Raw genomic sequence first — 56,615 nt, forward strand, 5'->3', positions numbered from 1 at the left:
AGTCGAAGACACCCTGCACGCCTGGACGTGCGGGGCGTCTTCGAACGCGCGAAGGGGGGGGCGAAGGGGGTCAGCGGGGGAAGGCCGAGGCGCGCCAGCCGCCGGGGCCGGCGTGGACGTCGCGGCGCACGAGGCGCTCGCGGCTCGCCCAGCGCGAGGTGCTCGCCGGGGCGGGCTCCTCCTCGCCGCCACCGAGGCCCGAGAGGACGGCGACGAGCGCGGCGACCTGCTCGGGCGTCGCGTCGCCGACGATCTCGACGGCCTGCGCAGACGTCTCCTGCGCAGAGGTGTCGTCGGCCGTCACAGCGGGATGTTCCCGTGCTTCTTCGCCGGCAGGGTCTCGCGCTTGGTGCGCAGGGCCCGCAGCGCGCGGCTGACGTTCAGCCGGGTGTTGCTCGGGGTGATGACGGTGTCGACGTACCCGCGCTCGGCCGCGACGTAGGGGTTGGCCAGCGCGTCCTCGTACTCGGTGATGAAGGCCTGGCGGGCCGCGTCGACGTCCTCGCCCGCGGCCTGCGCGGCGGCGAGCTGCTTGCGGTAGAGGATGTTGACGGCGCCCTGCGCCCCCATGACCGCGATCTGGGCGGTCGGCCACGCGAGGTTGATGTCGGCCCCGAGGTGCTTGGAGCCCATGACGTCGTACGCGCCGCCGTACGCCTTGCGCGTGATGACGGTGACGAGCGGCACGGTGGCCTCGGCGTACGCGTAGATGAGCTTCGCTCCGCGGCGGATGATGCCGTCCCACTCCTGGTCGGTGCCGGGCAGGAAGCCGGGCACGTCGACGAAGGTCAGCACCGGCACGTTGAAGGCGTCGCACGTGCGCACGAAGCGCGCGGCCTTCTCGGACGCGTCGATGTCGAGGGTCCCGGCGAACTGCATCGGGTTGTTCGCGACGACGCCGACCGATCGCCCCTCGACCCGGCCGAAGCCGCAGATGATGTTCGGCGCGAAGAGCGGCTGGGTCTCGAGGAACTCGCCGTCGTCGAGGACGACCTCGATGACCTTGTGCATGTCGTAGGGCATGTTCGCCGAGTCCGGCACGATCGTGTCGAGCTCGCGGTCGAGGTCGGTGACCTCGAGGTCGAGCTCGTCCCCGAGCACGGGCGGGTCCTCGAGGTTGTTGCTCGGCAGGTAGGACAGGAGCGCCTTGACGTACTCGATGGCGTCTTCCTCGTCGCTGCCCATGTAGTGCGCGACGCCGGACTTCGTGTTGTGCGTGCGGGCACCGCCGAGGTCCTCGAACTCCACGTCCTCGCCGGTGACCGTCTTGATGACGTCGGGGCCGGTGATGAACATGTGCGAGGTCTGGTCGACCATGACGGTGAAGTCGGTGACGGCCGGCGAGTACACGGCGCCGCCGGCGCACGGGCCCATGACGAGCGAGATCTGCGGCACGACGCCGGAGGCGTGGACGTTGCGGCGGAAGATCTCGCCGTAGAGGCCGAGCGAGACGACGCCCTCCTGGATGCGCGCGCCGCCGGAGTCGTTGAGCCCGACGACGGGGCAGCCGACCTTCATCGCGAAGTCCATGACCTTGGTGATCTTCTCGCCGAAGACCTCGCCGAGGGACCCGCCGAAGACGGTGAAGTCCTGCGCGAAGACCGCGATCGTGCGCCCGTCGACCGTGCCGTAGCCCGTGACGACGCCGTCGCCGTAGGGCCGGTTGGCCTCCTGCCCGAAGGCGACGCTGCGGTGCCGCGCGTACTTGTCCATCTCGACGAAGGTGCCCTCGTCGAGGAGCATCGCGATCCGCTCGCGTGCCGTCTTCTTGCCCTTCGCGTGCTGCTTCTCGACCGCGCGCTCGGACCCGGCGTGGGCCACCTCGGCCACACGACGCTTGAGGTCGGCGAGCTTGCCGGCCGTGGTGTGCACGTCGATGTCGGCGGGGACGTCGGTGCCGCCGAGGGACGCTGCGGTGTCGGTGCTCTGGGACATGGGCCGGAGCCTAGCCTTGTCGTGTGGAGCCCACACCTGTCGTCCGTGAGACCCTCGCCGCACTGCGCCCGGGGCGCGCCTGGGGCGAGGTCCGCCTCGTCGACGAGGTGGGCTCGACCAACCTCGAGGTCCGCGACCTGCCGGTCTGGTCGGCGGTCGTCGCCCGCCGCCAGAGCGCCGGGCGCGGTCGCCGCGGCCGTGCGTGGTCCGACACCGAGGGCCACGGCATCGCCTGCTCCCTCCTCGCCGAGGTCGACGTCGACGGCCAGGGTGACGGCGCGCTCGGCTGGGTCCCCCTGGCCACCGGGCTGGCCGTGCGCGACTGCCTCGTCTCGCTCGGTCTCGACGCAGCCCTCAAGTGGCCCAACGACGTCCTCGCCGGCCCGTCCGAGCAGAAGGTCTGCGGGATCCTCTGCGAGGCCCTCCCTCCCAGTGCGAAGGGGGAGCGACCTCGCGTCGTCGTCGGCGTCGGCGTCAACCTCGACCACGAGGCCGCCGACCTGCCGGTGCCGACCGCGACCTCCCTTCGCCTCCTCGCGCGGGCGGCCGGCCGGCCCGCCCCCACCCGCGACGAGGTCGTCCCCGCCCTCCTCGACGCGCTGCGCGACCGCCTCGACCCGCTGGACCTCACCTCCCTTCGCCGCGACTACCGCGAGGCCTCCGCGACCCTGGGGCGCGAGGTCGACGTCCACCTGCCCGACGGGAGCGTGCTGCGGGCCCGCGCCGAGGGGGTCGACGACGACGGTCGGCTCCGTGTCGCCGGCCCGCAGGGCTCGGCTACGGTGAGCGCGGGTGACGTGCACCACCTGCGTCACCAACCACCGTCGTAGGCCCGAAGGGAGCGCCATGCCTCAGGCCCGGCCCCCGGCACCCGGCGCGGACCCGCACCCCGAGCCCGACCCCGGTCTCGACCCGCCCGCGGTCCTCGACCCCAACCCCGACGCCCTCGAGCGCGCCCTCCTCGGACGCCCCGCGTCGATGGGACGCCGCGAGGTCTCCCGCGGCGCCGGCGTCTCGATCCGCTCCGCCCGCAAGTTCTGGCACGCGCTCGGCTTCCCCCTCGTGGGGGAGGAGGACGCGATGTTCACCGAGGCCGACCTCGAGGCGCTGCGCCAGGTCGCCGAGCTCGTGCGCAGCGGGGTCCCCGAGGAGTTCGCCCTGTCGATGGCCAGGGCGCTCGCCCGCACCCTCGACCGGCTCGCCATCTGGCAGACCCAGCTCGTCGCCGAGGCGATCGCCGAGGAGGTCGCCGAGCTCGGCGGCGACGACCGGCCCGCCTACGACCTCGCGTCCTCGCAGCCGGTGCTCGAGGAGACCGCGGTGCGGATGGCCGAGCTCGCCGACGAGCTCGAGCCGCTCCTCGTCTACGTGTGGCGCCGCCAGCTCACCGCGGCGATCAACCGCAGCCTCGCCGACGCCCCCGAGGCGGACGGCACCGGCGTCCCGCGGGTCGTCGGCTTCGCCGACCTCGTGAACTTCACCGCCGTCGTGCGGCGGCTGTCCGAGCGCGAGCTCGCCGACATGGTCCAGCGCTTCGAGATCCTCGCCAGCGACGTCGTCACCGCCCACGGCGGGCGGGTCGTCAAGACCGTCGGCGACGAGGTCATGTACCTCACCGGTGACGCCGCGCCCGCCGCCGCCATCGCCCTCGACCTCGTCGAGGCGATGACCGAGGAGCCGCTCCTGCCCGAGGTGCGCATCGGCATGGCGCACGGCCCGGTCGTCAGCCGGCTCGGCGACGTCTTCGGCACGACCGTCAACCGCGCGAGCCGGCTGACCGCCGTCGCGCCCTCGAACGGCGTCTTCGTCGACGACTCCCTCGCCCGCCAGCTCGCCCCCCTCAGCGGCTTCACGACGATCCGCACCCGGCAGCGCTCGCTGCGCGGGATCGGCACCGTGACCCCCTCCCGGCTCGTGCGCGTCACCGGTGTCCGGGACCGCATCGACGTCACCGCGCACCCCTGAGAGCTCCGGTCGGCGGATCGCAGATCCCGCCCCTACACTCAGGCCCCATGACGCGAGTGCTGCTGGCCGAGGACGACACAGCCATCGCCGACCCGTTGACCCGTGCTCTGCGTCGTGAGGGCTACGACGTCGACGCGTTCGTCGACGGGCGCGAGGCGCTGGACGCCGTCGTCGCCTCGGGACCCGACCTGCTCATCCTCGACCTCGGGCTGCCGACGCTCGACGGGCTCGAGGTGTGCCGCCGCGTGCGGGCGAGCGGATCGGCGGTCCCCGTCCTCATCCTCACCGCCCGGGCCGACGAGGTCGACACGGTCGTGGGGCTCGACGCCGGCGCCGACGACTACGTCACCAAGCCCTTCCGGCTCGCCGAGCTCATGGCGCGCGTGCGCGCCCTGCTGCGCCGCACCTCCGCCGAGGAGGCCTCCGCCGAGAGCGTGCTGCGCATCGACGCCGAGGCCCGCCGCGCGTGGTTCCACGGCGAGGAGCTCGCCCTCACGGTCAAGGAGTTCGAGGTCCTCTCGGTCCTCGTGCGCGAGTCCGGCCGCGTCGTGCCCCGCGACCGCCTCATGGCGGAGGTGTGGGAGACCGAGTGGTTCGGCTCGACGAAGACCCTCGACATGCACATCTCCGTGCTGCGCCGGAAGCTGGGTGACGACGCCTCCAACCCCCGGTACATCACGACCGTGCGGGGGGTCGGCTTCCGCTTCGACGCCGGCTGATGAGGCGCCGCGCCCTCTCCGCGACGACGCTGCCCCTCGTCGTCCTCGCCGTCGGGCTGGGTCTGCCGCTCGTCGCCGCGCTCTTCGTCGCCGCGAGCGACCCCGAGCGGGCCCTGCAGGTCGAGCCCGGTCACCTCGCCGGGTGGGCCGCCGTCGGCCTGGCCTGGGTCGCCCTCGTCGTCGCCGGCAGCGCGATGCTCGCCCGTCGGGCGAGCGAGCGCCTCGCCGAGGAGCTCGCCGGGACACTCGGCGAGCTCACGCAGCGTGTGCGGACCCTGGGCGAAGGGGGAGCGCCCGCCCCCCGCTCGGACGTCGCGGAGATCGACCGGCTGGCGCAGGTCATCACCGCGCGCGACGTCGAGCTGAGCCGGCGCACCGCGACCGACCGCGACTTCACCGCCGACGCCGCGCACCAGCTGCGCACCCCGCTCACCGCGCTGCTCATGCGGCTCGAGGAGCTGGCGATCATGGACGACGTCGACGAGGTGCACGAGGAGGCTCAGGTCGCCATCGCCCAGGTGGTGCGCCTCGGCGGGGTCGTCGAGGACCTGCGGGCCCGCACACGCACCGACGAGGTCGAGCTGCCGGTCATCTCGCTGGACTCGGTGCTCGCCTCGATCCAGCGCGAGTACCTGCCCGCCTTCGCCGCGGAGCAGCGCAGCATCCGGGTCGCCGGCCAGCGCGGGCTCATGGTCCGCGTGCGTCCCTCCGACCTCAGCCAGATCATCGGCGCGCTCGTCGAGAACGGCCTCAAGCACGGTGCGGGCACCGTCTCGGTCGTGCCGCGGCGCAGCGGTCCGAGCATCGTCGTCGAGGCGCGCGACGAGGGCCGGGGGATCCCGATGGCGATCGCGCCGCACATCTTCGAGCGCTCGGTGACCTCGCAGGGCACGGGCCTGGGGCTGGCGCTCGCGCGCGATCTCGCCGAGCGCAACGGGGGTCGCCTCCAGCTCGTGCAGACCCAGCCGGCGGTCTTCGAGGTCTACCTCTCAGACGGGCACGTCACCCGCTGACGGGCTCGTCCTCCGCCAGGGGAGAGGTGTCGACGTCGAGCGGCTCGTTGGCGAAGACGAAGCGCCGGTAGGCCCAGAAGCGGAAGAGCGTGCCGAGGCCGATGCCGAAGATCGTCGAGATGTTGTCGGCGAGGCGCGACTCGAGGCCCATGACGTAGTGCGAGATGACGAGCGTGAGCGTCGAGATGACGAGCGCGATGCCGTTGACGACGAAGAAGAGGGTGACCTCGTGGGCGACCGGGCGGCTGCGCCGGTGGGCGAAGGTCCAGCTGCGGTTGCCGAACCACGCGAACATCGTCGCCGCGACACCGCTGAGGATGCGGGCCGTCGTCGGCTTCTCCTCGAGCACGGTGTGCGTGAGCAGGTTCATCCCGCCGAGGTCGATGACGAAGGAGATGAGGCCGATGACCCCGAACTTCGCGACCTCGTGCCAGATCGTGTCGACGAAGCCACGCAGACCCGTGCGGGCAGGGCCCGGCGCCGGTGCGTCCCCTGTCGGGGTGTCTGGCGTGGTGGGCACCGGGGGAGCCTAGTGCGTGACCTCGTTATTCTGCGATTCGTGACATCACCGCGCCGTGCTCCTGGAGGCTTCCCCGTCGTCGGCATCATCGGTGGTGGTCAGCTCGCCCGGATGTGCGCGGGCCCGGCCGTCGAGCTGGGCGTGACGCTGTCCGTCCTGGCCGCCGACGCCCACGACAGCGCCGCCCTCGTCGTCCCCAGCGCGCCCGTCGGCGAGCACACCGACCTCGAGGCCGTCCGGGCCTTCGCCCGGTCCTGCGACGTCGTGACCTTCGACCACGAGCAGGTCCCTGCCGAGGTGCTCGCGGCCCTCGAGGCGGACGGCGCGACCCTCCACCCGCGCCCCTCCGCGCTGCGCTACGCGCAGGACAAGCTCGCGATGCGCGAGCGCCTCTCTCGGGCCGGCATCCCGTGCCCGGCGTGGGCGGAGGTGCGTGACGAAGGGGGGCTGCTCGCCTTCGCAGACCAGCACGGCTGGCCGGTCGTGCTCAAGACCCCGCGCGGCGGCTACGACGGCCGCGGCGTGCTCGTCGCGACCCAGCCCGAGGACGCCACGGAGTGGCTCGCCCGGGCGGCCGCCGCCGGCGAGCCGCTGCTCGTCGAGGAGCGGGTCCCCTTCGTGCGCGAGCTCGCCGTCCTCGTCGCCCGCGCGCCCTCCGGCCAGGCCAGCGTGTGGCCGGTCGTCGAGACCGTGCAGTCCGGGGGCATCTGCACCGAGGTGCTCGCCCCGGCACCGGGGCTCACGCCCGAGCTCGCCGAGCGGGCGAGCGACGTCGCGCTCGGCATCGCCGCCGAGCTCGACGTCACCGGGGTCTTCGCCGTCGAGCTCTTCGAGCTCGCGGAGGGCCACGTCGTCGTCAACGAGCTCGCGATGCGCCCCCACAACTCGGGCCACTGGAGCATGGACGGCGCGACGACGGGGCAGTTCGAGCAGCACCTGCGGGCCGTCCTCGACCTGCCGCTCGGCTCGCCGCGCGCCCGCGCCAGGTGGACGGTCATGGCCAACGTGCTCGGGGGCGTCGACGCCGACCTCTACCCGACCTACCGCCACGTCATGGCCCGCGACCCCGAGCTCAAGGTCCACCTCTACGGCAAGGCGGTCCGCCCGGGCCGCAAGATCGGGCACGTCAACCTCAGCGGCGAGGACCTCGCCGACCTGCGCGAGCGGGCCCGGCATGCCGCCGACTACATCGAAGGAGCCATCCGTGAGTGAGCAGCAGCCGGTCGTCGGGGTCGTCATGGGCAGCGACAGCGACTGGCCCGTCATGCGGGCCGCCTCCGAGGTGCTCGACGAGCTCGGCGTCGCCCATGAGGCCGACGTCGTCTCGGCGCACCGCATGCCGACTGCGATGATCGAGTACGGGCAGCAGGCCGCCGAGCGCGGGCTGCGCGTCATCATCGCCGGCGCCGGGGGAGCGGCTCATCTGCCGGGCATGCTCGCGTCGGTGACGCCGCTGCCGGTCATCGGCGTGCCGGTCCCGCTGAAGTACCTCGACGGCATGGACAGCCTGCTCTCCATCGTCCAGATGCCCGCGGGCATCCCCGTCGCGACCGTCGCCGTCGGCGGCGCCCGCAACGCGGGCCTGCTCGCCGCGCGGATCCTCGGGGCGGGCGAGGGCGAGGAGGCGGCGCGGCTGCGCTCGGCGCTCGTCGACTTCGCCGCCGACCTCGAGGCGTCCGCCCGGGCGAAGGGGGAGGCGCTGCGCGCGCAGCGCTGACCCCCCTTCGCCGCCGGTGTCCTAGCGGTGGGAGCCCATGGTGCGCAGCCGACGGGCCTGGATCTTCGGGCATGTGTCCATGACGACGTCGAGACCGGCGGCGCGGGCGCGGTCGGCCGCGGCGGCGTCGACGACGCCGAGCTGCATCCAGATCGCGTCGATCTGCAGCCGGTCCTTGTGCGTGATCGCCTGGTCGACGACCGACCCGACCTCGGTGCTGTTGACGAAGCAGTCGACGACCTTGACGTCGGTGCCGTCCGGGATGTCGGCGAGCGAGGCGTAGCCCGTGTCGCCGTCGACGTCCTCGGCGTCGGGGTGCACCGGGATGATGCCCTTGCCGAGCTCGTACTTCAGCCAGCGGGCGACGCGGTAGGCGTCACGCTCGGTGTTGTTGGACAGCCCCACGACCACCCAGATGCCCGGGTCGGCCATGAGCTCTCGCATGAGGTCGTCGTCGTTCTGATGGGTCAGGCTCATCGGGTCAGTCTCTGCCTTCCGACCCGGTCGTGGGGAGGGGCGCGCCGGGCCATTTCGGAGCGGGTCGGGGGGCGGGTGATAATGCCGTGTCCGCACCCCCAGGTAGACAGGGACCCCGTGAGCACTCGCATCGCCGTCGTCGGCACCGGTTACGTCGGCCTGTCCATGGCCGTCCTCCTCGCGCAGCACAACGAGGTGGTCGGCTTCGACATCGCGCCCGACCGGGTCGAGGCCCTCAACGACCGGCGCAGCCCGATCGCGGACCCCGAGATCGTCGACTTCCTCGCCCACCGCGAGCTCGACCTGCGCTTCACGCTCGACAAGGCCGAGGCCTACGCCGGCGCCGAGTACGTCGTCATCGCCACGCCCACGGACTACGACCCGCAGACCAACTACTTCAACACCTCCACCGTCGAGGGCGTCATCGCCGACGTCATGGAGCACGCCCCGGGCGCGACGATGGTCATCAAGTCCACGATCCCCGTCGGCTTCACCGCCGGCGTGCGCGAGCGCCTGGGCACCCCCGACGTCATCTTCTCGCCGGAGTTCCTGCGCGAGGGCCGGGCCCTGTACGACAACCTCCACCCGTCGCGCATCGTCGTCGGCGAGATCAGCGACCGTGCGCGCCGCTTCGCCGACCTGCTCGTCGAGGCCGCCGAGGACAGCGACATCCCGGTGCTGCTCACCGACTCCACCGAGGCCGAGGCGATCAAGCTCTTCGCCAACACCTACCTCGCGATGCGCGTCGCGTACTTCAACGAGCTCGACACCTTCGCCGCGACCCACGGGCTCAACACCCGCCAGATCATCGAGGGCGTCGGCCACGACCCGCGCATCGGCACGCACTACAACAACCCGAGCTTCGGCTACGGCGGCTACTGCCTGCCCAAGGACACCAAGCAGATGCTCGCGAACTACCAGGACGTCCCGCAGAACCTCATGCAGGCGATCGTCGACTCCAACCGCACCCGCAAGGACTTCGTCGCCGAGGACGTCCTGGCCCGCAGCCCCCGCGTCGTGGGCATCCACCGCCTCATCATGAAGGCCGGCTCGGACAACTTCCGCGCCTCCTCGATCCAGGGGATCATGAAGCGGATCAAGGCCAAGGGCGTCGACGTCGTCGTCTTCGAGCCCGAGCTCACCGACGACTCCTTCTACGGCTCGCGCGTCATCCGCGACCTCGACGAGTTCAAGGCCATGTCCGACGTCATCGTCGCCAACCGCCGCACCGACGACCTCGCCGACGTCGACGACAAGATCTACACCCGCGACCTCTTCGGCTCCGACTCCTGAGCCGACCCGCCCTCGTTCGAAGAAGGAGCGTCACCTCGAGGTGACGCTCCTTCTTCGACCCGGTGAGTGAGCGATTGCTCACCTCCGGGCGGGGGGCGTGCCGGTCTCGCGCCGGCCGGACGTAGCATCGGGCTCGTGAGCGCTGACGCCGACTTCGACCTCTTCCGCACGAGCGAGGACCACGAGGCCCTCCGCGAGGCGGTGCGTGCCGTCTCCGAGGCGAAGATCGCCCCCTTCGCCGCTGCCGTCGACGAGGAGAGCCGCTACCCGCAGGAGGCGCACGACGCCCTCGTCGCGGCCGACTTCCACGCGGCGCACGTCGCCGAGGAGCACGACGGCGTCGGCGCCGACGCGCTCGCGGTCTGCATCATCATCGAGGAGGTCGCCCGGGTCTGCGCGAGCTCCTCGCTCATCCCCGCCGTCAACAAGCTCGGGTCGCTGCCGGTGATCCTCGGCGGCTCGCCGGAGATCAACGCGCGGTACATGCCCAAGCTGGCCTCCGGTGAGGGCTTCTTCTCCTACGGGCTCTCCGAGCGCGAGGCCGGCTCGGACACCGCCGGGATGCGCTGCCGGGCCACGAAGGACGGCGAGGACTGGGTGCTGCGGGGCAGCAAGGCGTGGATCACCAACGCCGGCGTCTCGGAGTACTACACGGTGCTCGCGGTCACCGACCCCGACGGCGAGCGCGGGCGCAACATCAGCGCCTTCGTCGTGGAGAAGTCCGACGAGGGCTTCACCTTCGGCGAGAAGGAGCGCAAGCTCGGCATCAAGGGCAGCCCGACCCGTGAGCTGCACTTCGACGACGTGCGCCTGCCCGGCGACCGCATCGTCGGCGCCGAGGGCGAGGGGCTGAAGATCGCCCTGCGCACCCTGGACCACACCCGCATCACCATCGGCGCGCAGGCCGTGGGCATCGCCCAGGGCGCGCTCGACCACGCGCTGGCCTACGTCAAGGAGCGCTCGCAGTTCGGCAAGGCCGTCGCCGACTTCCAGGGCATCCAGTTCATGCTCGCCGACATGGCGATGGAGCTCGAGGCCGCTCGGCAGATGGTCTACGTCGCGGCCGCGAAGTCCGAGCGCGGCGACGCCGACCTCACCTTCTTCGGCGCGGCCGCGAAGGCCTACGCCTCGGACATGGCGATGCGCGTCACGACCGACGCGGTCCAGCTCCTCGGCGGGGCGGGCTACACCCGTGACTTCCCGCTGGAGCGGATGATGCGCGACGCGAAGATCACCCAGATCTACGAGGGCACCAATCAGATCCAGCGGGTCGTCATGGCCCGTCAGCTGCTGCAGGGCCTGCCGAAGGCCTGAGCCCCTAGCCCCGCAGCTGCGCGAGGACGTCCTCGAGCTCGGGGGAGTGCCGCCGGTTGTGCGGCAGCCGCGAGAGCATCATGCCCATCGCGCACGTGTCGGTGAGGGCTGCTCCGGTCAGGCCCGCGCCGATCCCGGCGGAGACCCACTTCGCGGCGGGGAGCACGGTGCTGGCGAGCACGCCGGTGAGGACGATGCCGCCGGCGACGAGGCGGACCTGACGCTCGAGGTCCCACGTGCCGTCGCCGCGCACGAGGTCGCCGCCCGCTGCCTCCCAGGCCTGGACCCCTCCGTCGAGGACGTGCAGGTGGGGCAGGCCGGTCGAGGAGAGGGCCTCACCGGCCCGGGTGGCGCGTGCGCCGGAGCGGCACACCAGCACGACGTCCTCGTCGATCTGCTCGGCGAGCTTGCGGCGGTGCTCGGTGACGAGGTCGAGCGGGACGTTGTACGAGCCGGGGATGTGCGCTGCGGCGAACTCGCCGGGCGTGCGCACGTCGAGCACGCGCGGTCCGTCGGGCTGCTCGAGCCAGGTGCGGACCTGGGCGGCGTCGAGCGTGGTGGGACGGGTGTCGGTGGAGGTCATGGGTGTCCTTCCCGAGGAGGGGTCGAAGGGGGAGCGGGTCAGGCGATGAGGTCGGGCACGTGCTGCACCGCGGTGATCGCCGCGACGACCAGGACGAGCACGGCGAAGGCCTGCGAGAGGCGGCCGGCGGGGACGCGGTCGCCGACCCGGCTGCCGAGGACGCTGCCGACTACCGCGACGGCCGAGAAGCCGAGGACGACGCCCCACGGCAGGTCGCCGGCGCCCTGGTGCAGGCGGGCGGCGAGCGCGGTCGCGCTGTTGACGGCGACGACGAGCAGCGAGGTGCCGACGGCCACGGGCATGGTGAAGCCGAGGACGAGCACGAGCACCGGCACGAGGACGAAGCCCCCGCCCACGCCGAGGAAGCCCGTGAGCAGGCCGACGAGCGTGGCCGCCGCGAGCAGCTGCAGGACCCGGGGGCAGGCGCAGGTGAGCGGGCGCAGGGTGATCATCGGCTCGAAGGGGGAGGCGTCGGCCTGCCCGGCCGGTCGTCCGCTGCGGCGCAGCATGAGGGTGGCGACGAGCACCATGAGCGCCGCGAAGGCGGTCATGAGCACCGCCGGGGGCACCGACCGGGCGGCGGTCGACCCGGCGAGCGAGCCGGCGGTGCCGAGCAGCCCGAAGGTCAGACCCTGCCCGACCCGGACGCGGCCGGCGCGGTGGTGCGAGGGCAGCGAGAGCAGCGCGGTGATGCCGACGATGACGAGCGAGCTCGTCGTCGCGACGGCCGGCTCGACGCCGAGCACCTGGACCAGCGCGGGCACGGTGAGCACCGACCCGCCCCCGCCGAGCGCGCCGAGGGCGAGCCCGACGAGCAGCCCGAGCGGGATGACGACGAGGGGCATGGGGTGGCTCCTTGGGGGAGAGGCCGCCGGAGGCGCGACAGGGGGACACGCCCCCGGCGGGGTCGAGGGGGGGGGCGTCGGAGGCGCGACAGGGGGGACACGCCCCCGACGGGGTCTCGGGTGGGCTCAGCCGCGGCCGAGCAGGCGGGAGAGGACTCCGGCGCCGGGGGTGGTGGTCTTGGCCTCGGCGGCGTGGCCGGGGCAGCGGTCGGCGCGGGGGACGCCGGCCATGACCTGGTCGACGTGCTGGCCGCAACCGGCCCAGGTGGTCTTGCTGCACACACGGCAGGTGGCCTGTCGGCACATGGTGGATCTCCTTCTTCGATGGGATGAGGGGTGGTGCTGGGTCAGCTGGTGACGACAGGCAGCCCGGCGGGCCCGGCCTCGTCGAAGCTGTCGTCGACCGCGACGACGGTGCTGCCGTGCGCGGCGAGCACCGAGGCTGCGACCGACGCGCGGTAGCCGCCCGCGCAGTGGACCCAGAGCTCGCCGGCCGGGACCTCGTCGAGGCGGTCGAGGAGCTCGTGCAGGGGGATGTTCAGCGCACCGTCGACGTGCCCGCCCGCGTGCTCGCTCGCGCGGCGCACGTCGAGGACCTGGACCGGGCGGTGGTGGCGCACCTGGGCGAGGTCGGCGAAGACCGCGCGCTCGAAGCTGCCGAGCGGCTCGTCGGTCCAGTCCGAGGGGGTGCCGGTGGCCGCGCCCTCGAGCTGGTCGATGCCGATCCGGACGAGCTCTCGCTGCGCCTGCTCGACCTGCTCCGGGCTCTCGCCGAGCAGGGTGAGCGGGGTCCCCCAGGGGATGAGCCAGCCGAGGTAGGTGGCGAGCTGGCCGTCGAGGCCGAAGTTCAGGGTCCCGCCGACGTGACCGGCGGCGAAGGCGGTGCGGGTGCGCAGGTCGACGACCCACTCGCCCGCCGCGATCCGCGACGCGAGCGTCTCCTTGTCGGCCGTCTCCGGCGCAGAGAGGTCGGGGGCGTCCGGACCGGCGCTGTTCGACGGCGCCATGTGGGCGTAGTACGTCGGGTAGGCGTCGAGACCGGCGAGAGTGCTCGCCACCCAGGCCTCCTCGTCCTGGGTGAGCGCGGGGTTCTGCCGCTTCTCCACCCCGATCGTGGACTCGGTGGATCCCCCGGTCGAGCCGGCCGAGCAGAAGGACCCGAAGCCGTGGGTGGGCAGGACCTCGGTCTGGTCGGGCAGCTCCTGCGCGAGGCGCTGCGCGGACGCGTACTGGTGGTGCACCAGGTCGTGGGTGTGGTCGGCGCCGAGCAGGTCGGGCCGGCCGGTGGCCCCGAAGAGCAGCGACCCGCCGGTGAAGACCGCGGTGGCGACCTCACCGGTCTCGTCGACGGACTCCAGCGCGTAGGAGAGGTGCGTGTAGGTGTGACCCGGTGTGGAGATCGCGCGCACCCGCATCGACGGCGAGACCTCGACGACGTCGCCGTCGCCGATCGGCTCGCGCTCGAAGGCGACCTCGTCCTCGGCGTTGACGTGGTAGCGCGCGCCGACCTGCTCGGCCAGCGCGAGACCGCCGGTGACGTAGTCGTTGTGGATGTGCGTCTCGAAGACGTCGGTGATGCGCACACCCGCCTCCTTGGCGGCGGCGAGCACGCGGTCGATGTCGCGCTGCGGGTCGACGACGACCGCGACCTGCCCGTCGTGGGCGAGGTAGGAGCGGTCGCCGAGGCTCGGGGTCTCGATGGTGACGATCTGCGGTGTCATGCCGACGAGTAGATACCCCAGGGGGTATAGTTGTCAAAACGCAGATCGATCCGCCGGTCCCCGGCGGGTACGGTCCGGACCAGGCCTGGCGACAGGCGAGGCGGACGAGAGAAGAGGGCTGACATGGTCGTGCTGGACATCGAGGAGATGGGTCCGGTCATCAACCGGCTCCGGCGAGCGCAGGGGCAGATCGGCGGGGTCATCCGCCTCATCGAGGAGGGGCGCGACTGCAAGGACGTCGTCACCCAGCTCGCCGCGGCGAGCCGCGCGCTGGACCGCGCCGGCTTCGCGATCGTCGCCACCGGTCTCGAGCAGTGCCTCACGGCGCCCGAGGGCGTGGACCCTGCCGACCGCGAGGCCATGGAGAAGCTCTTCCTCACCCTCGCCTGAGGCGAGGGGGCACCCCTTCGCCGTCCTGACGGGGGAGACCGTCCTGCGTGGGCCGCGTCAGCCGCGGGGCCAGGGGCGCCCGTGGAGGCGCTCGATGTCGCCGTTGAAGCGGCGCAGCAACCGGACGAGGTCGTCGAGGTCCTCCTCGGGCCAGTCGCCGACGACCCGGCGCAGGCCGTCGACGTTCGCGCCGAGGTCGTGCCGCAGGTGCTCCTCGCCGGCCGGCGTGGGGCGGAACTTGCGCGCGACCCCGCCGTCGGGGTCGGGCACGCGCTCGAGGTCGCCGCAGCGCAGCATCGCGGCGGTCTGCCGGTTGAGGGTGGAGACGTCGAGGTCGAGGGCCTCGCTCAGCTCGGCGATCGTCATCGGGCCCTGCGACTGGAGGCGTCGCAGCAGCGTGTAGGCGCTGCGCTCGAGGTGGCGCACCCGCTTCGGCGGGCGCCGTCCGGGCAGGAGGTAGCGGCTGAGGAGCATCGTCTCGAGCTCCAGCGCCTCGTGGCGCCCGTCGTGCGTCATGGCCTCGTCCCTCGTCGTCGGAGCGGGTGCGGGTGCGGGTGCACCCGCCGGCTTTGTGCATCGTGCACATCATATGTACGGTACACATCCGTGTCACAGACCCTCCCCGCACCCGCGGCGTCGCCGCGCGCGATCGTCCCCGTCCTCGCCTTCGCCGGCATCGTCGCCGCCCTCATGCAGACCCTCGTCGTGCCGCTCATCGGTGACCTCCCGCAGCTGCTCGGCACGACGGCCACCGACGCGACGTGGGTCATCACCGCGACGCTGCTCGCCGCCGCGGTCGTCACGCCGGTGAGCGGACGCCTCGGCGACCTCTACGGCAAGCGACCGGTGATGCTCGGGTGCACCGCGCTGCTCGTCGTCGGGTCCCTCGTGTGCGCCACCGCCTCGAGCGTCGTGCCGATGATCGTCGGGCGTGCCTTCCAGGGGGCCGCGATGGGTCTCATCCCGCTCGGCATCAGCGTCATGCGCGACCTGCTGCCGCCGGAGCGGCTGGGCAGCTCGATCGCCCTCATGAGCGCCTCGCTCGGCATCGGCGGAGCGCTCGGCCTGCCGGCAGCCGCGGCCGTCGCCGAGTACGGCAGCTGGCGCGGTCTCTTCTGGGGCGCGGCGGTGCTCGCGCTCGTCGTGGCCTTCCTCGTCCACCGCTTCCTGCCCGCGTCCGGGGTGACCGCGGGCGGTCGCTTCGACGTCGTCGGCGCGCTGGGCCTGGGCGTCGGCCTCATCTGCGTGCTGCTGCCGATCACGAAGGGGGCGGACTGGGGCTGGGCGAGCGGCCGGACCCTCGTCCCGCTCGTGGTCGGCATCGTCGTCCTGCTCGTCTGGGGCGCCTACGAGCTGCGCACGCCCGAGCCGCTCGTCGACCTGCGGGTCACCGCCCGGCCGGTCGTGCTGCTCACCAACCTCGCCTCGGTCGTCGTCGGCTTCGCGATGTACGCCCAGGGCCTCGTCGTCCCGCAGCTGCTCCAGCTGCCCACCCAGACCGGGTACGGGCTCGGCCAGGACATGCTCCAGATGGGGCTGTGGATGGCCCCGGGCGGCATCGTCATGATGCTCGTCTCGCCGGTCGGCGCCCGGCTCTCGCACGCCCGTGGCCCGCGCACGACCCTTGCCCTCGGTGCGCTGATCGTCTCGCTCGGGTACCTCAGCGCGATCGCGCTCATGGGCTCGACGTGGGGGCTGCTCGTCGCCGTGTGCCTCATGAGCTCCGGTGTCGGCTTCGCATACGGCGCCATGCCCGCGCTCATCATGGGCTCGGTCCCGATCTCCGAGACCGCGTCGGCGAACAGCGTCAACACGCTCATGCGCTCCATCGGCACCACCGTGTCGTCCGCGGTCATCGGCGTCGTCCTGTCGCACATGACGACCGACCTCGGGGGTGTGCCGCTGCCCAGCGAGTCCGGTTTCCGCGTCGGGCTGCTGCTCGGCGCCGCGGCGGCCGCGCTCGCTGCGGGGGTCGCCCTGCTCATCCCGCAGCGCGCCGCACGCGCAGCGGAGGAGAGCATCGAGAGCCCGGTGGAGCCGGCTCGCGCGTGACCGGCGTCCTCCCCGCCCAGCCGAGACCCCGGTGTGCCCGACACCCCTTCGTCGGACATCGCAGAAGCCCCCGCCGAGACCGGCGGGGGCTCCTGCGCGACCTGGGGGCGTCCTCTTCGGTCTACTGCTCGTAGGTGTAGAAGCCGCGGCCGGTCTTGCGACCGAGGAGGCCGGCGTCGACCATGCGCGCGAGCAGCGGCGGGGGAGCGTAGAGCGGCTCCTTGAACTCCTCGTAGAGCGACTGGGCGACGGCCATCGTCGTGTCGAGACCGATGAGGTCGGCCAGGGCGAGGGGGCCCTGCGGGTGGGCGGCGCCGAGGACGAGGCCGGAGTCGATGTCCTCGGCGGTCGCGAAGCCGGACTCGTACATCCGGATCGCGCTGAGGATGAAGGGGATGAGCAGGCTGTTGACGACGAAGCCGGCGCGGTCCTGGCAGGTGATGGCCTGCTTGCCCAGGGTGTTGTCGACGTAGTCGCGGGCGCGCTCGGTCGTCTGCGCGTCGGTCATGAGGGAGGGGACGAGCTCGACGAGCTTGAGCACCGGGACCGGGTTGAAGAAGTGGACGCCGAGGACGTGGCTGGGGCGCTTCGTGACCGTCGCGAGCTTCATGATCGGGATCGAGCTCGTGTTCGAGGCGAGGATCGCGTCCGGGCTGGTGACGATCTCGTCGAGCTGCTTGAAGAGGGCGACCTTCGCCGACTCCTCCTCGAGGATCGCCTCGACGACCATGTCGCGGTCGGCGAGCTCGGTGAGATCGGTGACGACCCGGATCCGCTCGAGCACGGCGCCGGCGTCGTCGAGCTTGCCGCGCTCCTGGGCCCGGCGCAGGGACTTCTCGAGGCGGGCGCGGCCCGACTCGGCGCGCGCGTCGTCGGACTCGACGACGACGACCTCGCTGCCTGCTCGCGCGCACACCTCCGCGATGCCCGCACCCATGAGTCCGCACCCGACGACACCGATCTTCTGCATGGGCGCGACGCTACCGGGCAGTCGTGGCGCGGAGCGCATCGGGTGGAGACCGAAGGGGGCCGTGGTGGTCGAGGTGCGACGGCCCGCCGGGGTCTGACGGCTCAGCCCTTCGAGGGGTCGATGCTCAGGGGGCGGTTGTGGTTGAGGTCGTCGAAGAGCTGGGGGGCCTTCTCGGTGTCCCACTGCACGGCGGAGCCGACGGGGGTGGGCAGGTTGCTGTTCGAGATCGGGACGACGATCGAGTCGCCCTCCCCCTTCGACACCGAGCGGATCGCCCAGAAGGCGCGACCGGTCTCGATCATCGAGTCGTCCTCGCCGACGGTGAGGGCGCCGCCCGACTGCTGGCCCAGGGAGCGCAGCTTCCACGGCTGGACCAGGGTGCCCGGCGTCGCGATCTCGCCCATGAGCGAGCCGAGGAACTGGCGCTGACGCTTCGCGCGGCCGATGTCGCCCTCGGGGTCGGAGTAGCGCGCCCGGACATAGCCGAGGGCCGTCTTGCCGTCGAGGGTCTGGCAGCCCTTCTTGAGGTCGATGTGCGCCTTGGGGTCGTCCATGTCGCGCTGGACGCAGATCCACACCCCGTCGACGGCGTCAACCACCTGCGCGAAGCCGCCGAAGCCGATCTCCATGTACCCGTCCATGTGCAGACCGGTGTTGGCCTCGATCGTCTCGCCGAGCAGCTTGGCCCCGCCGATCGAGTAGGCGGCGTTGATCTTGTTCATCCCGTGGCCGGGGATCTCGACGTAGGAGTCACGGGGGATCGACAGCAGGACCGGCCGGTCGCCGCCGGTGTGCAGCACGATGATCGAGTCGGTGCGCTTGCCCTCGGCCTGGCCGGTGCCCAGCCGGTTGCGCTCCTCGCGGGTCATGCCCTCGCGGGAGTCGCTGCCGACGAGCAGGACGTTACGCCCGTCGCCCTCGGCCACGCGCTCGCCGCTCGGGGTCGCGTCGACCTTGTTGACCTCGCCCCACGCCGAGCTCACGGCCCAGTACGTCGCCCCGCCCCAGACGAGGGCGAGGCAGAGCAGCACGATCCCGGCGGTGCGAAGGGGGCGGCGGCGCCGGCCCCCACCGGTGCGCGTCGGGCCGGTCGGGCCCCCGGGACGACCCCGGTCGTCGGTCGCGGGCCGCTCCGGACGGCGGGGCCGCTCCGGGCGCGGCGACTGGCCCTGGCCGGCCACCGGCATGACCCGGGTGCGCGGCTCGGCCCGCTCGTCGGGCCGGGCCTGCTGGCGGGGACGGGACTGCCCCTGGGGGCGTGACCCTGCCGGACGGGCGGCGCGGCTGCCGGTCGGGATGGCGCGGGCGGTGTCGTCGGCGCGTGCTGAGCCCGGCTCAGGACGGCGGCGCGGGCGGTCGGCGGGCTGCTTCGGCGCAGGCTTGGGGGCGGGCTTGGCCGCGCCCTGGGCGGGGCGCTGAGGCCGCTGCGGCCGCTCGCGCGGGGTCGGCGAACCCCCGGTGGAGCGGGAGCGGCCGCGCCGCACGTCGAAGGTCATCGCGTCGTCGTCGCGACGTCCGTCCTCGGGGCGGCGGGGCCGGCGGGGGTGCTCAGGCATGCCGGACAGGGTACGAGGCGCAGCCGTGTGCTCGCTCGCAGCAACACCGTGGACGGCCATACTGGGCCCGTGCCGCACCCCCTCCCCGCCGTCAGCGTCGTCATGCCCGTCCTCGACGAGGAGCGTCACCTCGAGGCCTCCGTGCGCCAGGTCCTCGAGCAGGACTACGAGGGACGGGTCGAGGTCGTCCTCGCCGTCGGGCCCTCCTCGGACCGGACCGAGGAGCTCGCCGCGCGTCTGGCCGCCGCCGACCCGCGGGTGCTCTCCGTGCCCAACCCCAGCGGACGCACCCCCGACGGCCTCAACGCCGCCATCGCCGCGTCCTCCGGCGACGTCGTCGCCCGCGTCGACGCCCACGCCGAGATCCCCCCGTCGTACATCTCCACGGCGGTGCGCGTCCTGGACGAGACGGGCGCAGACAACGTCGGCGGGATCATGGACGCCCGGGGGACGACCCCCTTCGAGCGGGCGGTCGCGACGGCGATGCGCAGCCCGCTCGGCGTCGGCGGCAGCCGCTTCCACGTCGGCGGGGGCGCGGGCGAGGCCGACACGGTCTACCTCGGGGTCTTCCGGCGAGAGGCCCTGGAGTCCGTCGGCGGCTACGACCCGCACTTCTCGCGGGCCCAGGACTGGGAGATGAACCACCGCCTGCGCCAGCAGGGCCGCCGCGTGTGGTTCACCCCCGACCTCGTCGTCACCTACCGCCCGCGCAGCACCGTGCGCCGGCTCGCCGCGCAGTACCGCGGGTACGGCCGGTGGCGCCGGGTCGTCGCCCGTCGCCACCCGGGCACGGCCAATGCCCGCTACCTCGCCCCGCCGGTCATGGTCGCCGGCACCCTCGCCGCGACCGTCGTCGGGCTGCGCTGGAGGCCCGCCCTCGTCGTACCGCTCGGCTACGCCGCGGCCGTCACCGTGGGCGGCTGGGTGGTGGCGAAGGGGGAGACCCCCGCCGTGCGGGCCCGGGTGCCCCTGGCGATCGCGACGATGCACTGGGCGTGGGGGATCGGCTTCCTCACCAGCCCCGCCTCGCTCGCCGCCGACGGGGACGACCAGACCCGCTGAGGCCCTGTCGCGGGGCGGCCCGCGGGACTACGATCGATGCCCCGCAGATCCCTTCGAGCAGCCGGTCCCGCCATGATCTCGCCTCGCACACTGCCCGCCCTGCTCCTCGCCGCCGTGCTCCTCGTGCCGATGGCGGCGCCGACCTCTGCCGCGCCACCGGGCCGTGCGCCGGCAACGGAAGCGGCGGTCGTCGTGCCCACGCAGTGGCAGATCAGCGGGTCCGGCTTCGGTCACGGCGTGGGCATGAGCCAGTACGGGGCGAAGCACCTCGCCGACGAGGGCTGGAGCGCGCGCCAGATCCTCGCGCACTACTACGCCGGCACGACCTACGACGCCGTCCCGGACACCCAGCAGGTCGCGGTCTCGCTCGAGCAGTCGGTGGCGCAGTCGCGGCTCGTCGGGCGCGCGACGGCGAGCGGAGGGGGCACCCTCACCCTCACCGCCGGCTCGCGCACCGTGAGCGCCCCGGGCGGGGCGACGGTCGTCGTCACCCGCAGCGGCTCGTCGGTCGTCGCGAGCTGCTCGTCCTGCTCCTGGGCGCCGCTCACCGGGTCGAGGATCACCGTGACGACCTGGGCGGCCCGGACCGATCTCGAGGTCTCGGGGTCGCTCTACCGCTACGGCCGCCTCGTCCTCACCCCCTCGGCCGGCTCTGGGGTGCACGCCGTCCTCTGGGTCCGGCTGCACGACGAGTACCTCGACCAGATCCGCGAGGTGCCGTGGAGCTGGCCCTCGTCGGCCCTCCAGGCGCAGGCCGCCGCCGCCCGGGCCTACGCGATGCGCAAGATCTCCGGCGGGCTGCGCCCGGAGTGCGCGTGCCACGTCACCGACACCGTCGCCGACCAGGTCTTCCACCCCGTGCCCACGGGCGGCGAGCTCGCCGCCTGGCCGCGCTGGCAGGCGGCCGTGCGGGCGACCGGCTCGTCCTCGACGGGGTACGTCCCGCGCTACGGCGGCCAGGTGGTCGAGGCGCTGTACTCGTCGAGCAACGGCGGGTGGTCGCTCGACGGGGGAGAGGTCTTCGGGGCGGCCCGGCCCTACCTGCGCAGCCGCTACGACCCCGCGAGCCTCGGCGCGGAGAACCCCTACCGCTCGTGGACCCGGACGATCTCGCAGTCGAGCCTCGCGGCGGCCTTTGGCCTGCCCGACGTCGTGCGCCTCGACCTCTCCGACCGGGCGACCGGCCATGCCGTGGCCACCGCGAGGGCGACCTCCTCGGGCGGCACGACGGCGACGCTGACCGGGGTCGCGCTGCGACAGGCCCTCGGCCTCCCGTCGACGGCGCTGCGCCGCGCCGACGCGCGGACGTCGGGCGCGGGCGCCCCCGGGCTGGCCGTCGCGATCGCGCGGTCGGTCCCCACGAGCGCGACGAGCGTGGTCCTCGCCAGCCAGTACGAGCAGGACGCGCTGCACGCCCTCGTCGCCCAGCCGCTCGCCGGCACCCTCGACGCCCCGCTGCTCCTCACCGGTCGCCGCGGCCTGGGGTCTGCGACGACGGCGGAGCTGGACCGGCGGGGGAGCCGCGTACGCACCGCCTACGTCGTCGGCGGGCCCACGACGGTCGAGGACGGGGTGCTGCGCGCGCTGCGCTCGCGGGGCCTCGTCGTCGTGCGCCTCGGCGGCTCGGACGTCGACTCGGTGGCCGCCGCGGTCCTGCAGCAGATCTCCGCGCGGCGCACCGTGCGGGCCGTCGCGGTGACGACGACGACGGGACGCTCCGCCGGTGCGGCCTTCTCCGGGACGGCGCGCCGTCTGCGCGAGCCGGTCGTCGTCGCGGGCAGCACGCAGCTGCCGTGGCGCACGCGGGCGGCCGTGGGCCGTGCGGGGGTGACGTCGGCGCACCTGCTCGGCGGCATCGCGCACGTCTCGGAGGCCGTCGAGGACTCGCTCACCGGGGCGGGTCTGAGCACGGTCCGTCTGCCGGGTGACGACGACGCCGAGGTCGCCGGGCGGGTCGGTGAGCACTTCGTGCGCTCCGTCGGCGGCACCGAGGTCGTCCTCGCCCCGGCGGGTTCGGCTCGGGTCCTCCACCGGGCGGTGGCCGGGGGGCTGGGCGAGGTCGTGCTCGTCGGGGCCGCTCCGCTGCCGGGTGCCACGGCGGCGGCCCTGCAGCGCGCCCCGTCGTGGACCCGCGTGCGGGCCGTCGGCACGACGCAGGAGGTGCCGACGGCCTGGCTGTGGGCCGCGCGGGAGTCGTGAGCCGCCGGGTGGTCTCGAGGCTCGGGCGCTGAGCGCCCTCGCACCTCGACCAGCGAGGAGGACTGGGTGGTCTCGCACCTCGACCAGCGAAGGTGGCTGGGTGTCTCGAGGCTCCTTCGTCGCACCTCGACCGGCGAGGGGGGTCAGCCCTCGAGGTCGAAGGTCAGCGCCACGCCCGTCTTGTCCTGGAGGTCCTCGGGGGAGATGTCGAAGAGCTCGCGCACGACGACGCCGTCCTCGGTGAGGTCCATGACGGCGAGGTCGGTGATGACCCGCTGCACGACGCCCTTGCCGGTGAGCGGCAGGTCGCACTCGGCGACGATCTTGTGCGAGCCGTCCTTGGCGACGTGCTCCATGAGGACGATGACCTTGCGGGCCCCGTGGACGAGGTCCATCGCGCCGCCCATGCCCTTGACCATCTTGCCGGGGATCATCCAGTTGGCGATGTCGCCGTTGGCGGCGACCTGCATGGCACCGAGGATCGCCGCGTCGACCTTGCCGCCGCGGATCATCCCGAAGGACGTCGCGGAGTCGAAGATGCTCGCCCCCTTGCGCAGGGTGACCGTCTCCTTGCCCGCGTTGATGAGATCGGGGTCGACGGCGTCCTCGGCGGGGTAGGCCCCGACGCCGAGGATGCCGTTCTCGGACTGCAGGACGATCTCGACGTCGTCGGGCACGTAGTTCGGCACGAGCGTGGGCAGCCCGATGCCGAGGTTGACGTAGTCGCCGTCGGCGAGCTCCTGGGCGGCACGTGCGGCCATCTGCACACGGGTCAGCGGCATCTCAGGCCTCCTGCGTCGTGGGGGTGGGGGTGACCGTGCGCTTCTCGATCCGCTTGTCGGCGGCCTGCTCGGCCGTCAGCGGCAGCACCCGCTGGACGTAGATGCCCGGCAGGTGCACCTCGTCGGGGTCGAGGTCGCCGGGCTCGACGAGCTCCTCGACCTCGGCGATCGTCAGCCGGCCGGCCATGGCGCACAGCGGGTTGAAGTTGCGCGAGCTCGTGCGGAAGACGAGGTTGCCGTGGCGGTCGCCCTTCCAGGCGCGCACGAGGGCGAAGTCGGTCGAGATCGCCTCCTCGAGGACGAACTCGTGCTCCTCGACCCGGCGGCCGTCCTCGGCCTCGGCGTCGCGGCTCGTCACGGCGAAGGGGCGCACCTCCTTCGGCGGCGAGGCGAGGGCGATGCCGCCCTCGGCGTCGTAGCGCCACGGCAGACCGCCGTCGGCGATCTGCGTGCCGACCCCGGTGCGGGTGTAGAAGGCGGCGATCCCGGCGCCACCGGCCCGCAGCTTCTCCGCGAGCGTGCCCTGAGGGGTGAGCTCGACCTCGAGCTCGCCGGAGAGGTACTGGCGGGCGAACTCCTTGTTCTCCCCGACGTAGGAGGAGGTCATGCGGTCGATCTGACCACCGGCGAGGAGCAGGCCCAGCCCCCAGTCGTCGACGCCGCAGTTGTTGCTCACGCAGCGCAGGTGCTTCACCCCCGTCCGTCGCAGCTCGGCGATGAGCACGCTCGGGATGCCGCACAACCCGAACCCGCCCACGGCCAGGGAGGCGCCGTCACGGATCCCGTCGACGGCCTCGGCAGCAGTGGAGACGACCTTGTCCATGGCGCCAGGCTAGTGGCCGTCGACGGACGGTCCCGGGCGGGGTGCGCGGGCCCGACGGGCCGGTCAGCAGTGTCCTCCCGCGGCAGCGCACGGTGTGCTCGTCCACGGAACGACAGGGACGTAATTCACCTCCGGGGTCTGGCGCGTCGGGAGAGCCCCGTGAGATATCTGTGCACGTTGTGGCGCCAGGGACCTCTGTGACACCTGATGCCAGACGCCGTTGGGCTCCCCCTGGCCCAGCGGATCTGCCTGCTGAAACGGAGGATCCGGCGTGTCCCTCAGCGCCCGCGTTCTTGGTGCCCTCGTCGTCCCCGCCGTGACCATCCCCGTCATGGCCCCGCTCGCCGCGGCGGACGCCCCGAGGCCGCCCGTCAACAACAACCTGCCCGGTGACCTCGACGTCGCCTCGCCGTACCTGCCGCAGACGGTCTGCGACCCCGTGGCCAAGCCGGGCGTCACCGCCTTCGCCCGTCTCATGTCCCAGCACTACAGCCAGCTCAACTACGGCATCAGCCGCAACTGCAACGCCGGTCTGACGGAGCACTCCGAGGGGCGCGCGCTGGACTGGATGCTCAACAAGAACGACCCCCGTCAGCAGGAGATCGCCGACTCGGTCGTCGCCTGGCTCGTCGCCCCCGACGCGCAGGGCCGCCCGGGCGCGATGGCCCGCCGCTTCGGCGTCATGTACATCATCTGGGACCGCAAGATCTGGGGCACGTACAACATGGGCGTCGGCTGGCGCCCGTACTACGGGTCGAGCCCGCACACCGACCACATTCACTTCTCCTTCAGCTGGGACGGCGCGATGCAGCGCACGTCGTGGTGGACGGGCAAGGCGTGGACGAGCGTCACGAGCACCCCCGGCGGGTCGAGCGGGACCCCCGTCACGCCCCCGGTCGCCACCCCGGACAGCTACCCGACCCTCAAGGTCGGCGCGAAGGGGGACGACGTCAAGCTCGCGCAGAAGGTCATCGGCGTCACCGCCGACGGCGCCTTCGGCCCCGCGACGGAGACCGCGCTGCGCCGTTGGCAGTCGGCGCAGTCCATCCCGGTCACCGGTGTCCTCGACACCCGCACGTGGGAGCGGATGGTGGCGCTGGGCGAGATCCCCGCTCGCGGGGGCATGGAGAGCCTGGCGAAGTACTTCAAGACCACCCTGCGCCTCGGCTCGACCGGTGAGGCGGTCAAGGCCGCGCAGAAGAAGCTCGGGATCGCCGCCGACGGCAGCTACGGCGAGAAGACCGCGACCGCCGTGCGCTCCTTCCAGCGCAAGATGACCCTCAAGGTCGACGGCGTCGTCGGCGAGAACGCCTGGCGCGCGCTCGCCGGGCTGCCGTACAAGAAGAACGGCTCGGTCCAGACGCCGAAGCCGACCCCGGTCACCCCGACCGTGCGCTCGACGACGGAGTACTCCGGCCTGAAGTCGACGGTCCTGGCCCCCGGCGCTCGCGGTGCCGCGGTGAAGACCCTCCAGCGCGCTCTCGCCATCGGCGTCGACGGTGCCTACGGCAAGGCCACGGAGAAGGCCGTCCGCTCCTTCCAGTGGGCGAGCAAGCTCAAGGTCACCGGCGTCGTCGACGCCAAGACGTGGGACGCGCTCGAGGCCCGCGACTACCCCTTCCTCAAGTACCGCACCACGGTCATCAAGCCCGGCTCGAAGGGGTATGCCGTCACCACCCTGCAGCGCTACCTCGGCGTCCGGGCGGACGGCTCCTACGGGCCGAAGACCGTCGAGGCGGTCAAGGCGCTCCAGGGCCGACGGGGCATGGCCCGCACCGGTGTCGTCGGCGGCATGACGTGGCAGGCCCTCGAGCACGAGCTGCGCGCCCGCCGCGCGGGCTGACGCACCCCCGTACCCACGACGAGGTCGACCCGGCTCAGGCCGGGTCGACCTCGATCTGGTGGTCCACCCCTTCGTCCTGGGCCCGCCGCGCCCGCACGGCGGGGTCGGTGCCGCCGACGTGGACGACGAGAGAGCCTCGGGCGGACCACGCGGCGACGAGCGCGAGCAGCAGGTCCTGCGTGCTCGCGGGCGCGACGTCGACCCGGCCGCCACGGGGCAGGTCGGGCCAGCGCCGCGCTGCCGCGTCGACGAGCTCGCCGTAGGTGATCTCGCCGGAGCCGGTGACGAGCGCGGTGCCGTCGGGCTCGGGCGTCGCCCAGGGGGCGAAGAAGTCGCCGTAGCCCGACACGTCGGCCGCCTCGTCGACGACGCCCGGGGGCAGCGCGACGTCGCTCGAGCGGGCGAGCGAGGCGCGGGTGAGGTAGACGCTCGTCGTCGCGTCCGGGCCGGGCAGGGTGTCGCTCACGGCCACCTCGGCGTCGTCGACCTCGACGAGCGAGAGCGTCGCGCCGACGGCCCATGTCGCGAGCGCCCAGTACGTGGCGCGCCAGTGCGGCCGGGCGGCGAGCACGACGACCGAGCCGGGGGCGACGTCCCACTCCTCTTGGAGCGCGTTCGCCGCCTTCGAGACCCACTTGTCGAGGACGCGGGCGGACAGCTCGACCCGCTCGCCGGCCGTCGCGCCGGGCAGGTCGTCGTAGCAGGTGATCCGCGGGCGGGCCGGGTCGTCGGCCAGGAGGGCGGGCAGGAGGTCGGCGGGGGAGGGGGCTGGCATGGCACCACCGTGCCACGTCGCGTCGAGGTGGTCGGGATACCGTGGCGCGCGTGACTGCCGCCGCGACCGCTCCTGACGACCGCGAGCGGACCGCCTCCCGCAGCACGGCCGACGCCGGTGGCGTGCTCACCCGCGTCGTGCTCGCCACGGCCCTGTGGCTCGTGCTGCTCGGCTTCGTCGGAGCGGTCTTCGCCTGGGTCGGGGCCTGGACCCCGCTCGTCGGCGTCGTCACCGCCGTCGTCGCCGCGGCCGCGGCGGTGCGGGGGACCCGTGACCTGCCCGCCGTCGCGATGCCGGCGGCCCCCGCGGCGCTCCTCGTCCTCGCCGTCCTCGCCATCACGGTGTGGACCGGTACGACACGCAGCGAGCAGGTGCTGCCCCGCCGCGACTCCGCGAGCTACTACCAGGCGACCGAGCAGCTGGCCCGTGAGTCGCGCCGGCCCGTGCCCGTCGACCCGGCCGACATCGGCGGCCCGGAGACCCTCGCGGTGCCGGGGCTGACGCTGGAGTCCCCGGCCTTCTACGAGATCGGCTCGCCGGACGACCCCTCGGTCCAGCCGCAGTTCATGCCCGGCCCCGCCCTGACGTACTCGATTCCCCTTCGTCTCGGCGGGCCGGACCTCGCGATGTGGGCGCCGGCCGTGCTCGCCGGTCCCGCGCTGCTCGGGCTCGGGCTGCTCCTGGCCCTCGGCATCCGGGGCCGGGCCGGCGCCTGGCTCGCCACGCCGGGGGTGCTGCTCGTCGGGGCGTGCTTCCCGTGGCTGCACACCTCGCGCAGCACGTACTCCGAGCCGCTCGCCGCGCTCACCCTCGCCGGCGGCTTCCTCGCCCTGGCTCTCGCGACGCGAGACGACGGCCGCGGGGCCTCCGGCCCGGTGGCGGTGCGCGTCGCGCGCACCGCGCTGCTCGCCGGGGTGCTCGTCGGCGGCACGAGCATCGTGCGCATCGACGCCCTGCGCGAGACGATGCTGCTCGTCCCCGTCGCCGCACTGCTCCTCGCGCGCGGGCGCTCGTGGGGGCGGCCGCTGCTCGTCGGCTCCGTCGGGGCGACGCTCGCGGGCTTCGCCGTCGCGGGCGTCATGAGCTGGCGCTACCTCGGCGAGATCGGCGCCTCCCTGCTGCCCCTCGTCGGGCTCGTCGTCCTCATGGGCCTGCTGTGCTGGTACCTGCTGCGCCGCTCGGCGCGCGGCTGGTCGCTGCCGGCGCGCCTCACGACGACCCTGCCGCGCGTGCTCGCGCCGCTCGTCGTCCTCGTCGGCGTCGGTCTCGCGCTGCGCCCGCTCGTCATGACGGTGCGCCAGGACCCGAGCGACCCCGGCGCGATGTACGTCGCGCGGATGCAGGCCGCGCAGGGCCTGCCGGTCGACGGCGGACGCACCTACGCCGAGCACTCCGTCGAGTGGCTGTCGTGGTGGGTGGGCCCGGTGGCCCTCGTCGTCGCCCTCCTCGCGCTCGCCGCCCTGTGGGGGCGGCTGGGCTCGACGTGGGCGAAGGGGGACCCCTACCCGTCGTGGGCCGGCCCGCTCTTCGTCGCGACCGGGTCGAGCCTGCTCACCCTGTGGCGACCCGGCATCACCCCCGACCACCCGTGGGCCGACCGCAGGCTCCTCGTCGTCCTGCCCCTCGTGCTCCTCCTCGTCGTCGTGGCGGCCGCCTGGCTCGGCCGCCGGCTGCTCGCGACTGCCCCGGGGGCCGGGGGTCGGCGGCTGGCCGCAGCGGCCGTCGCGGTCGTCCTCCTCGCCGCCGCCGTCCCCACCGCCGCGGCGACCTGGCCGCACCGCTCCGAGCGCATCGAGCAGGGCGAGCTGGCCGCGGTCGACACCTACTGCCGTGCCGTGCACGACAGCGGGGCCACGCTCGTGCTCGCGGCGGACGACTGGGCGGTCAACCAGTGGGCCCAGGTGACGCGGGGCATGTGCGACGTGCCGGCCGTCGCCACCCAGGGCCTGCTGCGCGACGACCCGCAGGAGCTGCGGGCCGCCGTCGACGACCTCGCCGAGCGGGTCGAGGCCTCCGGCGGGCGACTCGTCCTCGTCGCCTCGCGCGGTCCGCAGTCGCTGCCTGAGCTCGGTCTGCCCGCGGGCGAGCTCGTCCTCGACGTCACCGTGCAGGAGGACATGCGCATCCTCGAGGACCGCCCCGACGGGACGACCCCGCTGCCCCTCCAGGTCTGGCTCGCCCCGGCCGGCTGAGCACGGCGGGCCGACCACCCCTTCGGGCACGATGCGGCCCGCCGACCCGGCGGGCGATACCCTCGCTCACGAGATGAGCGAGCACATGCAGGGCCCCGGGCCCACCCCCGTCCCGTCGTCCGACCCGACCGTCCCGGTCCCGCAGCCGGGGCGCAGCGGTGCCGTGCGCGACGACGGGGACCACGTCGTCACGCCGGCCGTCGCCGGTCACCCCGGTCGGCGCAACCCCGTCGTCGAGCACGTCGGGGCCGGCGAGCCGGTCGAGCGCGAGCCGGGCGACCCGCTCGTCACCGTCGTCCTGCCCTGCTACAACGAGGCCGAGCACGTCATGCTCGAGATCGAGCGGATCAGCCGCGTCCTCGACGAGAGCGGGCTGAGCTACGAGCTGCTGTGCATCGACGACGCGTCGACGGACGACACCCTCGAGGTGCTCACCGCCGCGGCCGTGGACTACCCGGCCATCCGCATCCTCGCCTTCCGCCGCAACGGCGGCTCGGGCACCGCGCGTCGCATCGGCACCCAGCAGGCCCGCGGCGAGATCGTCGTGTGGACCGACGCCGACATGACCTACGAGAACGAGCGCATCCCCGAGCTCGTCCAGGTGCTCCTCGACGACCCGTCCTACGACCAGGTCGTCGGCGCGCGCACCACCGAGGAGGGCACCCACAAGTGGGCGCGCGTCCCGGCGAAGTTCGTCATCCGCAAGATCGCCGAGTGGCTCTCGCGCCAGCGGATCCCGGACCTCAACTCCGGTCTGCGGGCGATCCGCCGCTCCGTCGCGCTGCCCTACCTGCGCCTGCTGCCCCCCGGCTTCTCGTGCGTCACGACGATCACGCTGGCCTTCCTCATGAACCAGCACGACATCAAGTACGTCTACACGTCGTACGCGAAGCGGGCCGGCACCTCGAAGTTCAAGTTCTTCAAGGACGCCTACCGCTACATCCTCCAGGTGCTGCGCATGGTCATGTACTTCGACCCGCTGCGGGTGCTCATGCCGCCCGCGCTGTGGCTCGTGCTCATCGGCGGGCTCAAGCTCGTCGTCGACATGGTGCGCCACCCCTTCTACGTCCCGGCGAGCACGATCCTGCTCGTCGTGAGCGGCATCCTCATCGGGTCCCTCGCGCTCATGGCCGACCTGCTCGTCCGCTCGCGCGACGCGGTCTAGCCCGTGAGCGACCAGGCGCGCCTGCGGGTCGCCGTCGTCGGGCCGACCCACCCGTACAAGGGCGGGGTCGCCAGCCACACGACGACGCTCGCCCACGAGCTGAGCGACGCCGGGCACGACGTCCGGCTCGTCTCGTGGCGGCACCTGTACCCGAGCTTCCTCTACCCGGGGGAGCAGTCGGTCCCCGCGGGCGGGGCGCCCGACGTCGAGCCCTTCCCGGGCACCGAGCACTCGCTGTCGTGGGCGCGCCCGGACACGCTCGTGCGGGCCGGTCGAGCGCTGCGCGACGTCGACGTCGTCGTCGTCGTCCACGTCATCCCGCCGGTCGTGCCGCTCCACCTGCTGCTCCTGCGGGCGGCGGGCGCCGGGCGCACGTCGAGCACGGGTCGCGGCCCGCGCAGCGTCGTCATCTGCCACAACGTGCTGCCGCACGAGCCGCACCCCGGCGACGCCGCGATCATGCGCGGGCTCTTCGCCCGGGTCGACGCGGTCGTCGTGCACTCCGGCGAGCAGGCGCGGCTCGCGCGCGAGCTCGGCGCCTCGCACGTCGTCGTCTCCGAGCTGCCCCCGCACCTGCCCGGGGGAGCGCCCGTCGAGCGGCCCGCCCACCGGGGCCCGGCCCGCATCCTCGCCCTGGGGCTGGTGCGCGGCTACAAGGGCATCGACGTCCTCATGCGCGCGATGACCCGGGTGCCGGGCGTGAGCCTCACCGTCGCCGGGGAGATGTGGGGCGACGCGGGCGCACAGATCCGTGAGCTCGCGCAGGACCCCCGGCTCGCCGGGCGGGTCGAGATCCACGGCGGGTACGTGCCCGCCGAGCGGATCGCGCCCCTGCTCGCCGACCACGACGTCCTCGCCCTGACCTACCGCAGCGCGACCGCCTCGCAGAACGTCCTGCTTGCTCACCAGCACGGGCTGCCTGCGCTCGCCTCGCGGGTGGGGACCTTCGCCGAGCAGGTCCGCGACGACGTCGACGGGCTGCTCGTCGCGCCCGACGACGAGGACGCGCTCGTCACCGCTCTCGAGCGCCTCGCCGACCCCGACGAGGTCGAGCGGCTGCGTGCAGGGGTCCGCCCGCCGGACCTCTCCGGCCCGTGGGCCCGCTACGTCGGCACCCTCGAGGCGGTCGCCGCCGACGGCGCCGTCGCGATCCCCGACGCCTCCGACGGGCCGGACGAGGCACCCTCGGCCGCCCCCTTCGCCCGTCGCCTCGGCGCGGTGCGCGACCTCGCCCGGGCGGCCCGGCGCCGGCGGGAGCCGCGCCTGGACCTGCGCGACCGCGACCTGCCCGACTGGGTGCGCCCCACCGACGTGCTCGGCGTCGACGACGAGGCCGAGGCGGCCCACGAGCTCGCGGGCTCGCTCGGCCTGCCCGGCCGCGGCGACCGGATCGCCGGCTGGGCCGCGCTCGGCGCGGTGTCGGCGCTGCTGTCCGTCGGCGGCGACACCGCCCGCTCCGCGACGGTCCTCGACTTCTCCGGGCCCAGGTCCCCCTTCGCCCGGTGGGCCCGATCGCTCGGCTACGCACCGGTCGAGGTCGAGCTGTCCGGCGGGCGCTCGCCCTTCGACCTGCTCGACCTCGACACGGCCAGCCTCGACGTCATCACCGCCCTGCACCCCGGTGGGGCCGCGGCCGGTGACGTCGACGAGCTCGTCACCGTCGCGTCGTGGGCGCTGCGCGCCCGAGGGATCCTCGTGCTCACCCTCGCGGTCGGCGGCTCCGACGACGACGCGGTCGGGCCCGCCGACCTGCGCGGCGTCATCGCCCGGGCCGACGACGCCGGTCTCGCGCTCGTCGGCGACCTCGACGGCGATCTCACCGCGCGGCTGCGCCGGGCCGCCGACGTCGCCGCGGGCACCTCGGGCCGCGACGCCGAGGACGCCTACGCCGTCGTCCGGCTGACCCTGCGCCGCCGATGAGCGAGCCCGTCGCGCCCGAGCCGGGTGCTCCCGAAGCGGCCGCGCCCGTCACCGAGCCGCCCCCGCCCACCACCCGGTCGACCCGCAAGCGCGTCGTCGACGCCGTGCGCGTCGCCTTCCTCGCCCTCGTCCTCCTCGCGGTCGGGTACGCCCTGACCCGGGGTTGGGACGACGTCTCCGCGTCCTTCCGACGGATCGGCGCCGGGTCGCTCGCGCTCGGGCTCGTCCTCGCCCTCGTGTCGCCCGCCCTCACCGTGCTCGGCTGGCGGGTGCTCCTCGCCGACCTCGGCTCCCGGCTGCACCTCGCCCCGGCGAGCGGCGTCTTCTTCGTCGGCCAGCTCGGCAAGTACCTGCCCGGCTCGGTGTGGTCGGTCGTCGCCCAGGCCGACATGGCCCGGCGGCTCGGGGTCCCGCGCCGTCGCACCGCGGTCGTCGGGCTCATCACCATCGCGCTGTCGGCGCTGTGCGGCATCGTCGTCGGTCTGCCCGCGCTGCCGGCGCTGCTGACCCGTGGCCAGGCCAACCTGCCGACGTGGTTCCTCGTCCTCGTCGTCGGCGGGCTGCTCGTCGCGCTGTGGCCCCCGGTGCTCAACCGGGCGATCGCCCTGCTCTTCCGCCTCCTGCGCCGCGAGCCGCTCGAGCACGACCTCTCGCTCGCCGCGGTCGCGCTGTCGACGATGTGGTTCACGCTGTCGTGGCTCGCCGGTGGCGCGTCGATCTGGGTCATGGCGACCTCGCTCGCCGACGCCGGCGCCGACCCCGGTCACCTCGCGCTCGTGAGCATCTGCGGCTACCTCCTCGCCGCGGGCATCGGCATGTTCTCCTTCGTCGTGCCCGCCGGTGTCGGCGTGCGCGACGGGGTCCTCGTCGTCCTCCTCGCGACGTCGATGCCGGTCGCCGCGGCGACCGCCGTCGTCGTCGTGGCACGCTTCTACAGCGTCGTCGCCGACGTCGCCTGGGCCGGCATCGGCTGGCTCTGGGCACGTGCGCACCACCTCCTGCCCGACTCGAAGGTTGATACCCATGTCTGACGTCCACCCCGACCGACCCACCGGCACCCCTGCCGCGGAGCCGACCGGCCAGGTGGCCGCACCTCCCGGAGGTCGTCTGCTCGCCGTCGCCAAGCGCGGTGCCGAGCTCGCGCTGTGGGGCCGCGTCGCGGGGCAGCGCCGGCTCGAGGGCCGGCGCGGGGTCGGCGGCGGACGCCCGGCGCCGACCTCGGTGGCGCCGACGGCGGTGCTCGGCGACAAGGCGACGTGGGAGCGCGCGACGGCCGAGGCCCGCTCGCTGCGCCTGCCGCTGCACCGCGACCTGCCGAAGAACTGGGACGCCCTTGGCGCCGTCGGCGCGATCCTCTCGCTCGTCGACGACGGCTCGCGCCGGGCGCGCATCATGGACGCGGGCAGCGCCCGGTACTCGCCGGTCCTGCCCTGGCTGCGCCTCTACGGCTTCGGCGAGCAGCCGGAGTCCCTCCTCGGCATCAACCTCGAGTTCGGCGACGTCGTCACCCGCGACGGCGTGGTCTTCCGCTACGGCGACGTCACGGCGACGGGGCTCGCGGACGGGGCGCTCGACGCGATCACGTGCATGTCGGTCATCGAGCACGGGGTCCCCGTCGAGGGCTTCCTCGCCGAGTCCGCCCGGGTGCTGCGCCCCGGCGGCGTCCTCGTCCTGTCCACCGACTACGACCAGAGCCCGCCGGACACGACCGGCAAGCACATCTACGGCTCGCAGGTGCACATCTTCTCGCCGGAGGAGATCCGCGAGCTCGTCGCGACCGCCCGCCGTCACGGCCTCGAGCTCGTCGGCGAGCTGAGCGACGAGCTCCTCGCGCACGACGAGCGGCCCGTGCACTGGACCCGGGTCGACCTCGACTACACCTTCGTCCTCCTGACCTTCCGCAAGATCTGAGCATGACCGCGACCCGGCGCCACCAGCCGCCGGGGCTGGACGCCCCGGTGTCGCTGGACCGCGTGCTCGGGCCCTTCCGCCGGGGCGCCGGCGACCCGACCTCGCGCCGGGTCGGGCGCGACTGGTGGCTCGCCTGGACGACTCCCGACGGCCCCGTCGGGGCTCACCTCGTGCCCGGTGACGAGGTCACCGCTCACGCGTGGGGCGCCGGTGCGCAGTGGTTCCTCGACGCGCTGCCCGACCTGCTCGGCGGGCGCGACGACCCCACGGGCTTCGAGCCCCACCACGATCTCGTCGCCGCCGGCTGGCCGTCGTGGTCGGGCTACCGCGTGCCCGCGTCGCGGCTGGTCTTCCAGGTCTTCGTGCCCGCCGTCATCGAGCAGCGGGTCACCGGTCGCGAGGCCTTCTCGTCCTACCGCCAGCTCGTCACGCGCTTCGGCGAGCCGGCGCCGGGGCCGGCGGGGGAGCAGGGCATGATCTGCCCGCCGACGGCGTCGGGGTGGGGGAACGTGCCGTCGTGGGCCTGGCTGCAGGCCGGGGTCGAGGGCGCGCGCAGCCGGGTCGTCGTCAACGCCGCGAAGGTCGCCGGCCGGCTCGAGGAGTGCGCCGAGCTCGACCGGGACGCCGCGACCCGCCGGCTCCGGGCGCTGCCCGGCGTCGGGGTCTGGACGACCGCCGAGGTCGCCCAGCGCGCCCTCGGCGACGCCGACGCCGTGTCCTTCGGCGACTACCACCTCGCCCGCAACGTCACGTGGTCGCTCACCGGTCGGATCGGCGACGACGCCGAGCTCGCCGAGCTCGTCGCGCCCTACGCCGGGCACCGCTTCCGCGCCTGCCGGATCATCAGCGCCGTCGGGGGAGCACCCCCGCGCCGCGGCCCCCGCCGCTCGCTGCCGACCCACCTCCCGACCCGCTTCTGATCCCCCTTCGCGCCGGGTGCGGTGAGCTCGGGAAGGAAGCTTCGACCTCGGGCAAGAACCGTTCCTTCCCGAGGTCGCACTTTCCCGCCCTGGGCGGGAAAGCTGAGGCGGGGCGCGTTCAGAGGAGGGAGAGGACCTCGTCGGCGAGGGCGAAGGCGTCCGAGGCGGCGGTGGGGACGACGCGCAGCGCGCGGGCGTAGCCCGTCTCGGGCACCGGGGTGACCCAGACGTCGGCGATGTCGCGGTAGATGCCGGCGGCGGCCGGCCCGGTCGCGGGCAGCCCGGCGACCTCGAGACCGACGAGCGTGGTGCCGGGGCCCAGGCGCGGGTCGAGCACGACGACGTCGGCCGAGGTGCCGCGCAGCGCGTCGGACATGCCGGGCACCCCGAGCACCGGGCCGACCTGCAGGACGGGGTCGCCCGGGGCGACGACGACGGCGTCGGCGGAGCGCACGGCGTCGAGCACGCCCGGCGCCGCAGGGGCCCGGTCGAGGCCGGCGACGACGACACGGGCTGGGGTCGGCTGCCCGCCCAGCCCCTCGCGCCACTCGCGCACGTGGACGGCGCTCTGGGGCGCCTCGCCGTCCGGCACGTCGAGGACGACGTGGGTCTCGACGGGCACGTCGGTCACCGGGCGCACCCGGACGCGGTCGGGCAGACCCGCGGCCTCGCAGAGACGGGCGAGGACCTCGCTCGGCGTCGCACCCCGGGCCAGCCACGCGCTGCGGGCCAGGTGGGTCGCCACGGCGGTGTCGGGCAGCTCGAGCCAGCCCGGACCCGACCCGGTCTCTCGCAGGCCGTCCTGCACGGTCGTGCCGACGGGCTCGGGACGACCCGCGAGCGCGTCGAGGACCGCGTCGCTCGTCGCGCTGACCCGCAGGCCGAGCGCGGTGACGTCCTCGGCGGTCGCGACGACGACGTCGACCGCGGTGCTCTCGTCGCGCGCGAGGAGACCCTCGACGAGGGCGGCGACGACCGGTGCGCTGGTGGGCGAGGGGGCGATGACGACGACGTGCATGGGTCCAGTCTCTCCCGACGCGCGGGGCGCCCAGTACCACGTCGCAGCACTGCACAGGGCCCTGGAGACCGGCTGTCCGCGCGGATCGACCCTATCCGTGCCGCAGACCCTGGACAGGGGGACCGTATAACCCCTTCGGCTTGACTAATCGTGGATGACACGCGTGTAATTTCGGTGATGTCTTTCTGCTTGCGAGCAGGTCGTGGACATCGCACGCGCGAGATCGCGTGGGTCGAGGTGCGATATGTCGAGGAGGGATCCGGATGCACGACCTGCTGATGCTCAACCCGATCCAGGACGACGAGGCCGAGGAGATGTCCTGGCAGGAGCGCTCCCTGTGCGCTCAGACGGATCCCGAGGCCTTCTTCCCGGAGAAGGGCGGGTCCACCCGCGAGGCGAAGAAGGTGTGCGTCGGGTGCGAGGTGCGCCAGGAGTGCCTCGAGTACGCCCTGGCCAACGACGAGCGCTTCGGCATCTGGGGCGGTCTGTCCGAGCGTGAGCGTCGCAAGCTCAAGAAGCGCGCCGTCTGACGCGCTCCTCGTGACACCGGCACCACCCCAGCACGCGCCCGAGACCACCGCGGCCCCCTCCCGCCGCGCTCCTGAGGCGCCCCCTGCCGTCGCGACCGTCCTGCTCGCACGGTCCGTGGACGACGCCGCAGAGACCGTCACGGCCCTCCTGGCCCAGTCGCACCTCGGCGACGCCCCCGGGGCCGCCGACCGTCAGCAGCACACGGTGCTCCTCGTCGACGCCAGCCCCTCAGGGCTCGACGTCGACGCCGTCCTCGCCCCGGTGCGCGAGGCCGGGCTGCCCGCCCTGTCCACCCGGCTCGACCCCCGGCGTGGTCTGCGGCGCTCGCTGCCCGAGCTCGTCGAGAGCCTGCCGACCCACGCCGACCGCCGTGACCTCGTGTGGGTCCTCACGAGCCGCTGCCGGCCCCGCCCCGACGCCCTCCACGCGCTCGTCGCCGCCGTCAGCCGCGGGGTGGTCATGGCGACGCCGAAGGTCGTCGACGTCGCCGACGAGGGTGTCCTCGTGCGCCAGGGCCTGCAGGTGACCCGGGCCGGGCGCCTCGTCCCGACACCCGTGTGCGGCGAGCGCGACCAGGGCCAGCACGACGACTCCGTCGACGTGCTCGCGGGCCCCCTCGAAGGTCTGCTCCTCGACCGCGACGAGTACCTCGCGCTCGGCGGTCACGACCCCGCCCTCGGCGACCTCGGGGGCGATCTCGACCTCGGCTGGCGGGCCCAGCGGTGCGGGCACCGCGTCGTCGCCGTCCCGACCGCCGTCCTCGCCGTCCGCCCGTGGCCGGTCGAGCGCCGGCCGGGGCTGCGCCACCGCGCCCAGGCCCGCCGCGTCGCCCTGGCTCGCGGCCCGCTGTGGGCGGCACCCGTCCGGGCGCTCGGCGGTGCGCTGCTCGCGCTGCTCACCTCGCTCGCCCTGCTGCTGCTCAAGCGCCCCGGGCTCGCCCGGGAGGAGCTCGCGCTCGTGCGCGGCTCGCTCGACCCCCGCACCCTCACCTCGCTGCGGCGCCGCGGCGGGCGCGCCACCGTCGACCGGCGCGAGCTCGCGACCCTCTTCGTGCCGACCGCCCAGGCCCGCCAGCGCCTGGTCGACGACATCCGCGGTCATCACCCCGGCGCCGGCGTCGACGCCCCCGCGTCCGGTGCCGAGGCCACCGGGGTGCTGCGCAGCCCGGTGCCCCTCCTGCTCCTCACCGCGGTCGCGATGTCTGCCTGGGCCGGTCGGCAGATCACCGGTGAGCTGCGCCACCGCTTCGACGCGGGGCTCGTCGGCGGAGAGCTGCTCGGCGGCCGGGCGACCTCGGGGTCCCTCCTCGCGAGCTGGCGCGACGCGTGGTCCGGTGCCGGCGCGGGGTCGGACGTCGAGCGCAGCCCGGCGGTGCTGCTGCTGGCGGCGGCCAGCTGGGTCGTCGAGCACGTCCCCGGCGGCGGTGACGCCGACTCGCCCGCAGGCGTCGCGCTCAGCCTCTTCGTCCTCGCCGCGCTGCCCCTGGGTGCTGTCGTCGCCTACCGCAGCGCCCGCGTCGTCACGTCCGCCCGGTGGGTGCGCGCCCTGCTCGCCCTCGGGTGGATCAGCACCCCCGCCGCCGCGGCCGCCGCGGGCGAGGGCCGGGTCGGCCCGCTGCTCGCCGTCGTCCTGCTGCCGCGGGTCGCCGCCGGTCTCGTCCGGGCCGCCCGCCGTGGCCCGGGGATCAGCGACGCCGTGCGCACCGCGCTGTGGGCCGCCGTCCTCGGCTCTCTCGTGCCCGCCCTCGCCGTGCCGGTGCTCCTCGTCGGCGTCGCCCTGCTCCTCCTCGGCCGACCGGGCCGGCGCGGGCGCGGCGTCGTCCTCCTCGCGCTCCCGCTCCTGCTCGCCGGCCCCTGGCTGCTCTCCCTGCGCGCCGAGCCCGAGCGGCTGCTCGCCGGCTGGGGGGCCACCGCCCGTGGTCCCCTCCCGGAGGCCTGGCGGCTCGCCGCCGCGGCGCCCGGGGGCCCCGGCGAGATCCCGCTGTGGTGGTACCTGCCCGTGGCCCTCCTCGCGCTGCTCGGTCTCCTGCTCGCCCGAGGCCCGGTGCCCTGGGCGGCCGGTCTCGTCGTCGTCCTCGGGGCGGCCGCCGCGGTCGGATCCCCCTTCGTCGTCCTCGGCGAGGTCCCGGCCGGGCTGGCGGACGCGGGCGCCGAGGTGCACCCGTGGCCGGGCGTCGGCGGGCTGATCGTCGCGCTCGGGGTGCTCTCGCTGGCCGGGCTCGGCCTCGCGGCCCTGCCGGCCGCGACCTCACGCGCCCGTCGCGCCCTGCAGGTGCTGCCCGTGCTCGTCCTCGCCGGCGGGGTGGTCGGCAGCGCGGCGCTCGTGGCCGACACCGGCTTCGGCGACGAGCTGACGACCTGGCGCGACGACCGGCCGCAGATCGCCGTCGACGCCGCCGAGGGCCCGCTCGCCGGCCGGACCCTCTCGCTCGGCCGCACCGACGACGGCGCGATCACCTACCGCCTCGTCGGCCGTGAGGCACCCGATCTCGTCCGTGACCTGCCGGCACCCCTCGTCGACGAGGGGCTGAGCGACGACGTCGCGGCGCTGCTCGGTGTAGGGCCGTCCGGTCGCACCCCGGTCGACGCCGCGCTCGGGGCGTGGGGCGTGGGGTTCGTGACGATGCACGACCCCTCGAGCGACGACCAGGTCGCCGTCGACGCCACCCCCGGTCTGCGCCGGCTGTCGACGAGTGCCGGCACGACGACGTGGTCCGTGCGCCCGGAGTCGACCGGGTCGACGACGCCCTCGCGGGTGCGCTACGTCGGGGGAGCCGACGGCGCGCGCAACCTCGTCGGGCTGCGCGACCACAGCGAGAGCACCGGGGGCCTGCGAGTACCCGGCCAGGGCCGGGTCGTCGTCGGCGAGCCCATCGGCTGGACCGAGCACGCGGTCGTCACCGGCGACGGCGCGCCGCTCGTCCTCGACACCCGCAGCAGCGTGCCCACCTACGCCGTGCCCGCTGGCACCCGTGAGGTCGAGATCGACGTGCGCACCGGGCACGCGGCCTGGAAGTGGCTCGTCCTCGGCTCGCTCGTCGTCGGTCTCTACCTCGCCCTGCCCACGGAGCGCCGACCCGACCCGCAGGAGGAGCAGTGAAGCCGCTGCGGCTCGTCCTCGTCGCCGTCCTTGCCGGCGGCACCGTCGCCGGTGCCCAGGCCGCCACCCGCCCGGAGCCCACGGGCCCGTCGGGGGCCGCGCCGCGCGCGAGCGTGCCGGCCACGCAGGCCGAGCTCGTCTGCCCGGGCTCGCCGCTGGCCGGGGTCGACGGCGTCGAGGACGTGCGCACGTCGGGTGTCGTCGCCGGTCAGGTCGCCCCCGACGACCTCGTGCGCCGGCTCGTGCGCCCGCCGGACGAGCAGGGCCGTCTCCAGGTGAGCCCGCTCGGCGGCGGCGAGGCCGACCGACCCGTCGAGCGAGACCGCGTCGCCCGGGGCGGGTCCCTCGCCCAGGGGGCGACGATCACCGGCACGGGCGACCACGCCCCGGGTCTCGTCGGCGCGGAGGAGGTCGTCGCGTCGAACGACCAGGTGCGCGGTGCGAGCACCGCGCCGTGCGTGGTGACGAACGCCGACCAGTGGCTCGTCGCGGGCGGCTCCGGAGCGGGCCGTCAGGAGCGCCTCCTCGTGAGCAACCCGGGCGAGAACCCCGTCTCCGTCGACGTCACCGGTCTCGGCGAGCGACGCATGCAGACCCCGCCGGCCGGCCAGGACGTCACCGTGCCGCCGCGCTCGCGGGTCGCGCTGCTCCTCGACGGCATCACCGGGGCGAGCGCCTCGCAGGTCGTCCGCGTCCGCGCGACCGGCGGGCCCGTCGCCGCCTGGGTGGTCGACCACTGGGTCGACGGCCTCGAGCCGCGCGGTCTCGAGGTCGTGCCCGCGACCGGCGGTCCGAGCCGTGAGCACGTCCTCGGCGCCATCTCGAAGGGGGAGTCGGCCCGCGTCGTCGTCGGCGCCCCCGGCAGCCGGGACGCCGTCGTCAAGGTGCGTGCCGTCGGCTCCGACCGCGCCCGCTCGGTCGCGGTGGCGACCGTGCCCGCCGGCACCAGCCGCAGCGTCGACGTCGACGTCGAGAGCGGCGTCGTCGCCTACACCGTCACCTCTGACGAGCCGGTCGTCGCCGCGGCCGAGGTCGTCGGCTCCGCGTCGCGCACGGGCGGCCAGGACATGTCGTGGAGCACCGCGACCCCGGCCGTGCGCGACCTCGTCGGAGCAGTGGTGCCGAACGCCGTCGCGGGGCTGCCGCGCCACGTCCAGCTCACCGCGCCGTCCGGCGCCGCCGAGGCCGAGGTCGTCAGCGTGTACGCCGGCGAGGCGACGACGAGGACGGTCTCGCTCGAGCGCGACCGCAGCACGGTCGTGCCGCTCGAGGACGTCGACGCCGTCTGGGTGCGGCGGGTCTCCGGCGACGTGCACGCGTCGCTGCTGACGAAGGGGGAGACCGGGCCCGGGACCCCCGTGCTCTCGGTGACGCCGCTGCTGCGCGCCCGGGTGGCCGACCGCACCGTCGAGGTGCTGCCCGTCCCGTGAGCCCGGCTCAGCCGAGCTCGGGGTCGATGTCCTCGACGTCGACGCCCAGCAGCTCGGCGAGCTGACGGGCCACGACGAGCTCGACGACGCTGGCCAGGTCGCCCTCGCGCGCGGCGAGGGTCTCGACCGGACGGCGGTAGACGACGACCCGGTGCGGGTGCGCGCCCTCGGCGGGGAAGATCCGGGCCAGCGCGGGGCCGTCCTCCCACGGTGCGGGGTCGGTCGGGGGCACGTCCGCGACGGCCAGCTCGACGTCCGCCCACCGGGCGCCGAGGACCCCTTCGTAGCGCTGCGCGCAGTCGAGGACGAGCTCGTCGAAGGCGACGGCCCGGCTCACCATGGCCGGGACCGCCGGCCACGCGAGGGGTCCGCGTCGCCCACGACCGCGTCGGTCCCTGCCCGTGCTCACCGGGCCACCCTAGGTCGCCACGGCGCCCCCGGGGAGGTCCCGCGCCGGGTGCTCCCGGCGCGCCGCCCACGGCTGTCGCCGCCGTGGCCTACATTGACCGGCGTGAGTGTCTCCCGTCTGTGCTCCCGAGCCGCCTGCTCCCTCCCGGCGACGGCGACCCTCACCTACGTGTACGCGGACTCGACCGCCGTGCTCGGACCGCTCGCGACCTACGCCGAGCCGCACGCTTACGACCTGTGCACCGATCACGCCGCCCGGCTCACCGCACCGCGCGGGTGGGACGTCGTGCGCCTGGACTCCGGCGCCCCGGCCCCCGACTCGCACGACGACCTCGTCGCCATCGCCGAGGCCGTGCGCCGTCGGCCTGGCGCTGCGCCGTCGTCGCGCGGCCCCGTCGCCGCCTCCGTACCCGCCACCGCCCGCCCGACCTCGCAGGCGAGCGAGCAGGCGAGCGGTCTGCGCGAGACCGGCCGTCGCGGTCACCTGCGGGTCCTGCGCGACCAGGGCTGAGGCGCGTGCCGGAGGCGCTCCGGCCGCCGTCTAGGCTGTCGACGTGAGCATCGACCTGCGGGCCTTCGTCAAGGCCTACGACGTCCGGGGCACGGTGCCCGACCAGCTGAACGTCGACGTCGTGTGGGCGCTGGGCGCGGCCTTCGCCGAGGTCGTCGCGCAGGCCGAGGGTGCGTCCACGGTGGTCGTCGGCCACGACATGCGGCCCTCCTCGCCCGAGCTCGTCGAGGCCCTCGCCGCCGGCATCACCGCCCGCGGGGTCGACGTCGTCCTCATCGGCCTGGCGAGCACCGACGGCCTCTACTACGCCAGCGGCGCGCTCGACATGCCCGGCGCGATGTTCACCGCGAGCCACAACCCGGCCCGCTACAACGGCATCAAGCTGTGCCGCGCGGGCGCCCGCCCCGTCGGCCAGGACAGCGGTCTCGACCGCATCCGCGAGGTCGCCCAGGGGCACCTCGACGCCGGCCGGTCCGGCTTCGACGGCCCGCACGGCCGCGTGAGCCACCGCGACGTGCTCGCCGACTACGCCGGCTTCCTGCGCTCGCTCGTCGACCTGTCCGGGTCCCGCCCGCTCCACGTCGTCGTCGACGCGGCGAACGGCATGGGCGGGCTCACCGTGCCCGCCGTCCTGGGCACCGCGGCGGGGCTGCCCGAGCTGCCCCTGCGCGTCGAGGAGATGTACTTCGAGCTCGACGGCACCTTCCCCAACCACGAGGCCAACCCGCTCGAGCCGAAGAACCTCGTCGACCTGCAGGCCGCTGTGCGCGAGCACGGCGCCGACATCGGCATCGCCTTCGACGGCGACGCCGACCGGTGCTTCGTCGTCGACGAGCGCGGCGAGCCGGTCTCGCCGAGCGCCATCACGGCGATGATCGCCGCGCGCGAGATCGCCCGTGAGGTCGCCGCCGGCCGCTCCGCCGCCGACGTGCGCGTCGTGCACAACGCGATCACCTCGGCGGCCGTGCCCGAGATCATCGCCGAGCACGGCGCCCAGCCCGTGCGCGGTCGGGTCGGGCACTCCTTCGTCAAGGCGCAGATGAGCGAGCACGACGCGGTCTTCGGGGGCGAGCACTCGGCTCACTACTACTTCCGCGACTTCTTCTTCGCCGACACCGGCATGCTCGCGGCGATGCACGTCCTCGCCGCCCTCGGCGAGACGCCGGCCCCGCTGAGCGAGGTCATGGCGCCCTACGACCGCTACCCGGCCTCGGGCGAGATCAACTCGACCGTCGACGACGCGGCCGCGGTCGCCGCTGACGTGCGCGCCTGGGTCGAGCAGCGCAGCACGGTCGAGATCGACGAGCTCGACGGCATGACGGTCACCCACCGCGAGGACGACGGCGAGCCGATGTGGTGGTTCAACCTGCGCCCGAGCAACACCGAGCCGCTGCTGAGGCTCAACGTCGAGGCCGCCGACGAGGCGACCATGACCCAGATCCGTGACGAGGTCCTGGCCCGCGTCCGGGCCTGACCTGCGGCGGGGCGAGCGCCCCGACCGACGAAGGGAGCACGACCCATGAGCACCACCATCGAGCCCTGGCTGCGCGAGATCCTGCGCTGCCCCGCCTGCCGCAGCGAGCTGCGCGACGAGCAGGGGCCTGCCGGGCCCGAGCTCGTCTGCGTCGACCCGACGTGCGGCCTGGCCTACCGGGTCGAGGACGGCATCCCCGTGCTGCTCGTCGACGAGGCCCGCCGACCCGGGACCGACGGCTCCTAGGCCCCCGGCCGTGCACCCCTTCGACGAGACCCTCCTCGACGACCCCGGTCGTCGTGACGAGGTGGACCGCACGGACTACCTGCGCTCGCTCGCCGGGGCAGGTGCGCTCGTGCGCGAGGTCACCGGTCGTGTCGACGGCGACCTCGCCGAGCCGCTGCGGCGTCTCGCGGCCGACCGTCCGCGCGCCGTGCACGTCGTCGCCGTCGGGGGCACCCGGCTGGCTGCCGACCTCGCCTGCTCGCTGACCCGGCACTCCGGTGTCCTCGTGACGACGGGTGCGGGCAGCGCCCTGCCCGGCTGGATCGGCCCGCTCGACCTCGTCGTCGCGATCTCGCTGAGCGGCGCGGCAGACGGACCTGTCGCCCAGGCCTACGAGGCCGCCCGCCGCGGCGCGAGCGTGCTCACCGTCGGTGCGCCGGGCGGCCCGCTCGCCGACGCCGCCGCCCGAGCCCGCGGCGTGCACGTCGAGGTCACCGGCCGCAGCGACCACACTCATCGGGTCGCCCGCTCGCGCACCGCCGCCTGGGCCGCCGCCGTGCCCGTGCTGCGCGCCCTCCAGCTGGCCGGTCTGCTCGAGGCGGGGGCCACCCCCTTCGACGAGCTCGCCGACACCCTCGACGAGGTCGCCGAGCGCGCGCGCCCGGACGCGGAGTACTTCGTCAACCCGGCCAAGACCCTCGCGCTCGACCTCGCGGACCGCTCGCCGCTCGTCCTCGCCGACGGGCCGGTGACCTCCGTCGCCGCCTCCCGGGCGGCCGCGATGCTCCACCGCACCTCACGGGTGCCGGCCTCCTGGGGCCGGCTGCCCGACGACGCGGGTGAGATCGTCGCCTGCCTGTCCGGGCCGGCCGCGGGCTCGCCCGACGGGTCCGGCGGAGGGGTCTTCGCCGACCCCTACCTCGATGGTGCTGCCCCGGCCCGCCCGCTGGCCCTGGTGCTCCTGCGCGAGCCCGAGGGCGTCGAGGCCGAGGGCGTCGACCACAGCCTCACCCGCTCGGTGCGCCGGGCGGCGGAGCGCAGCGGGGTCCGGGTCGTCGAGCAGCACGCCCGCCCTGGCGCCGACCTCGTGCGGGTCGCCTCGCTGGCGGCGATGCTCGACCTCGCCACCGCCTACATCGCGCTCGGTCACGGGCTCGACCCAGGCCGGGTGCCCGGTCTGGACGACATCACAGGAGAGAGGGCCTGAATGCCCCACCACGACATCGTCATCATCGGGTCAGGGTCGGGCAACTCGCTCGTCACGCCCGAGCTCGCCGACGCCGACATCGCGATCATCGAGGGCGCACCGTGGTTCGGCGGGACCTGCCTCAACGTCGGCTGCATCCCGACGAAGATGTTCGTCCTGCCCGCCGACCGTGCGATCGACGCGCAGACGGGGGAGCGTCTCGGGGTGCGCACGCGCTTCGACGGCGCCGACTGGCCGGCGATCCGTGACCGGGTCTTCGGGCGGATCGACCCCATCGCCGCCGCGGGCGAGGCCTACCGCCGCGACGGGGAGCGCACGACCCTCTACCGCGGGCACGCGCGCTTCGTCGGGCCGCGGCGCCTCGTCGTCGACCTGCCCGAGGGGGCCGTCGAGGTCACCGCCGACCAGGTCGTCATCGCCGCCGGGTCGCACGCCTTCGTGCCGCCGGAGATCGCGCAGAGCGACGTCGAGACCCACACCTCGGACACGATCATGCGTCTCGAGGAGCTCCCCGAGCGCCTGCTCGTCGTCGGCGGCGGGTACATCGCGCTCGAGATGGCCCACGTCTTCGAGGCCTTCGGGTCGGCCGTCACCCTCGCGGTGCGTGGCGAGGACCTGCTGCGTGAGGCCGACGACGTCGTGCGCGCCGTCGTCACCGCCGCTGCGCGTGAGCGCTACGACGTGCGCACGGGGGTGAGCGTCACCGCGCTGCGGCGCGAGGACGACGGCATCCACGCCACCCTCACCGACGGCGCCGAGGTCGTCGTCGACGAGGTACTCGTCGCGACCGGCCGCCGCCCGAGCACCGACGACCTCGGCGCCGAGCTCGCCGGTGTCGACCTGCGCCAGGACGGCCGGGTCGTCGTCGACGAGCACGGCCGCACGACGGCCGAGGGCGTGTGGGCGCTCGGCGACGTCTCGTCGCCGTACATGCTCAAGCACGTCGCCAACCACGAGGCCCGGGTCGTCGCGCACAACCTCGCCCACCCCGAGGACCTCCACTGCTTCATCCACGACGCCGTGCCGTACGCCGTCTTCACCCACCCGCAGGTCGCCTCGGTCGGGATGACGACGCAGGAGGCGCGCGACGCGGGTCACGACGTCGTCGTCAAGGTCCAGGAGTACGGCTCGACCGCGTACGGGTGGGCCCTCGAGGACCGGACCAGCCGATGCGTGCTCGTCGGCGACCGCCGCACGGGGGCGCTGCTCGGCGGGCACGTCGTGGGGCCGCAGGCCTCGAGCCTCATCCAGCCGGTCGTGCAGACCCTCGCGCTCGGCAGCTCGCTGCTCGACCTCGCCCGTGGGCAGTACTGGATCCACCCGGCGCTCACCGAGGTCGTCGAGAACGCCGCGCTCGGGCTGCTCGAGACGATGCAGACCGAGGACCCGGAGAGCATCGCCTCCGCGCAGACCCCGGGCTGATCCCCCTTCGGCAGTACCCTGCGAGCGTGCTCACGGACCCGCTCGTCATCGCGCCCCTCTCGCCGGCCCGCCGGCTGACCCCGGGGGCGCGGCGATGAGCGGCGGCCTCTTCGCCCTGCTCGACGACATCGCGGCCCTCGCCCGTCTCGCCGCGGCGAGTGTCGACGACGTCGCGGCGGCGGCCGGCCGTGCCTCGGCGAAGTCGGCCGGCGTCGTCGTCGACGACACGGCGGTCACCCCGCAGTACCTCGAGGGCGTCGACCCCAGCCGCGAGCTGCCGATGATCAAGAAGATCGCCATCGGCTCGCTGCGCAACAAGATCCTCTTCATCCTCCCGGCGGCGCTGCTGCTCAGCCAGTTCGTGCCGTGGATCATCAGCCCGATCCTCATGCTCGGCGGCTCCTACCTCTGCTACGAGGGCGCCGAGAAGATCTGGGAGAAGGTCTCCGGGCACTCCGGCGGTCACGGCGACCCGGTCGCGGCGAAGGGGGAGGACGCGGCGGCCCAGGAGGCCGCGGTCACCTCGAACGCGATCCGCACCGACTTCATCCTCTCGGCCGAGATCATGATCATCGCGCTCAAGGAGGTCGCCTCCGAGGGCTTCGTCTCGCGCGCGGTGATCCTCACCGTCGTCGCGGTCGTCATCACCCTCGTCGTCTACGGCGTCGTTGCGCTCATCGTCAAGATGGACGACATCGGCCTGCGCCTGGCGAAGAACCCGAGCTCCGAGCGTCTCGGGCGCGGTCTCGTCGCCGCGATGCCGAAGGTCCTCGCCGCGATCTCGGTCATCGGCACCGTCGCGATGCTCTGGGTCGGCGGGCACATCATCCTCGTCGGGCTCGAGGAGTCGGGCTGGTGGGCGGCGCCCTACGAGTGGGTCCACCACCTCGAGGAGGCCGTCCACGAGGCGACGGGCGCGCTCGGCGGTGTGCTCGGCTGGCTGACCAACACCTTCTTCTCCTTCCTCCTCGGCGTCGCGTGGGGCGCGGTCATCGTCGCCGTCATGCACGTCCTGCCCTTCGGCAAGGGCAAGGGCGAGGACGCCGGCCACGACGCCCCCGCCGAGTCGAAGACTCCCCGCACGCACTGACGGCGGTCCGGCTCCCGCCGGCCACGTGGTTCGAAGAAGGATCGTCACCTCGAGGTGACGGTCCTTCTTCGAACCACGGCGAAGGGGGACCCCCCGTCGCCCGCTCCCTGCCGCCCGCAGGCGCCCGGACCCTCGTCGCCCGCCTCGACGGTCGGCCCGTGGGGTGGTGCACGACCGGATCGCCCCGCGACGAGGACGCACCTGCCCTGCTCGAGATGTGGTCGCTCTCCGTCGACCCGGCGCATCAGCGTCGCGGGGCCGCCACCCCGGGCTCGGTGCCGTAGAGCTGCGGATGGTGCGCTGACCCCCTTCGTCCGTCATCGGCCGCGCCGACAAAACCCTGCTGGCTGGGTCTTGATGAGCCAGCAGGGTCTCGAAAGGGTCCTCGCTTGCCGAAAGGCAGCCAGCAGGGTGTTGTCGGAGGGGTCGGGCGAAGGGGACCCCCCCCGTCGCCCGCTCACTCCCCCCTTCGCCCGCGGGCGGACGGGGCACCCCGTCGCCGGTCCTACACTGGAGGGGCCGGCGTGGGTGATGACCCGTGGAGTCCAGAGGGGCGCGCCGGGTCCGTGTACCCGACACCCAAGGAGCACACCCGTGTCCTTCGACTACAAGGTCGCCGACCTGGGCCTCGCCGAGGCCGGCCGCCACCAGATCCGTCTCGCCGAGCACGAGATGCCCGGCCTGATGAGCCTGCGCGAGGAGTACGGCGACAGCCAGCCCCTCACGGGCGCGCGCATCGCCGGCTCGCTGCACATGACCGTGCAGACCGCCGTGCTCATCGAGACGCTCACCGCGCTCGGCGCCGAGGTCCGCTGGGCCTCCTGCAACATCTACTCCACCCAGGACGAGGCCGCCGCGGCCGTCGTCGTCGGCCCGCACGGCACGGCCGACGACCCCCAGGGTGTGCCGGTCTTCGCCTGGAAGGGCGAGACCCTCGAGGAGTACTGGGACTGCACCGAGCAGATCCTCACCTGGCCCGGCGAGGGCGCGAACATGATCCTCGACGACGGCGGCGACGCCACGATGCTCGTCCACAAGGGTCGCGAGTGGGAGGCCGCCGGTCAGGTGCCCCCGACGACCGAGGACGACTCCGAGGAGTTCTCCGTCTTCAAGGCGCTCGTGCGCCGCACCCTCGAGCAGGACGCCCAGAAGTGGACCACCGTCGCCGGTGAGATCCAGGGCGTCACCGAGGAGACGACGACCGGCGTGCACCGCCTCTACGAGCTGGCCCGCGCCGGCGAGCTGCTCTTCCCGGCGATCAACGTCAACGACTCCGTGACGAAGTCGAAGTTCGACAACAAGTACGGCTGCCGCCACTCCGTCATCGACGGCCTCAACCGCGCCACCGACGTGCTCATAGCCGGCAAGGTCGCGGTGGTCTGCGGCTACGGCGACGTCGGCAAGGGCTGCGCCGAGGCGCTGCGCGGCCAGGGCGCCCGCGTCATCGTCACCGAGGTCGACCCCATCTGCGCGCTGCAGGCCGCGATGGAGGGCTACCAGGTCGCCCGTCTCGAGGACCTCCTCGAGACCGCCGACATCTACATCACGACGACCGGCAACTTCGACATCATCACTGCCGAGCACATGCAGAAGATGAAGAACAAGGCGATCGTCGCCAACATCGGCCACTTCGACAACGAGATCGACATCGCCGGGCTGGCGAAGGTCCCCGGCGTCGTCAAGACCGAGATCAAGGCGCAGGTCCACGAGTGGACCTTCGAGAGCGGCAGCTCGATCATCGTCCTGTCCGAGGGGCGCTTGTTCAACCTCGGCAACGCGACGGGCCACCCGAGCTTCGTCATGAGCAACTCCTTCGCGAACCAGACGATCGCGCAGATCGAGCTCTTCACGAAGCCGGGGGAGTACGACAAGCAGGTCTACGTGCTGCCCAAGCACCTCGACGAGAAGGTCGCGCGGCTGCACCTCGACGCCATCGGCGCCGAGCTCACCGAGCTGACCAAGGCCCAGGCCGAGTACATCGGCGTGGACGTCGCGGGCCCCTACAAGCCCGAGCACTACCGCTACTGAGCGCGAAGGGGGACCCCGCCGGGTCCCCCTTCGACGCCTCCGCCGACGGCGGGCCTGGGAGTCCCGGGCCCGCCGTTGTGCGACCATGGGGCCGACCCATACAGGTAGCAGGGACCCGTAGGAGGGACAGACGTGAAGGGACGTGTCCTCGTCGTCGACGACGACCAGGCGCTCGCCGAGATGCTCGGCATCGTGCTCCAGAAGGAAGGTCTCGAGGTCAGCCACGTCGCCGACGGGGCGAAGGCTGTCGAGGTCTTCCGCGACGTGCGTCCCGATCTCGTGCTGCTCGACGTCATGCTCCCCGGGATGGACGGCATCGAGATCTGCCGCCGCATCCGCCAGGAGTCCGGCGTCCCGATCGTCATGCTCACCGCGCGTACCGACACCGTCGACGTCGTCGTCGGTCTCGAGTCCGGTGCCGACGACTACGTCGTCAAGCCCTTCAAGCCCCAGGAGCTCATCGCCCGGCTGCGCGCCCGCCTGCGTCGCGGCGACGAGCCCGAGCCGGAGCGCCTGCAGATCGCCGACCTCGTCATCGACGTCGCCGGCCACTCCGTGCGCCGCGGCGAGACCCCGCTCTCGCTCACCCCGCTCGAGTTCGACCTCCTCGTCGCCCTCGCCCGCAAGCCGTGGCAGGTCTTCTCCCGCGAGGTCCTCCTCGAGCAGGTGTGGGGCTACCGGCACGCCGGTGACACCCGTCTGGTCAACGTCCACGTGCAGCGCCTGCGCAGCAAGATCGAGCAGGACCCCGAGAACCCGCAGATCGTCGTCACCGTCCGGGGCGTCGGCTACAAGGCGGGCCCGGCCTGACCATGGCCGGGGGTCTCCTCCCCGAGCCGCCGAGCCGTCCGGCGCTGCCGGTCCGAGCGGTCCGCCGGATCGTCGCCCTGTGGCGGCGCAGCCTCCAGCTGCGCGTCGTGACGACGACCGTCGTCCTCGGCATCATCACCGTCTCGCTCATCAGCGCGGCGATGTACCGCTCCATCGCCGAGGGGCTCATCGCCGACCGGGTGAGCGCCTCGCAGGCCCAGGCCCGTCAGCTCGCCGGGGACGCGCAGGAGACGCTCGACCAGACCGACCAGACGGAAACCCCGGCGAAGCTGTCGCAGGCGGTCAACGACATCGTCAACTCCACCCTCGCCCCGCCGGCCGACGACCGCTCGCGCTACTTCGTCTTCGCCCGCTCGCAGAACAACGACGAGCCCGGACCGGCGCTCGAGACGCGATTCATCAAGGGCAGCGGCGTCGACCTCAACGACATCCCGCCCGAGCTGCGCCAGGCCGTCGCCGCCGACCCGGAGCGCCAGCAGACGACGACGATCGACCTGCGCCGCGAGGGGCAGAGCGCGGGTGCGCTCACGGGGCTGTCGAGCGAGGAGACCATCCCCGCCGTCGTCGTCGGCTCGCAGATCACCGTGCCGACCGCCGGTGCCTACGACGTCTACCTCGTCTACCCGATGGAGCAGGAGGAGCGCACGCTCGCGACGATCACCCGCTCCTTCGTCCTCGGCGCGCTCTCGCTCGTCCTGCTCGTCTCGGCCGTCGCCTTCGTCGTCACCCGGCAGGTCGTCTCGCCGGTGCGTCGCGCGGCCGCGGTCTCCGAGCGCCTGTCCTCGGGCCACCTCAACGAGCGGATGAGCGCACGCGGCCACGACGACCTGGCCCAGCTCGGCCGCTCCTTCAACGACATGGCCGACAGCCTCCAGGCCCAGATCCGTCAGCTCGAGGGGCTTTCGCGCGTCCAGCAGCGCTTCGTCTCCGACGTCTCGCACGAGCTGCGCACCCCGCTGACGACGATCACCATGGCGGCCGACGTCCTCATGTCGAGCAAGGACGAGCTCGACCCCGTCGCGGCCCGCTCGGCCGAGCTGCTCGTCACCGAGCTCGAGCGCTTCGAGGCGCTGCTCGCCGACCTGCTCGAGATCAGCCGTCACGACGCCGGCGCCGCCGTGCTCGAGCTCGAGCCCACCGACATCTACGCCGTCGTCGACCGCGCCATCGCCTCTGCCGAGCCGATCGCCCGCGTGCGCGGGTCCGAGGTGGGCGTCGTGCGGACCGGCACGACGGCCATCGCCGAGGTCGACAGCCGTCGCATCGAGCGGATCCTGCGCAACCTCGTCGTCAACGCCGTCGAGCACGGCGAGGGCCGCCCGGTGACGGTGCACGTCGGCGAGAACGACGACTCGGTGAGCGTCGTCGTCGAGGACCACGGGGTCGGCCTGCGCGCCGGCGAGGCGTCGCTCGTCTTCAACCGCTTCTGGCGGGCCGACCCGGCCCGCGCCCGCACGACGGGCGGCACCGGGCTCGGGCTGGCGATCTCGCTCGAGGACGCCCGCCTCCACCACGGCTGGCTCCAGGCCTGGGGCGAGCCGGGCCAGGGCTCGCGCTTCCGCCTCACCCTGCCCAAGACCCCGGAGTCGCGCATCCAGACCGCCGCCCTCCCGCTCACCCCCACGGAGATGGCGGCGGACCCCTCGCCGCGTCTGGCGAGGAGCGAAGGGGGGACCTCGTGACCCCTGTCGAGCGGCCGGGCCTGCCCCGCCGGGCCGTCCTGCGCCTCGCGCTCGGCGCGGGCGGTGTCGGGGCGCTCACCGCGTGCGGTCTGTCGGTCGACGACACCGTGCGCCCGGGGCTCGAGGTCGACGCGGCCCAGGACCGCGAGGAGATCCAGTACCAGCCCGAGCCCCCGCGCGCGGGCATGACCCCGGCCGAGCTCGTCCAGGGCTTCCTGCTCGCCGGCGCGTCGACCGGCAGCGGGCTGTCGGTGGCCCGCAGCTATCTCACGCCCGAGGCGTCGAGCGCGTGGAACCCCGACGACGCGCAGACCATCGTGCAGGCCCAGGACCTGCCGCAGATCCGCTCCGAGGGCGACGGCACCATGCACGTGCAGACCCGTGTCGCCGCCCGCATCGACGCCGACGGCCGCTACTCGCTCGCCAAGGCCAGCGACGGCGCGATCGTGCGCTTCGGGGTGAGCCGGGTCGACGGGGAGTGGCGGATCTCGAAGGTCCAGCAGGACTTCGGGCGGCTGCTGCCCTCCTCGCGCGTCGACCAGATGTACCGGCGCTACCGCGTGCACTACGCGGCGATCGGGTGGAACAGGCTCGTGCCCGACCTGCGCTGGATCCCCAGCGACCAGGAGGCCACCCGTCTCGTGCGGGCCCAGCTCGGCGACGTGCCGGGCTACCTGGCCGGGGCGGTCCAGACCGACGCCGACGCGCGCCTCACCGTCGACGCGGTGCCGGTCATCGACGGCGTCGCCCAGGTCGACCTCAAGACCGACCTGTCGAGCGACCCGACGGTGCGCAAGAACTTCGCCGCCCAGCTCGTCGCCTCGCTCATGCAGCTGCCGGCCGTCACCCAGGTCGCCCTGAGCGTCGCCGGCTCCACCCTCGACCTGCCCGGCATCGAGCCGCCGCTCACGAGCCCGGCGCAGTTCGGCTTCGTCGAGGTGGGCTTGCCGGACGGCCAGTACGCGATCGTGCGCGAGGACGAGCGGGCCGTGCCCGTGCCGCTGCGGCAGGTGGGCGCAGCCACGGACACCGACGTCGCCGCCCGGGAGAGCCCCTTCTCTGAGGTGCCGACCCGCTGGGCCCGGCTCGCGGTGAGCCTCGACGGCAAGGAGATCGCCGGGGTCCGCGGCTCGGGCCTGGAGCTCGTGCGCTGGTTCGACGACAAGACCTCGGTGCCCGTCGAGCAGTTCGCCACCCACATGACCCGCCCCGTCTACGACGCGTCGGGGGTGCTGTGGGTCGCCGGGCGCGGCGAGCTCGACTCCTCGCGGCTGTGGGTCATCAACACCGCCGTCGACCCCTCCGAGCCCGACGCCGAGCCGGCGGAGGTGCCTGCGCCGTGGCTCACCGGCCGCCGGCCGATCGCGATCTCGGTGAGCCCGGACAGCACCTGCCTCGCCGCGATCTCGACCGACGACGGGGGTGGCGACGTGCAGATCCAGGTGAGCGGCATCGCCCGCCAGCCCAACGGCCTGCCGACGTCGACGGCGACCCAGTCGCTGCAGGTCGCGGCGTCGGTCGAGCAGGCGAGAGACCTCACGTGGATCACCCCGACGACGCTGGGCGTCCTGGGACGCCGGTCGACGGACAAGGCCGTGCGCCCGCTCATCGTCGAGGTCGGCGGCCAGATCGAGGCCCTCGCCGCGGTGACATCGGCCCGCTCGATCGCGACGACCGGTGGCGAGCGCGAGCTCTACGTGACGACCTCGTCGGGTCGCACGTACAGCCGGGTCGGGGCGAGCTGGAGCGCGCTCGGCGTCACCGGCACCGTCGTCGTCCCGTCGTCCTGACTCGCAGCATCCCCTGACCGCGGTACCCCCCACCACGGGTCCGTCCACAGGACCTCGCTGCGCCGAGCCGTCGTCCACACCGCCGTCGTCCGCTCCCGCGGCGGAGGAGCGCCGCACGAGGATGGCGGGGTGAGAGACCTCCTCGCCGCGGCCCTCGACCTCGTCCTGCCCGCCGCGTGCCCGGGCTGCGGGGACACCGGCGCCCCGCTGTGCGCGTCGTGCGCCGCCGCGCTCTCGCCGCGTCCGCGCGTCGTCGTGCCCCGGCCGATGCCACCGGGGTGGCCGCCGTGCTGGGCCGGCGGGGCCTACGAAGGGGTGGCCGCGGCCCTCGTGCGCGCCTACAAGGACGGTGACCGGCGTGACCTCGCGCCGGTCCTCGCCCTGCCGCTGGCCCGTGCGCTCGACGCGGTGCTGCGAGCCGACCCGACGACCGCCCGAACCGCGGCCGGCGGGGGTCTCCTCGTCGTGCCGGCCCCGAGCGCGCCGGGCACCGCTCGCGCCCGCGGCGACCGACCGGTCCAGGCGCTCGCACGACGTGCGGTCGCCGGCCTGCGACCCGAGGAGGCGCGCGTCGTCGACCTGCTCCGGCTGCGCCGCGGGGTCCGTGACCAGGCGACCCTCGGCGGAGCCGGGCGCCGAGCCAACCTCGACGGGGCGATGCACGTGAGCCCCTGCGGCACAGGGCTGCTCGTCGGCGCGACGTGCGTGCTCGTCGACGACGTCGTCACCTCCGGCAGCACCCTGGCCGAGGCGACGCGGGCCCTGCGGCGAGCCGGGGCGGCCCGTGTCGTCGCTGCCTGCGCCCTCGCGACCCCGCTGCGCTCAGACAGGGAGGGACCCGCCCTGGCGAGTGCACCCGTTGGGGTCTAACGTGTCGTCATGGACCCCCAGGCACGCGGCGACCGCGGACCACGGGGGTTCTCTGCGTCTGCCCCGACCAGTGGTCGGCGGCGGCGGCGAAGGGGGTGGGACCCAGCGCGTCAGGCCTAGCACGCCACCACCACGTACCCCCTCGTCCCAAGGAGGACCGATGGAGATCGTCGTCACCGGACGGCACGTCAACGTTTCCGACCGACTGCGCGAGTACGTCGCCGAGAAGCTCGACAAGGTGACCCAGCTCGAGCCACGGATGCAGAGGGTGGAGGTGCTCGTGAGCCACGAGACCAACCCCCGGCAGTCCAAGACCTCGGAGCGCGTCGAGATCACCTGTCGCTCGAAGGGTCCGGTGATCAGAGCCGAGGCGTGTCATGACGACCGGCAGGCAGCCGTCGACCTCGCGACCGACAAGCTCATGGAGCGGCTGCGTCGCGCGCACGACCGCCGCAAGGTGCACCGCGGGCGCAAGGCCCCGGTCTCAGTGGCGGAGGCGACGGCCGGGCTGCAGGCCCCCGAGCCCGTGCTCGACGGGGACAGCACGACCGACGACGGCCCCGACCTCTTCGGCGCGGTCGGCAACAGCCCCATCGAGGTCCGCGAGAAGGTCCACGTCAGCGCCCCGATGACCCTCGAGGCCGCGCTGCGCGAGATGGAGCTCGTCGGCCACGACTTCTACCTCTTCCACGACAGCGACACCGATCGGCCGAGCGTCGTCTACCGCCGCCGCGGCTGGTCGTACGGCGTCCTGCACCTCGAGGCCGCCGCCGACGGAGCGCCCGCGCCCGAGCCAGCCACCGCCGGCCAGGGGGCCCGCGGCTAGCGCGAGCGAGAGCCTGTACGCACAAGGGGCGGGGACGACGCCGGTCGGCGCGTCCCCGCTCCTGCATGATGTCCTGCATGACTGAGCCGATCCGGGTGCTCCTCGTGTGCAGGTACCCCCTGTACCGCCTGGGCCTGCGCGCCGCGCTCGGTGGAGCGGACGCCTTCGACGAGGTCGTCGACGCCGCCACGGGTGCCGAGGCCCTGGCCGTCGCCCCCGGGCTCGAGCCCCACGTCGTCGTCGTCGACAGCAACGTCGTCGGCATGCTCCTGGCCGACCTGCTCCTGCGGTTGCAGCAGGCCTGCCCCTCGGCCCGGGTGCTCGTCCTCGTCTCGGTGACCGACGAGCACGTCTTCGGCGAAGGGGTCCCGCCTGCGGCCGGCTACCTGCTGCGCGAGTGCACCGGCGAGGAGCTCCTCGCCGCGGTGTGCGCCGTGCACGCGGGCGAGCCGGTGGCCGCCGAGGACCTCGGCCCGCTGCTGCTCGCCGCGTACGACTCGATGAAGCTGACGATGGTCAGCCACGGAGAGCCGGTCCGCGAGCCGGTGCAGCAGCGGGAGCTGACCGCCCGGGAGCGCGAGGTCCTCGCCCTGCTGGCCCTGGGCAGGCGCAACCGCGACATCGCCCAGGAGCTCTTCATCGCGGAGAACACCGTGAAGAACCACGTGCGCAACATCCTCGACAAGCTCGTGCTCACCTCGCGGGTCGAGGCGGCGACGTACGCCCTGCGCCACGGCGTGACGGGTGAGCGCCCCGGCGACGCCCGGCGCGCGTGAGCACGGTCCCCGGCCCCCGCCGCCTCGGCCTGCCCGCTGCCCGCCGCGTCGCGCTCGCCGCGCAGGGGCTGGCGGCACCGCGTCCGCAGCGCCCGGTGACCGTGCGCGACCTCGGTCGGGTGCTCGACACCGTGGGCCTGGTCCAGATCGACAGCGTGAACGTCCTCACCCGCAGCCACTACCTGCCCTTCTTCTCGCGGCTCGGCCCCTACGACACGGGGCTGCTCGACCGCATGCGCGACCGGGCGCCCCGCCGGATGGTCGAGTACTGGGCGCACGAGGCGAGCCTGCTGCCGCCGAGCACCTGGCCGCTCATGGAGCACCCGCGGATGCGGCGCGGCGAGGAGGACTCGTGGGGCGGCATGCGCAGGGTCGCCCAGGAGCACCCCGATCTCGTGGCCGCGGTCCTCGCCGAGGTCGAGGCCGGCCGCCCCCGCACCGCCCGAGAGATCGAGGCCGCGCTCGAGCACGACGCCCCCCGCGCCGAGGGCGGCTGGGGGTGGAACTGGTCGCTGGTGAAGAACGCGCTCGAGCACCTCTTCTGGACCGGACGGATCTCCAGCGCCGGCCGCACCCGCCAGTTCGAGCGGCGTTACGCCGGCCTGTCCCGCGTCGTGCCGCCCGCGGACGCCGCCCGGTGGCTCGACCCCTCGCAGCGGCTCGGACCGCAGGACGCGTACGACGAGCTCGTGCGCATCTCGACGCGCGCCCTCGGCGTCGCGGACGTCGCGAGCA

Annotated in this window: 54 protein-coding genes (2 of these 54 cut by a window edge); 38 read left to right on the forward strand and 16 right to left on the reverse strand. The window is 74.0% G+C overall.

The annotated features are described in order from the left end of the window. On the forward strand, window position 1 holds a 1-nt sliver of the coding sequence (locus EEW87_RS00260; protein ID WP_148041526.1) for a hypothetical protein. The gene continues 929 nt to the left of window position 1, outside the view; only 1 of the gene's 930 nt is visible here; its start codon lies off the left edge, out of view; its stop codon straddles the left edge of the window (only 1 of its three bases is visible, at window position 1). A 69-nt stretch (window positions 2-70) separates the two neighbouring features. Here the strand turns inward: EEW87_RS00260 and EEW87_RS00265 are convergent, their stop codons facing one another. Both EEW87_RS00265 and EEW87_RS00270 read right to left on the reverse strand, forming a co-directional pair. After that, on the reverse strand, window positions 71-304 hold the full coding sequence (locus tag EEW87_RS00265) for an acyl-CoA carboxylase subunit epsilon (RefSeq protein ID WP_123091135.1): 234 nt from the start codon (window positions 302-304) through the stop codon (window positions 71-73). Then, window positions 301-1,935 (reverse strand): acyl-CoA carboxylase subunit beta, encoded by a 1,635-nt coding sequence (locus tag EEW87_RS00270; RefSeq protein ID WP_123091134.1) that lies wholly within the window; start codon window positions 1,933-1,935, stop codon window positions 301-303. Before EEW87_RS00270 ends, EEW87_RS00265 begins: the two co-directional genes overlap by 4 nt. Before the next feature lie 23 nt (window positions 1,936-1,958). Between EEW87_RS00270 and EEW87_RS00275 the strand changes: the two genes are divergently transcribed. Genes EEW87_RS00275 through EEW87_RS00290 form a run of 4 tightly spaced genes read left to right on the forward strand, consistent with a single transcriptional unit; the run spans window position 1,959 to window position 5,632 of the window. Continuing rightward, window positions 1,959-2,765, forward strand: coding sequence for a biotin--[acetyl-CoA-carboxylase] ligase (locus EEW87_RS00275; RefSeq protein ID WP_123091133.1), 807 nt, complete (start codon window positions 1,959-1,961; stop codon window positions 2,763-2,765). A 16-nt stretch (window positions 2,766-2,781) separates the two neighbouring features. Beyond that, the gene (locus EEW87_RS00280; RefSeq protein WP_123091132.1) at window positions 2,782-3,900 is read left to right on the forward strand and encodes an adenylate/guanylate cyclase domain-containing protein; all 1,119 of its coding nucleotides are present in this window, start codon (window positions 2,782-2,784) and stop codon (window positions 3,898-3,900) included. A 47-nt stretch (window positions 3,901-3,947) separates the two neighbouring features. After that, entirely contained in the window at window positions 3,948-4,619 is a 672-nt protein-coding gene (locus EEW87_RS00285; RefSeq protein ID WP_068273459.1) for a response regulator transcription factor, read from the forward strand. Next, on the forward strand, window positions 4,619-5,632 hold the full coding sequence (locus tag EEW87_RS00290; protein ID WP_123091131.1) for a sensor histidine kinase: 1,014 nt from the start codon (window positions 4,619-4,621) through the stop codon (window positions 5,630-5,632). Before EEW87_RS00285 ends, EEW87_RS00290 begins: the two co-directional genes overlap by 1 nt. On the opposite strand, the gene EEW87_RS00295 is transcribed toward EEW87_RS00290, so the two are convergent. Beyond that, entirely contained in the window at window positions 5,622-6,152 is a 531-nt protein-coding gene (locus EEW87_RS00295) for a GtrA family protein (RefSeq protein ID WP_123091130.1), read from the reverse strand. The genes EEW87_RS00290 and EEW87_RS00295 overlap by 11 nt on opposite strands. A 39-nt stretch (window positions 6,153-6,191) precedes the next feature. Here EEW87_RS00295 and EEW87_RS00300 point away from each other — a divergent pair, with 39 nt between their 5' ends. Together EEW87_RS00300 and purE are read left to right on the forward strand one after the other, a co-directional pair. Further along, on the forward strand, window positions 6,192-7,364 hold the full coding sequence (locus tag EEW87_RS00300) for a 5-(carboxyamino)imidazole ribonucleotide synthase (RefSeq protein ID WP_123091129.1): 1,173 nt from the start codon (window positions 6,192-6,194) through the stop codon (window positions 7,362-7,364). Then, complete coding sequence (gene purE, locus EEW87_RS00305) at window positions 7,327-7,869, forward strand: 5-(carboxyamino)imidazole ribonucleotide mutase (RefSeq protein ID WP_123091128.1); 543 nt, start codon at window positions 7,327-7,329, stop codon at window positions 7,867-7,869. Before EEW87_RS00300 ends, purE begins: the two co-directional genes overlap by 38 nt. Window positions 7,870-7,890: 21 nt before the next feature. On the opposite strand, the gene EEW87_RS00310 is transcribed toward purE, so the two are convergent. After that, window positions 7,891-8,346: a CoA-binding protein gene (locus EEW87_RS00310; protein ID WP_123091127.1), complete on the reverse strand. Its 456-nt coding sequence runs from the start codon at window positions 8,344-8,346 to the stop codon at window positions 7,891-7,893. A 117-nt stretch (window positions 8,347-8,463) separates the two neighbouring features. Between EEW87_RS00310 and EEW87_RS00315 the strand changes: the two genes are divergently transcribed. Beyond that, a complete protein-coding gene (locus EEW87_RS00315) occupies window positions 8,464-9,639 on the forward strand; it encodes a nucleotide sugar dehydrogenase (protein WP_224766862.1) in 1,176 nt (391 codons plus the stop codon). 135 nt (window positions 9,640-9,774) lie between these two features. Further along, window positions 9,775-10,953: an acyl-CoA dehydrogenase family protein gene (locus EEW87_RS00320; RefSeq protein ID WP_123091125.1), complete on the forward strand. Its 1,179-nt coding sequence runs from the start codon at window positions 9,775-9,777 to the stop codon at window positions 10,951-10,953. Between the two features lie 4 nt (window positions 10,954-10,957). Here the strand turns inward: EEW87_RS00320 and EEW87_RS00325 are convergent, their stop codons facing one another. The 4 genes from EEW87_RS00325 to EEW87_RS00340 form a co-directional block, all read right to left on the reverse strand. Next, window positions 10,958-11,536, reverse strand: coding sequence for a rhodanese-like domain-containing protein (locus tag EEW87_RS00325; protein WP_123091124.1), 579 nt, complete (start codon window positions 11,534-11,536; stop codon window positions 10,958-10,960). A gap of 38 nt (window positions 11,537-11,574) precedes the next feature. Beyond that, complete coding sequence (locus tag EEW87_RS00330) at window positions 11,575-12,381, reverse strand: sulfite exporter TauE/SafE family protein (RefSeq protein ID WP_123091123.1); 807 nt, start codon at window positions 12,379-12,381, stop codon at window positions 11,575-11,577. A gap of 126 nt (window positions 12,382-12,507) precedes the next feature. Further along, on the reverse strand, window positions 12,508-12,687 hold the full coding sequence (locus EEW87_RS00335) for a hypothetical protein (protein ID WP_123091122.1): 180 nt from the start codon (window positions 12,685-12,687) through the stop codon (window positions 12,508-12,510). 41 nt (window positions 12,688-12,728) lie between these two features. Then, on the reverse strand, window positions 12,729-14,102 hold the full coding sequence (locus tag EEW87_RS00340; RefSeq protein WP_123091121.1) for an MBL fold metallo-hydrolase: 1,374 nt from the start codon (window positions 14,100-14,102) through the stop codon (window positions 12,729-12,731). 123 nt (window positions 14,103-14,225) lie between these two features. On the opposite strand from EEW87_RS00340, the gene EEW87_RS00345 reads away from it, so the two are divergent. Next, a complete protein-coding gene (locus EEW87_RS00345) occupies window positions 14,226-14,492 on the forward strand; it encodes a metal-sensitive transcriptional regulator (RefSeq protein WP_123091120.1) in 267 nt (88 codons plus the stop codon). Window positions 14,493-14,549: 57 nt separating this feature from the next. On the opposite strand, the gene EEW87_RS00350 is transcribed toward EEW87_RS00345, so the two are convergent. After that, complete coding sequence (locus EEW87_RS00350) at window positions 14,550-15,008, reverse strand: MarR family winged helix-turn-helix transcriptional regulator (protein ID WP_123091119.1); 459 nt, start codon at window positions 15,006-15,008, stop codon at window positions 14,550-14,552. Between the two features lie 90 nt (window positions 15,009-15,098). Between EEW87_RS00350 and EEW87_RS00355 the strand changes: the two genes are divergently transcribed. Further along, window positions 15,099-16,544 (forward strand): MFS transporter, encoded by a 1,446-nt coding sequence (locus tag EEW87_RS00355; RefSeq protein ID WP_240341622.1) that lies wholly within the window; start codon window positions 15,099-15,101, stop codon window positions 16,542-16,544. 121 nt (window positions 16,545-16,665) lie between these two features. Here EEW87_RS00355 and EEW87_RS00360 read toward each other — a convergent pair whose 3' ends face one another. After that, on the reverse strand, window positions 16,666-17,514 hold the full coding sequence (locus tag EEW87_RS00360) for a 3-hydroxybutyryl-CoA dehydrogenase (RefSeq protein ID WP_068273482.1): 849 nt from the start codon (window positions 17,512-17,514) through the stop codon (window positions 16,666-16,668). A gap of 101 nt (window positions 17,515-17,615) precedes the next feature. Further along, complete coding sequence (locus tag EEW87_RS00365; protein ID WP_225985057.1) at window positions 17,616-19,070, reverse strand: LCP family protein; 1,455 nt, start codon at window positions 19,068-19,070, stop codon at window positions 17,616-17,618. A 69-nt stretch (window positions 19,071-19,139) separates the two neighbouring features. Here EEW87_RS00365 and EEW87_RS00370 point away from each other — a divergent pair, with 69 nt between their 5' ends. Together EEW87_RS00370 and EEW87_RS00375 are read left to right on the forward strand one after the other, a co-directional pair. Further along, the gene (locus EEW87_RS00370; protein ID WP_123091118.1) at window positions 19,140-20,132 is read left to right on the forward strand and encodes a glycosyltransferase family 2 protein; all 993 of its coding nucleotides are present in this window, start codon (window positions 19,140-19,142) and stop codon (window positions 20,130-20,132) included. Between the two features lie 72 nt (window positions 20,133-20,204). Further along, entirely contained in the window at window positions 20,205-22,331 is a 2,127-nt protein-coding gene (locus EEW87_RS00375) for a SpoIID/LytB domain-containing protein (RefSeq protein ID WP_163562351.1), read from the forward strand. 143 nt (window positions 22,332-22,474) lie between these two features. Here EEW87_RS00375 and EEW87_RS00380 read toward each other — a convergent pair whose 3' ends face one another. Both EEW87_RS00380 and EEW87_RS00385 read right to left on the reverse strand, forming a co-directional pair. After that, window positions 22,475-23,113: a 3-oxoacid CoA-transferase subunit B gene (locus EEW87_RS00380; protein WP_123091116.1), complete on the reverse strand. Its 639-nt coding sequence runs from the start codon at window positions 23,111-23,113 to the stop codon at window positions 22,475-22,477. A gap of 1 nt (window position 23,114) precedes the next feature. Next, entirely contained in the window at window positions 23,115-23,936 is an 822-nt protein-coding gene (locus tag EEW87_RS00385; RefSeq protein ID WP_123091115.1) for a CoA transferase subunit A, read from the reverse strand. Between the two features lie 271 nt (window positions 23,937-24,207). Here EEW87_RS00385 and EEW87_RS00390 point away from each other — a divergent pair, with 271 nt between their 5' ends. Beyond that, on the forward strand, window positions 24,208-25,779 hold the full coding sequence (locus EEW87_RS00390; RefSeq protein ID WP_123091114.1) for a peptidoglycan-binding domain-containing protein: 1,572 nt from the start codon (window positions 24,208-24,210) through the stop codon (window positions 25,777-25,779). A gap of 34 nt (window positions 25,780-25,813) precedes the next feature. Here the strand turns inward: EEW87_RS00390 and EEW87_RS00395 are convergent, their stop codons facing one another. Next, window positions 25,814-26,554, reverse strand: coding sequence for a TIGR03089 family protein (locus EEW87_RS00395; RefSeq protein ID WP_123091113.1), 741 nt, complete (start codon window positions 26,552-26,554; stop codon window positions 25,814-25,816). Between the two features lie 50 nt (window positions 26,555-26,604). On the opposite strand from EEW87_RS00395, the gene EEW87_RS00400 reads away from it, so the two are divergent. The 6 genes from EEW87_RS00400 (at window position 26,605) to EEW87_RS00425 (ending at window position 34,662) form a co-directional block, all read left to right on the forward strand. Further along, window positions 26,605-28,746, forward strand: a complete 2,142-nt coding sequence (locus EEW87_RS00400) for a hypothetical protein (protein ID WP_148041525.1) — start codon at window positions 26,605-26,607, stop codon at window positions 28,744-28,746. Window positions 28,747-28,819: 73 nt separating this feature from the next. Further along, window positions 28,820-29,911: a glycosyltransferase family 2 protein gene (locus tag EEW87_RS00405; protein ID WP_225212872.1), complete on the forward strand. Its 1,092-nt coding sequence runs from the start codon at window positions 28,820-28,822 to the stop codon at window positions 29,909-29,911. Window positions 29,912-29,914: 3 nt separating this feature from the next. Beyond that, window positions 29,915-31,831, forward strand: a complete 1,917-nt coding sequence (locus tag EEW87_RS00410) for a glycosyltransferase family 4 protein (protein ID WP_205473755.1) — start codon at window positions 29,915-29,917, stop codon at window positions 31,829-31,831. Then, complete coding sequence (locus EEW87_RS00415) at window positions 31,828-32,862, forward strand: lysylphosphatidylglycerol synthase domain-containing protein (RefSeq protein ID WP_123091111.1); 1,035 nt, start codon at window positions 31,828-31,830, stop codon at window positions 32,860-32,862. Before EEW87_RS00410 ends, EEW87_RS00415 begins: the two co-directional genes overlap by 4 nt. Then, on the forward strand, window positions 32,855-33,742 hold the full coding sequence (locus EEW87_RS00420; protein ID WP_123091110.1) for a methyltransferase domain-containing protein: 888 nt from the start codon (window positions 32,855-32,857) through the stop codon (window positions 33,740-33,742). The genes EEW87_RS00415 and EEW87_RS00420 overlap by 8 nt, the downstream gene beginning before the upstream one ends. A 2-nt stretch (window positions 33,743-33,744) precedes the next feature. Then, entirely contained in the window at window positions 33,745-34,662 is a 918-nt protein-coding gene (locus EEW87_RS00425; protein ID WP_163562352.1) for a DNA-3-methyladenine glycosylase family protein, read from the forward strand. A 118-nt stretch (window positions 34,663-34,780) separates the two neighbouring features. Here EEW87_RS00425 and EEW87_RS00430 read toward each other — a convergent pair whose 3' ends face one another. Next, window positions 34,781-35,680 carry a 2-phospho-L-lactate transferase CofD family protein gene (locus EEW87_RS00430; RefSeq protein ID WP_123091109.1) on the reverse strand — a complete coding sequence of 300 codons (900 nt, stop codon included), beginning with the start codon at window positions 35,678-35,680 and terminating at the stop codon, window positions 34,781-34,783. Window positions 35,681-35,943: 263 nt separating this feature from the next. On the opposite strand from EEW87_RS00430, the gene EEW87_RS00435 reads away from it, so the two are divergent. The 3 genes from EEW87_RS00435 to EEW87_RS00445 all read left to right on the forward strand — a co-directional run bounded on the left by EEW87_RS00435 (window position 35,944) and on the right by EEW87_RS00445 (window position 40,740). Then, window positions 35,944-36,210, forward strand: coding sequence for a WhiB family transcriptional regulator (locus EEW87_RS00435; protein ID WP_068273506.1), 267 nt, complete (start codon window positions 35,944-35,946; stop codon window positions 36,208-36,210). A 115-nt stretch (window positions 36,211-36,325) separates the two neighbouring features. Further along, window positions 36,326-39,310 (forward strand): glycosyltransferase, encoded by a 2,985-nt coding sequence (locus EEW87_RS00440; protein WP_123091108.1) that lies wholly within the window; start codon window positions 36,326-36,328, stop codon window positions 39,308-39,310. Continuing rightward, window positions 39,307-40,740, forward strand: a complete 1,434-nt coding sequence (locus tag EEW87_RS00445; RefSeq protein WP_123091107.1) for a DUF5719 family protein — start codon at window positions 39,307-39,309, stop codon at window positions 40,738-40,740. Before EEW87_RS00440 ends, EEW87_RS00445 begins: the two co-directional genes overlap by 4 nt. 7 nt (window positions 40,741-40,747) lie before the next feature. Here the strand turns inward: EEW87_RS00445 and EEW87_RS00450 are convergent, their stop codons facing one another. Then, window positions 40,748-41,149: a metallopeptidase family protein gene (locus EEW87_RS00450; RefSeq protein ID WP_224766748.1), complete on the reverse strand. Its 402-nt coding sequence runs from the start codon at window positions 41,147-41,149 to the stop codon at window positions 40,748-40,750. A 102-nt stretch (window positions 41,150-41,251) separates the two neighbouring features. Between EEW87_RS00450 and EEW87_RS00455 the strand changes: the two genes are divergently transcribed. The 15 genes from EEW87_RS00455 to EEW87_RS00525 form a co-directional block, all read left to right on the forward strand. Then, the gene (locus EEW87_RS00455) at window positions 41,252-41,659 is read left to right on the forward strand and encodes a DUF3499 domain-containing protein (protein ID WP_123091106.1); all 408 of its coding nucleotides are present in this window, start codon (window positions 41,252-41,254) and stop codon (window positions 41,657-41,659) included. 43 nt (window positions 41,660-41,702) lie between these two features. Beyond that, window positions 41,703-43,133, forward strand: coding sequence for a phosphomannomutase/phosphoglucomutase (locus tag EEW87_RS00460; protein ID WP_123091105.1), 1,431 nt, complete (start codon window positions 41,703-41,705; stop codon window positions 43,131-43,133). A 45-nt stretch (window positions 43,134-43,178) separates the two neighbouring features. Continuing rightward, window positions 43,179-43,379, forward strand: coding sequence for a Trm112 family protein (locus tag EEW87_RS00465; protein ID WP_068273517.1), 201 nt, complete (start codon window positions 43,179-43,181; stop codon window positions 43,377-43,379). Between the two features lie 10 nt (window positions 43,380-43,389). Then, window positions 43,390-44,565 carry an SIS domain-containing protein gene (locus EEW87_RS00470; protein WP_123091104.1) on the forward strand — a complete coding sequence of 392 codons (1,176 nt, stop codon included), beginning with the start codon at window positions 43,390-43,392 and terminating at the stop codon, window positions 44,563-44,565. Then, a complete protein-coding gene (locus EEW87_RS00475; protein WP_123091103.1) occupies window positions 44,566-45,987 on the forward strand; it encodes a mycothione reductase in 1,422 nt (473 codons plus the stop codon). Window positions 45,988-46,081: 94 nt separating this feature from the next. Then, window positions 46,082-47,077, forward strand: a complete 996-nt coding sequence (locus EEW87_RS00480; RefSeq protein ID WP_123091102.1) for a DUF808 domain-containing protein — start codon at window positions 46,082-46,084, stop codon at window positions 47,075-47,077. A gap of 158 nt (window positions 47,078-47,235) precedes the next feature. Then, window positions 47,236-47,361, forward strand: coding sequence for a hypothetical protein (locus EEW87_RS17240; protein WP_404811536.1), 126 nt, complete (start codon window positions 47,236-47,238; stop codon window positions 47,359-47,361). Between the two features lie 310 nt (window positions 47,362-47,671). Further along, on the forward strand, window positions 47,672-49,105 hold the full coding sequence (gene ahcY / locus EEW87_RS00490; protein WP_123091100.1) for an adenosylhomocysteinase: 1,434 nt from the start codon (window positions 47,672-47,674) through the stop codon (window positions 49,103-49,105). 132 nt (window positions 49,106-49,237) lie between these two features. Further along, window positions 49,238-49,915, forward strand: coding sequence for an MtrAB system response regulator MtrA (mtrA, locus tag EEW87_RS00495; protein WP_068273529.1), 678 nt, complete (start codon window positions 49,238-49,240; stop codon window positions 49,913-49,915). A 2-nt stretch (window positions 49,916-49,917) separates the two neighbouring features. Then, window positions 49,918-51,618 (forward strand): MtrAB system histidine kinase MtrB, encoded by a 1,701-nt coding sequence (gene mtrB, locus EEW87_RS00500; protein ID WP_123091099.1) that lies wholly within the window; start codon window positions 49,918-49,920, stop codon window positions 51,616-51,618. Continuing rightward, entirely contained in the window at window positions 51,615-53,408 is a 1,794-nt protein-coding gene (locus tag EEW87_RS00505) for an LpqB family beta-propeller domain-containing protein (protein WP_123091098.1), read from the forward strand. The genes mtrB and EEW87_RS00505 overlap by 4 nt, the downstream gene beginning before the upstream one ends. A 129-nt stretch (window positions 53,409-53,537) precedes the next feature. Continuing rightward, a complete protein-coding gene (locus tag EEW87_RS00510; protein WP_123091097.1) occupies window positions 53,538-54,278 on the forward strand; it encodes a ComF family protein in 741 nt (246 codons plus the stop codon). 160 nt (window positions 54,279-54,438) lie between these two features. Next, window positions 54,439-55,104 (forward strand): ribosome hibernation-promoting factor, HPF/YfiA family, encoded by a 666-nt coding sequence (hpf, locus tag EEW87_RS00515; protein WP_123091096.1) that lies wholly within the window; start codon window positions 54,439-54,441, stop codon window positions 55,102-55,104. Between the two features lie 77 nt (window positions 55,105-55,181). Beyond that, a complete protein-coding gene (locus EEW87_RS00520) occupies window positions 55,182-55,880 on the forward strand; it encodes a LuxR C-terminal-related transcriptional regulator (RefSeq protein ID WP_123091095.1) in 699 nt (232 codons plus the stop codon). Continuing rightward, a protein-coding gene (locus tag EEW87_RS00525; protein WP_123091094.1) for a winged helix-turn-helix domain-containing protein crosses the window boundary here: on the forward strand, window positions 55,877-56,615 show its 5' portion. Its footprint extends 473 nt past the window's final position; only the first 739 of its 1,212 coding nucleotides appear in the window; the start codon lies at window positions 55,877-55,879; its stop codon lies beyond the right edge, outside the window. Before EEW87_RS00520 ends, EEW87_RS00525 begins: the two co-directional genes overlap by 4 nt.

Origin of the sequence: Janibacter melonis (genome assembly GCF_003721155.3) — a bacterium.
GTDB classification, from domain to species: Bacteria; Actinomycetota; Actinomycetes; order Actinomycetales; family Dermatophilaceae; genus Marihabitans; species Marihabitans melonis.

Bases quoted from the DNA above. Each gene is read 5' to 3' on its own strand.
- EEW87_RS00270 (WP_123091134.1), bottom strand. From the start codon at position 1,935: ATGTCCCAGAGCACCGACACCGCAGCGTCCCTCGGCGGCACCGACGTC.
- EEW87_RS00280 (WP_123091132.1), top strand. From the start codon at position 2,782: ATGCCTCAGGCCCGGCCCCCGGCACCCGGCGCGGACCCGCACCCCGAG.
- EEW87_RS00285 (WP_068273459.1), top strand. From the start codon at position 3,948: ATGACGCGAGTGCTGCTGGCCGAGGACGACACAGCCATCGCCGACCCG.
- EEW87_RS00290 (WP_123091131.1), top strand. From the start codon at position 4,619: ATGAGGCGCCGCGCCCTCTCCGCGACGACGCTGCCCCTCGTCGTCCTC.
- purE (WP_123091128.1), top strand. From the start codon at position 7,327: ATGCCGCCGACTACATCGAAGGAGCCATCCGTGAGTGAGCAGCAGCCG.
- EEW87_RS00310 (WP_123091127.1), bottom strand. From the start codon at position 8,346: ATGAGCCTGACCCATCAGAACGACGACGACCTCATGCGAGAGCTCATG.
- EEW87_RS00325 (WP_123091124.1), bottom strand. From the start codon at position 11,536: ATGACCTCCACCGACACCCGTCCCACCACGCTCGACGCCGCCCAGGTC.
- EEW87_RS00330 (WP_123091123.1), bottom strand. From the start codon at position 12,381: ATGCCCCTCGTCGTCATCCCGCTCGGGCTGCTCGTCGGGCTCGCCCTC.
- EEW87_RS00335 (WP_123091122.1), bottom strand. From the start codon at position 12,687: ATGTGCCGACAGGCCACCTGCCGTGTGTGCAGCAAGACCACCTGGGCC.
- EEW87_RS00340 (WP_123091121.1), bottom strand. From the start codon at position 14,102: ATGACACCGCAGATCGTCACCATCGAGACCCCGAGCCTCGGCGACCGC.
- EEW87_RS00345 (WP_123091120.1), top strand. From the start codon at position 14,226: ATGGTCGTGCTGGACATCGAGGAGATGGGTCCGGTCATCAACCGGCTC.
- EEW87_RS00350 (WP_123091119.1), bottom strand. From the start codon at position 15,008: ATGACGCACGACGGGCGCCACGAGGCGCTGGAGCTCGAGACGATGCTC.
- EEW87_RS00360 (WP_068273482.1), bottom strand. From the start codon at position 17,514: ATGCAGAAGATCGGTGTCGTCGGGTGCGGACTCATGGGTGCGGGCATC.
- EEW87_RS00365 (WP_225985057.1), bottom strand. From the start codon at position 19,070: ATGCCTGAGCACCCCCGCCGGCCCCGCCGCCCCGAGGACGGACGTCGC.
- EEW87_RS00375 (WP_163562351.1), top strand. From the start codon at position 20,205: ATGATCTCGCCTCGCACACTGCCCGCCCTGCTCCTCGCCGCCGTGCTC.
- EEW87_RS00380 (WP_123091116.1), bottom strand. From the start codon at position 23,113: ATGCCGCTGACCCGTGTGCAGATGGCCGCACGTGCCGCCCAGGAGCTC.
- EEW87_RS00385 (WP_123091115.1), bottom strand. From the start codon at position 23,936: ATGGACAAGGTCGTCTCCACTGCTGCCGAGGCCGTCGACGGGATCCGT.
- EEW87_RS00395 (WP_123091113.1), bottom strand. From the start codon at position 26,554: ATGCCAGCCCCCTCCCCCGCCGACCTCCTGCCCGCCCTCCTGGCCGAC.
- EEW87_RS00405 (WP_225212872.1), top strand. From the start codon at position 28,820: ATGAGCGAGCACATGCAGGGCCCCGGGCCCACCCCCGTCCCGTCGTCC.
- EEW87_RS00415 (WP_123091111.1), top strand. From the start codon at position 31,828: ATGAGCGAGCCCGTCGCGCCCGAGCCGGGTGCTCCCGAAGCGGCCGCG.
- EEW87_RS00420 (WP_123091110.1), top strand. From the start codon at position 32,855: ATGTCTGACGTCCACCCCGACCGACCCACCGGCACCCCTGCCGCGGAG.
- EEW87_RS00425 (WP_163562352.1), top strand. From the start codon at position 33,745: ATGACCGCGACCCGGCGCCACCAGCCGCCGGGGCTGGACGCCCCGGTG.
- EEW87_RS00430 (WP_123091109.1), bottom strand. From the start codon at position 35,680: ATGCACGTCGTCGTCATCGCCCCCTCGCCCACCAGCGCACCGGTCGTC.
- EEW87_RS00435 (WP_068273506.1), top strand. From the start codon at position 35,944: ATGCACGACCTGCTGATGCTCAACCCGATCCAGGACGACGAGGCCGAG.
- EEW87_RS00465 (WP_068273517.1), top strand. From the start codon at position 43,179: ATGAGCACCACCATCGAGCCCTGGCTGCGCGAGATCCTGCGCTGCCCC.
- EEW87_RS00475 (WP_123091103.1), top strand. From the start codon at position 44,566: ATGCCCCACCACGACATCGTCATCATCGGGTCAGGGTCGGGCAACTCG.
- EEW87_RS00480 (WP_123091102.1), top strand. From the start codon at position 46,082: ATGAGCGGCGGCCTCTTCGCCCTGCTCGACGACATCGCGGCCCTCGCC.
- mtrB (WP_123091099.1), top strand. From the start codon at position 49,918: ATGGCCGGGGGTCTCCTCCCCGAGCCGCCGAGCCGTCCGGCGCTGCCG.
- hpf (WP_123091096.1), top strand. From the start codon at position 54,439: ATGGAGATCGTCGTCACCGGACGGCACGTCAACGTTTCCGACCGACTG.
- EEW87_RS00520 (WP_123091095.1), top strand. From the start codon at position 55,182: ATGACTGAGCCGATCCGGGTGCTCCTCGTGTGCAGGTACCCCCTGTAC.